Origin of the sequence: Halodurantibacterium daqingense (assembly GCF_042666235.1) — a bacterium.
GTDB classification, from domain to species: Bacteria; Pseudomonadota; Alphaproteobacteria; order Rhodobacterales; family Rhodobacteraceae; genus Halodurantibacterium; species Halodurantibacterium daqingensis.
Map to the genome: position 1 here is coordinate 1 of NZ_JBHTFQ010000006.1, position 55150 is coordinate 55150.

The following is a 55150-nucleotide window of genomic DNA, read 5'->3' on the forward strand; positions in this document are numbered from 1 at the left end:
CAAACTTTATTGCAGTCCAAGCCTTCCGGGCGAGACGACAGCGGCGACGTCAAGCCGACGTCAAGCCCCCTGAGCAATGGTCCAAAATCTCGCTTACCTTATACTTGTCCCAAAGTGACTGGGCCACGTTCGTCATGGCTGCAACCCTGAAGTCGCACTCTTCAATGTGATCGACCACCTGTTCGAAAGTCTCGAACCAACGGGGCCACCGGCCGCCCCTAACGTGGTGGAAATAGAAGTCGAGCTCAGCATCGGTCTGCCAGTCGTATGTTTCGATGAAGCGATAGAACGTCACTTCAAATTTCCTTTCTGATCAAGAAGGGTTGCGCGGTCGACCCCCATGCGGACAAAAACTCTCTGCCTTCCGTACTTCTTCGTCCGGGCCTGTTGGCTACCGAACTTCTCCCACCCGCGGACGCGGGAAAGGGCTTTGCCGATCTTGGTGGCGTCAGCGTGGGTCAAGGCCGACAGCTGGCGACCCATCATCTCTTCCCAGATCTGCACCGTGCAGGTGAAGTTCCGAACCTGTTGCGGTGCCTCGGTGTCGAGATCGTCGAAGCCGTCGGCCGGGCCGACAGGTTCGTCAAGCCAAGCCTCGATCTGCCCCACGAGGGCATCTTCGGCGGTTTCTATCCGGCGGCTCTCCTGAAGGAGTGTGGCCTCTTTCTTGGCCTCCGCGGAGCGCAGGAACAGGGGTAGGTTAGGGAGGTGGCATTTCTTCCGCATCTGGATATAGGCGGCATGGGCCTCACCCCAGATCATGTCGAGTTCGGCGAGCAGCCGGTCCGTGTCAATGTCGACATCATCCGGAAGTCCGCATTTGATCGGCCAGAAACGTCGCCCGCCTGTGTGATCGCGCAGGTATTCGCCATCGTTGGTGGAGCCGATGAACACGCACTGGCGATAATAGTCCTTCGGTCGCCTGTCATATGCCAACCTGGTGCGGTCAACCGTCCTGGACAGGAAGGCTTTCAGCTCGTTGGCGTCGGCGCGGCTGAACCCCTGGAGTTCCGGAATCTCGATGATCCAGGAGCCCTGAATCTGCTCGACCATCTTTCTCTGGTCACTGAAATCGCCACCCAGTTCAGAGAACCAGTTGCGACCGAGAACCGAGATGAACGTAGACTTCTTTTTCCCCTGCAAGCCTTCCAGGATGGGGACGAAATCGAACTTGTGACCCGGCTCCATGACCCGGGCGACCGCGCCAAGCAAAATCAGCAACGCCGCTTCGCGGTGATAGGGTGTGTCCTCGCAGCCCAGATAGTCGATGAAAAGGCGCTCGGCGCGGGGCTTCCCGTCCCAGGTCAGCGACTGGAGGTAGTTTTTGACAGGATGGAAGGAGTTGTCATGGGCAACCAGATCTACGCCGGCCCTGATGTCACGATCGCTGAATTCCAGGTCGTATCCACCTTGTGAAACGGGGGATTCAAGGACGGCACGGATCGAATGCTCGTGCGTGTCGGTGAAGATGTGTCCGTTCACCGGATTTGTAACGTCCCACAGCGGACCTTCGATCTGCGCAACCCTCGCGGAACCTTCTTTCTTCACCCGGCGCGGCGTGGCAACGTATACCACCTGCTGCATGAATTCGTTGAAGGCGAGAACACCACGCAGCCGGCGATCATTTGCGAGGATCAGACGGGCGTTGGGGAGGTTTTTCTTGATGAGCCCTTTTTCGGTCATCGAGAGGTGATTACGCCAGTTCTCGTCAATCTGTGGCTTTTCTGCAACAGTGTCCACGTTGCTGCTGCCCAGCAACTCGTCAAGTTCGGTGCATCCACCTTCCTCACTCAGCGCCGGCAGGTTGTCTTTCAGCCGTTTCTCCTGCGCCGCGGCGATGAGCGAACGCATGGTGACCGGTCGATGATCGCCCTTGAAGGACTTCCAGACGCTCTTTTGCGTCTTCATGTCGAATTTCTCGGACTTCTTTGACCAGTCACACCACTTGTCGAAGCCAATCTGCCCGCCGCCATACTGGTGGTGCAGCGCGGCGCCTACGGTGACCCAGCTGTCGCGGTCCTCGACCCAGGTTTCCGGGAGATCCGCGACGGTCTTGTCAACTTCCTCGTCGCTCAGGTCCACCGGGGAAGTGGCGACGATGTGGAACAGGTCGTCATCATCGTCCGACGAAGCCTCGGGAACGCGGCTTTCCCTCGTACCCCACGACTCGATCAGCGCCGCGTCGAGAAGCGGGCCGCAGCCGAGGGCGAGCATGTCGAAGTCGATCGTTCGTTCCCAGCGATAAGGCTGCCCCGTGTCCGGATGGAGACTTGGCGGGAGAACAGCCTGGGCTCCTGTGCCAAGAATGTCGATCTCCCAGTCATATTTCTTGACCTCGCGGCCGAGCCGCTGGTCGAACACCATGCTGAAACCTTCCGACTTGGCCAGCTTCTTTTTCCGGAACGCAACGGTGCTCAAAAAATAAAAATGACGGCTCTCGCCGCCCGAGCCGCTGATAACGGCAGGCGCACTGTTGTAATCTTGCCACAGTCGCTTCAGGGCGGCGTGCGCCTCCGCGGCCTTGGCCGGAACGCGAATGTCGAGGTCGATCAGGTGAATGTAACCTGCATCCGTCGCCGACGGTTCACCGAGGCGGATTCCGATGTTCGCGTTGCTGCGGTATGCGCGGCGCAGGTCGTCGCGTGTCTGCCGCAGTGCCGTCGACCAGTTTTCGTCGATCGGTCGCTTCTGACCTGGCACCAGCCAATGCAGGGCCGCGCCAGCGTCGATCAGCTCGCGACACTGATCCAGCACGCTTTGCAGCGTCGGTGTGGAATTTTCCATTGTAGCTGCCTCAGTTCAGGAGAAACGGCAGCAGATCCTGATTGGTGATGAGACCTCCGGGTTCGCGTTTGTGCTTGCGGGACAAGGTGAGCAGCGCGTTCGCGGTCCGCCTGGAGAGCTTGTTTTCATTGAAGGCGCGATACCATGTCTGAGCGGAGAGCTTGGTGGCCTCGGAAAGAGTCGGCATGTGAACACGTCCGCCGACGACAATTTCAGGCAACTTCGGGGCCACGACCTTGTGGAGATCGCCGTCCCAATACATTTCCCGCGGTTCCCCCGGCATGATGCCTTTCGGTTTCCGCCCGGGGAGTGACTTGGCCTCGCGTGGGGTCGCTTTCTTCTTCAAAAGGTAGGTGTCCATGGCGGCCTCATGCTTGGTGTGATCCGGAAACTACCGCCGATGACGCCCACAATCAAGTAAAACGTGTATTGATGCAAAAATGAGTTGAAAGTAGCTTCGAAACGTGGTTTAGAGTGCTGCACGAAACACGTTTCGAGTGAACATCCCAACCGCCACGAGGATTGACATGGCCATTGAAGACCTGATTTCCGAACTTATTGCCGCGACCAAGGCGCAGACCGCCGAAACGCAACGGCTCATCGGCGTTTCCGAAAAGCTCTACAAACTGCGCGCTGAGGCGATCGAGATCGTCAAGTCCGAGGCTGCTCCCGCCGAGAAGAAGGCCACCCCGGCGAAGACTTCCGAGAAGGTCGCCGACAAGCCTGCAGCAGATGAGCCCAAGGCCAACATTTCGGCGTCGCCGGAGGACCGGAAGGATCCGGCGGTCGAGACACCAGCTGCCACCGACGGGTTCAGCGACGAAGATCTGAAGGAGAAGATCAAGGAATATGTCGCCGTCGACGACGCTGACGAGCGGAAGGCTCGGGCGGCGAAGGTCAAGGAAATCCTGGGCAAAGTCGGCGCCAAGACCGCCCCGGAAGTGCCGGCTGAAAAGCGGAAGGCGTTCGTCAACACGATCAACAAGTTCCTCAAGGAAGTCGAGGAAAACGGTTGGCTGACGAAGACCGCCGAAGCCGCCGATGACGATCTCCTGGGTTGATCTGATATGGCCAGCCCGAAAACGATCGCCTTGAAAGAGCGTCTTGCCGGAAATCACGCAGCGACGCTGGGGCGTATCACGAAGGAACGGGGTCTTGGCCCTGTTCCGAGAACTTCAAGCCGCTGGATGGCCAGACGCACGAAGGGTCTGCCTTACAGTCGTATGCAGTTGATCGGGACCATCCCGGCTCAGAACGGCCGCCCGTCAATTCTGCTGCTCTCGCATCCGACGCGCAAGACATCGGCGGCGAAGCAGGCCACTCCGCAGCTTCTGGCCACGTTCTTCCCGAGCCTGCCGCCTGGTCTGGCGCAACACATGCTCGGCTACTGAACACGAGACGAAGGATTATCACGTGAGCATTCAACTGACTGAAAAGCAGAAGGCAGCAATGCTGGCGCTTGTCGATGGGCCGACTTTCATCCCGAGCGTTCACGCTGGAAATCTCCAGAAGGTCGGCTTGGTGAAGCCTGCGACACCCCCGGCACACCGTCGACGCGGCTACGGTTACGTCGAACTGACAGTCAGAGGTCGTGAGGTGATCAGCTGATTTCTCCCGGGTCGCAGTCCCTGTCCTCCCATGCCCATGCGACCCCAACTGCTCCGGGTTTCGGCCCGGGGCGTTTTTAGCGGCAGGCGGCGCTGACATACGCCCCGTCCCCCACGCATCCCGAAGTCGGTGACGCCTGCCACTCAAGACGCCCGAGGTATTTCATGGCCGCTCACGCAAAACTCAGCCCTTCATCCTGCGCACGCTGGTCGACATGCACGGCCTCCGTGGCGCTGATCGACCGGTTGAAGTCAGACGGCGTGGTGCCGGAGCGTTCCTCATCCATCTATGCCGCAGAGGGCACGGCCGCGCACGAGGTGCGGGAACTTTCTCTGCAGCTTGGCCTCGATCCGCACGATTTCATTGGCATGAAGATCGTGGCCGATGGTTACGAGTTCACCGTCAGCGAGGAAATGGCGGAATACCTGGTGCCTGGTATCGACTGGATCAGGGAACGCACCGACGATGTTGACGTGGAGATCCGTGTCGATCTCTCGCCGTGGCTGCCGGGTCAGTTCGGAACAATGGACGGCGGCTTCCTGATGGTAACGGTCGACGCCTCCGCCCTTGTCGCGTCCGACCTGAAATATGGCTCCGGGGAGCCGGTATCGCCGGAAAAGAACAAGCAGCAGATGCTGTATGCTCTCGGCTACTGGCATTTCAAGGACCGTCCGAAGGTTGACAAGGTGATTGTCGTGATCGACCAGCCGCGGGCAGGCGGGATGAAGTTCTGGGAATGCTCGCTCGACGAACTTCTGGCGTTTGGCGAGGAAATGAAGGTGGTCTACGCGAAGATCACCTCCGGCGACACTGAGTTCGTTCCATCGGATTACGCTTGCCGCTGGTGTGAAGCCCGCGACCCGAACCCGGCGAAAGGGTATCTCGGCTGTCCAGCCTACAACGAGTGGCAACTTTCCATTTTTCAGGGTGCTTTTGACGATCTCGACGCGGAGCCCCATTTCCCCGAGGCGCACACCCTGACGCCGGAGCGGCGCTACTACATCGTGCGGCACGCCAGCATGGCGCAGAAGTGGCTTGCAGGTCTCCATCAGGCGAGCCTTGAGGCCGCGCTGATGGGTAACCCGGACCCGGGCTCAAAGGCGGTGATCGGGCAGCGCGGGAACAGATATTTTGTCGATGAGGTTGCGGCGCAGGAAGTGCTGACGGGGGCTGTCGGCGAAGCCGCCTTCAAGCCGCGGCAACTCATTGGCATCACCGAGGCCGAGAAGCTGTTGAAGCCCGGCAAGAAGAAACAGGGTCATCCCGAGGCATGGGAAGCCCTGCAAAAGCTGGTGGATCAACCGGACGGGAAACCGATCCTGGTGCCAGCGGACGACGCGCGACCGGCTCTGACGCCGATTGCCGACATGTTCGATGATCTCGACTGAAACCTTTGGAAATTGGGAAGTTGTGAAATGGCTGGAAAAATCTCTCCGAAAGACCCCACGGGTAGGACAGTTCAACTGTCGAGGGTTCGACTTTCGTTTGCCGAAAGTCTGCAAGAGGCACGGGTCCCCAAGGACTCGGCACCCGGTACCGAGCCGAAGCACGGGGCGAACATTCTGATCGAAAAGGGCGGGAAGTACCCCGATGACTTTGCCTCCAACGTGCAGGCCGTCAAGCAGGCACTTGCGGCTGCATGTCGGGAGTTCAAGCGCCCCGAAGACTGGTGGAAAACTCTGTTCGAGGACAGCCCGAAGGAGTGCGCGTTCCGAAAGGGAACACGCTACAAGAAATCCGATGGGGCGATCTACGATGGCTACGAGGAAGCCCTGGTCATTGCGGCGAAAGGGCCGCGGGGCGGCAGGGAGGGTTTTCGTCCGAAAATCATGGATCGCTATAAGCGCGACGTGGAGGTGAAGGACATCAACGCCGTCGCTTACAACGGCACGTACGCCGACGTTATCGTGTCATTCTACGGCACGAAAAACGGCGGTACGCCTCGGATTTCTGCCTCCATCGAAGCCATTCGCTCCCATCAGGAAGGTGATCGCCTGGGCGGCGGCGGCGTCGAAGTGTCGAGCGACGACTTCGACGATCTCGAAGATGACGATTTCGCCGGTGCCGGCGGCTCCGTTTCTTCGTCCGACGACGACCTTCTGGGCTGACAACGCGACCGGCGGCGGGGTGACTCTGCCGCCGGTCACAACTTTCGCGTGAGGGGACACGAGATGAGTGTGACGCTTTATGCCGGAGACAACCGCATCAGTTTGCGCCGCCTGATTGACGAGGGTGTGCGTGTTCATGCGGTTGTGACCGATCCGCCCTATGGGCTTGTCAGCGTTCAGAAGCGTTTCGGAAAAGAAGGCAGTGCCGCCGCACGCACCGAGGGTAACGATGGTTCCTTCGCGCGTCTGTCGGGCGGCTTCATGGGCAAGGCGTGGGACGGCACCGGCATCGAGCGCGATCCCGAGTTCTGGAAGCTGATCTACGACATTCTCTTGCCTGGCGGTTACGTCTTCGCGTTCAGCGGCTCGCGCACCGGCCACTGGCAAGCCTGCGCCATGGAGATGGCCGGGTTCATTATGCACCCCATGCACGGTTGGGTGTTTGGTTGTCTTGACGCCGAGACATTTGCAGCCACGCCCGACGGTGACAAGCCTTACACGGAACTGTCGGCAGGCGATGAGGTCATTTGCTACGATCCTACCTCGGGCGAATACAGCGTGCAGCCAATCCTCGAAGTGGTGGAATATGACTACGAAGATACCGCCTACCGTCTTATCGGAGATCATGGCGAGCAAGTCGTCTCCCGAAACCATCGCTGCATTGTTGAACGAGGCGGAAGCGAAGTTTTCCACTTCGCTGAAACACTGGAACAGCAAGAGGTCATACCCGTTCTGGAAGACCTGCGAGGCTTGCGAGAAGCCCTTCGCCTGCAAGGATCTGAAAGCCACACGCAGCCGCGCGTGCTCCAAGGCTTGCAAGGGCGTTCTTCTTTGGCGGGACCGCGACCGGACACCCCATCCGCTGGAAGCACGCAAGGGGCGAATGATCATCTGCCCTTTCTGCTCGACGGAGGTTTGGAAACCCGACGCCTGGCTGCGGAAGATAGCCGGGACTCCGTATTGCAGCCGATCTTGTCGGGGGAAGGCGACCGCACCGAAGCTGCTTGTCTCACACTCGCACAAAGGGCGCTCCGCTTGGACGGATGCCAGCAAGCAGTCTTTTCGTGCAAAAATGACTGGCGCGAAGAACCCCTCCTGGAAGGGTGGCGCAACGCTCCGCAGCCGGAAGGGCAACCACGGCCTGCAGCTGATCAAGTATGTGCGCTGCCCGCAGCATCTGAGCAGTATGTCTCGCAAAGACGGCTATGCGATGGAGCATCGGATCGAGGTGGCGAAAGGGATGGGGAGGCCACTGCTGCGCTCGGAGGTGGTGCATCACATCAACCACGACGCGACGGACAACAGGATCACCAACCTGATGCTGTTCGCGACCAATGCAGAACACAAACGGTTCGAGCATGGGCAGGACATAAGACCGATCTGGTGCGGGTCGTGCCATTTCAATATGTTGGTAAGGTCTGGTGTCTGCGAGTGCCGACAGGCGCCTTTGTCGCTGTGCGCAATGGCGTAGCTTTTCCTACCGGCAACAGCGGCTTTCCGAAAGCGCACGCTGCTGACAAGGCGATCGACAAGCATCTCGGCCAGAGCGGCACGATCAATCCCACCGGTAACCCGGTGAAACGGATGATCCCAGGTGCAGATCAGCACGCCACCGGCTCCTGGATCAAGGACAACGGGCAGCAATACCAGCCGGGTGAGTATGTGCCCGCCACGCCCGAAGCCGCGCAATGGGAAGGCTGGGCCTACGGCACGCAGGCGCAAAAGCCCGCGCTCGAACCGATCTACCTGGGCCAGAAGCCGTTCAGCGAAAAGACCGGCGCGGCCAACATCCTGAAGCACGGCGTCGGGGCCGTCAATGTGGAGGCTACGCGAGTCCCCTTGCTTCCGCTGCGGACATACCCGCAGCCCGAAGCTCTGCGTAACGCTCTCGTTTCCGCTCTTGGTGTTTCGAGTAGTTCTTCTCTTTCTGAGCTTTGTCTGACGCCTTCGCGCGCTCTGGATGTCTTGCTCGGTATGCTTTCTGCGCTGCCGCAAGGTAGCAATTCTTACACTGACCCTTTGCGTGATGCGGGCGATCAGGATGGCAGGTGGCATTCGGTCGGTCGGGCTGCTGGAACGCTTCTTTCCCGCCTTCTTGCCAATGCAGAAGCGTATGAGCACCTGTGCCAAGCACTTCAAGGTTTTCTGGACGATTGTCCGTCTTGCACCCGTTCAGATGGTGAACGCATTCGCCTGGCGCTAGAGGGCGTCCGATCATCTTCTCCGCAACGACTCGGTGTTCTCGGCGGTATCGATTCACTCCAATGCGCACCTGAACATATCCAGCGGAGTCAATATATCGACCTCCTTTCCAGTTCGGGTGGTTATCGCCTTGTCGGGACATTGGTGTCATCCTTGCTTGCCATACTGGATAACCCTACACGGTATTTACTGCCCCATCAACCCTCGGGCCGTCATCCTGCTAATTTGATTTTGGACGGATCGCCCGAGGTGGTCGCGATGTTTCCGAATACCAAGAGTGGGAAGCCCGGTATCATGCGCAAGGGCACCAATGACGGCGCTTGCTATGGTGCAGAGTCCCGTGCGCCCGGCACGCCCATGACCGGCTTCGGTGACAGCGGATCAGCCGCCCGCTTCTTCCACCATTTCCCGCCCGACGCTGACCCGCTTTTCTACCACGCTAAGGCCGGAAAATTGGATCGCGCTAACAGCAAACATCCAACTGTAAAGCCGATCGCCCTGATGCAGTATCTGATCCGCCACATCACCCCGCCGGGCGGCGTCGTGCTGGACCCGTTCGCCGGCAGCGGCACGACCGCAGAGGCTGCGAAACGTGAGGGGTTCGACTGCATCCTGATGGAAGCAGAGCCCGAGTATCTGGATTTCCTGCGTCAGCGGTTCGATCTGCGGAACGACGAGCAGGATTTCGGTGACTGCGACGATCTTGCCGACCTTCTCGGCACCCCCGAAACCTGTGACGATCTCGCCGATCTGCTCGGAGGGACCGCATGAGGATCATTTTCGGCGGCATGACGGTGGATGCCACGGGCAGCGTGTTGCGGTTGTCGATGCTGTCGCCGTCGCAGCAGCAGGGCGATGTCCGCTTCACCTACAACGAGATCGACACGCTTTGCGACATTCTGCAGCAGGCGAAACGTGCCGGTTTGTCGCGGCCGACCGAGACCGGCGACGATATCGCGGAGCTGCTGGGATGAGCGGCAAGAAGCGTTACATCCTCGACATCGAGTCGTACCGGAATTTCTTCTACGTCGGCATCAAGGAAATCGGCGGCACGCGGCGGGTCGGCTTCGAACTGAGTGACCGGAAGCCGGAGGGTTTTGACCGGGAGTGGCTGCGTCGCTTCCTGATGTCCCATCAGATCGTGACCTTCAATGGCATGACCTACGACATGCCGGTGCTGTGGTACGCGCTGAACGAGCCCAATGTCACGACGCAGAAGATCAAGGCGATCAGTGACCGCATCATCCTGGGCAACGTGCGCTACTGGGAGACCGCGGATGTCACGGGCTACCGGCTGCCGTACGAGATGGATCACATCGACCTGATCGAGCCGCAACCGAACCCTTTCGCCAGCCTCAAGATTCTGAACGGCCGGCTGCACGGCACCCAGATGCAGGATCTTCCCTACGAGCCTGACGCCGATCTGACGCACGACCAGATGGAAGAGGTGGCCAATTATTGCCTCTGGTCCGACCTCGATGCGAGCGAGAACCTTTGGAACGCGATGGTGGAACCCATCGAACTGCGGGAAGCACTCGGCGCAGATCTTGGTGTTGACTTGCGCTCGAAGTCCGACACACAGGTCGGCCTCGCGATCATCAAGCATCGCGCTGAAAAGCTGCTCGGGCGCCGGCTTGACCGTCCTGACGTGAAGCCGGGCTTCACCTTCCGCTACAAGGCGCCACCATACCTCAAGTTCCGCACCCCATTTCTCCGGGATATGTTGGAGCGTATCGAGGCGCACCAGTTCATCGTCGGAGCCGACGGTAAGGTGGACCTGCCGAAGTGGTTGGCTTCGACGCCGGTCACCATCGGCGAGACGACCTACAGCATGGGTATCGGCGGGCTCCACTCAACGGAGTCCAATCGGGCCGTCGTCGCGGATGACGATTTCGTCCTCGTGGATGCCGATGTGGCGTCATACTATCCCGCGATCATCCTATCCCTCGGCCTCGCGCCGCAGGCGATCGGGCCGCGCTTTCTCGAAATCTACCGCGGTATCCGGGACGACCGGGTGAAGGCCAAGAAGCGTGCGAAAGAGATCAAGAATGAAATCGACGACCTCGAAAGGCAAATAGCCGAGCTTGAGGGTGGTCACGATGAGTGAAACGTATCACCCGAGAGGGAAGACCGTAAATGGTTTCAGAGTAAGGGCACACCCCATTTACCAAATATGGGCCTCGATGAAGAAACGTTGTAATAATCCAAATGAATTGGGTTACGAAAATTACGGCGGTCGCGGTATCAGTTATTGCTCCCGTTGGAAACACTTTGAGTGCTTCGCGGAGGACATGTACCCAAGTTACCAAGAAGGGTTGACGATCGAGCGAATTGATAACGACGGTGACTATTCGCCGGAAAATTGCCGCTGGGCGGACAGAACCGAACAATGCTTGAATCGCCGGAATTTCATCAACAATTCAACTGTCTACCCTGGGGTTAATCTCAAGGAGAATGGAACGTTCATTGCTAGGTATCAGGAGTACGGTGTTCGATACAATTTAGGACGGTTCCGTACCGCAGAAGAAGCGCGGCATTATCGAGAAAGGTTCATTGACTTGCTTCACCGGGATACGGCGTCCGCGCTCCGCTTGATCGAACGCCGGGCCCGACTGGATTCAAGCACCGCTTTGCGTGGTGTCACGAAAAATAAGGACGGGCTCTTTGTTGTAAGGAAGACGGTCAACGGCGAGCGCGTCTACCTTGGGACAACGAAAACCATCGAAGAAGCTAAATTGTTGTTGGGTGCTTGCGATGAGTAAATTGGACGAATTGAAAGCCCGCCTCGCTGTAAAGAAAGCAGAGCTTCGCAACGTGCAGGCGAAGGAAAAGGGTTACAAGGTGAGTCTTAACGGGACGTTTGGGAGCCTCGGCAGCAGGTATTCCTTCGTCTATGCGCCTGACCTGATGATTTCGGTCACGCTTACCGGGCAACTGGCCTTGTTGCTGCTGATCGAGAGGGCTGAACTGGCTGGCGTCCATGTCGTGAGCGGCAACACCGATGGCGTGGTCTTCAAGCTGCCGCGCGAGCATTACCAAGGCATCGAGAAAGACCGGCTGACGGGCGGCCTGCTTGCGGAAATCACGGGACAATGGGAGCGCGACACGCAGTTCGACCTCGAATTTGTCGAGTATGCCGCGATCTACAACCAGTCTGTGAACAGCTACTTCGCGATCAAAGCAGATGGTGGTCACAAGAGGAAGGGGCCGCTGGCGAACCCGTGGTCGCAAGACAAGGCCGACAACGATGCCCGCGGCCAGCTGATGAAGAACCCGCAGGCGACAATTTGCTCCGACGCGGCACTGGCGCGCATCAAGCACGGCACCCCTTTGCGGGAAACTATCGAAGCCTGTACCGACATCCGCCAGTTCGTCACGGTCATCAAGGTGACCAAGGGGGCGACCTGGCGGGGGAAGTATCTCGGCAAGACGATCCGTTACTATTGGTCCACGGACGGCGACGAAATCATTGAGGCAAAGCCGAACCCGGCGACCGGTAACTTCAAGAAGGTGCCGCGCACGGATGGGGCGAAGGAGTGCATGAGGCTTCCGGAGTCGCTTCCACACGACATCGATTACGACCGCTACGTTGCTGAAGCTGAACAGATTCTCAAGGACTTGGGCTTCTACGGCGCCCCGGAACCAAAGTCGCGGCGCATCAGGCTGACGAAGCTGAACCGCATTGATGTTCTCAAGAAATGGATGACGGCAGCATGACTGGGGACGGTGAGCCCAACCGCTACGCCGGCAAATGCTACCGCTGCGGCGGGCGCGTTGAGCCGGGTGCCGGTTTTCTCCGGTATGCCGCAGCCAGCCAGATGCCGTGGGAGGAAATGCGCTTCCAGCGAAATGTTGCACTTTTGCAACACGCAACCTGCGTCGAGAAGTATCGCGGGACGGACACCCATTACCGTCTGCGCCCTGACCCGGAGATTCAAGATGAGTGATTTCAAGTTCACCGCAGAGCGCGAAAGCAGCGTCGAGGACACGGTGATCGCCTGGGCGGAAAACAACGGCTGGGTGGCGCGGTTGATGTCCTATCGCGGGCGACGAGCCTGCGCGGACAACTTTTTCTTTGGCTACGGCGGCATTTACCCGATCGAGTTCAAGCGACCCGGCGGCGAGGTCTCGGGAAACCAGGAGCGCGAACATCGGCGACTGGCGAAAGTCGGGGTTCGGATTCCGATCTTTGAGCGGGCAGAGGACGCGATCGCTTACCTGCAGAGCAAGATGAAATGAGGCCGAGAAGTGCGCTGCGGGAGTCGCAGCTCCGCATCTACCGCGAAGCTATCGATCATCCGGCCCGGTTGATCGTGCTGAAGATGTCAGGCGGCAAGACGGCCGCCATGCTGACCGCGATCCGCGACATGCTGGACAGCTTCACGATCCGCAAGGTTCTCGTGATCGCGCCGAAACTGGTTGCGAAGAGCGGCTGGCCGGCCGAAATTCGCGAATGGAGGCACACCCACGTCCTGAGTTATGCCGTCTGCGTCGGCAGCGAGGCTGAGCGTCGGGCCGCGCTTGAACAGGATGTGGAAATCACCATCGTCAACAAGGACGTGCTGCCGTGGCTCGCGAAGCATCTCGGCACGGTGAAGAACTGGCCTTGGGACTGCGTGATCGTGGACGAGTCCAGCATGTTCAAGGCCGGCAAGAAGCGCACCACAAGGGCTCGGGTCAAGGGGAAGGATGGAACGGTGCGCGTCCGGAAGGGCGGGAACATGACGCGCTTCGGAGTTCTGACCACGGCGCGGAAGAAGATCAGCCGCATTTACCTGCTGACCGGCACCCCGGCGCCGAACGGCGTTGAGGACTTGTGGGGTCAGATTTACCTGCTGGATCAGGGGGAACGTCTCGGGCAGAGCTTGACCGCGTTCCATCAACGCTGGTTCGACAAGAACAGATACACGCACCAGATCACGGTGAAACCCGGTGCTGAGGAAGAAATCATGTCCCGCGTCCAGGATGTGATGATCAGCCTTCCGGCAGAGAAGGCCACCGAGGATCCGATCTATATCCCTGTCAAAGTCACACTCCCCGAGAAGGTGATGAAAGAGTATCGTGACTTTGAGCGTTCTCTTGTTTCGAAACCGTATGATGTCGAAGCCGTGAGCAAAGGGGTTCTTGCCAACAAACTGTTGCAATTTAGCAACGGTTCAATGTATCGCGAAGACGGGAGTGTCGCGGCTGTCCACAACGAAAAACTGGACGCACTTGACGAGATCATCGAGCAGGCTGCTGGCGACCCGATCCTCGTGTTCTACAGTTTCAAGTTCGATCTGGAGGCGATCAGGAAGAGACACCCACGCGCTGTAGTTCTCAATGAATGCGACGACGCCGTTGATCTGTGGAACGCTGGTAAGATACCGATTTTGCTGGCACATCCGGCCTCATGCGCCCACGGCTTGAACATGCAGTACGGTGGTCACATCGCCGTATGGTTCGGGCTCACCTGGTCCTTGGAGTTGTATCAGCAGGCAAACGCGAGGCTCCCTCGACCGGGCCAGAAACACCTTGTCGCGATTTACCAGATCATCGCAGAAGGGACTTACGATGAAGTCGCACTGGAGGTTCTTGGACGCAAAGGTGTCACTCAGGACGCGGTGATTCGCAGCACGTTATCTCATTTCAATCTAGCATAGTTTTGGTGTGACCCTCCCCTTGAAAATTCACAATTATTGATACATATTTCACTTTATAAGTGAAAAACGAGGGTTCGCCAATGACGATCAAACTCAAACACCCGGATTTCTTTCGGCGTCTGCAACAGGCGTGCGAGGCTAATCCTCTTGTTCCACCGAAGCATAGCGGTCAGCTCGTGTGGCTGGCCGACCAGATCCGCAAGCGCGGAAAGACATCCCCGTCCGTGGAGAGCGTGCGAAAATGGATGAGCGGCGAGACGATGCCGCGGCACGACGCCATGCTCGGTTTGGCAGAAATTCTCGGAGTTGATGCCAATTGGCTTGCCTTCGGAACCGGCGAGGTCTCGACCAAGCATCAGGCTGTGTCCCGCAGCCGGAATGCTTCCGGTGCAGTGAACGTGGTTGCAGGTATAGCCCAGATGAGCGGCGGTTCTGTGGCTTTCCCGAAGGAAGGTGAGAAGGCTGCCGAACAGGACAAGGTGAGCCTTTATGTGTACATGGATGGCGCGCACTACCGCATCACGGTGATTCCGAGTGAAGATGTCGAAGGCAAACTGACCTTCCATGTGCCGGTCGAATGCCTGATTTCAGACGAGCCTCCGCTGATCATCGGGATCAACCCGCTCGAAGACTTCCGGTTCGAACTCTACCGCATCACGCCGGATATGCTGGAAGCTGGAACACGCAAGGGGGCTTTCGTTGTGGTTGAACTGAACCCCAACTGGAAGAAGATGAAAGGTTTCCTCAAATGAGCATCCGTGTCGCATCGGTGGTGCTGTGCGCTTTTCCTCACAAGACATAGTGTTATCCATCGAAAGCAGTCTGTAAACCTCGGGGATTTCAGATGAAATTCCACCTCAAGAAGTTCAGGGAAGCCCGCGGGCTCACTCAGGGGCAGATGGCCGAGATGCTTGGCATTTCGACCGGTCTTTATAATGGACTTGAGAACGGCAAGCGGCGGATGAACTCCGACTACCTCCAAGGCGCAGCCGATATCTTTGGCGTTCGCCCGGCCGACTTGATCGTCGACGTACCTGTGGCAATCGTCGTTCCAGGCCGAGCTGGCGCCGGCGCCCAGGTGCATCTGATTGAGGATCACGCCAAGGGCGCTGGCCTCTACATGGTCGAATGCCCACCGCAGCTTCCGCCCAAGGGTATCGTGGCGGTCGAGATCGAGGGCGACAGCATGGTACCTGTCTATTCACAGGGCGATCTGCTGTTCTATTCGCGCAATACCCTCGGCGTGCCGACCGGGGCGATCAACCGCAAATGCGTCTGCGAAGACGAAGAGGGGCATATCTGGATCAAGCAGGTCAAGGTCGGCAGTGAGCCCGGGCTTTTCAATCTGCTGTCCATCAACCCAACAGGTGCGAACCTGCACAACATCCGCCTGAAATGGGCCGCCCCCGTGCGCCTTCATCTGCCACATGAATTTGTAAAAAGAGTCGGTTCTCAATGAACCCGAACAGCCACATCGGCCTTTAGTGATTTCACTTTTCGCGTGACTCGCACTTAAGACGTGTCTATCATGAGGTTCCCTTATCGGAGCCTCACATGCGTTTTGGAAGCATATGTTCCGGCATCGAGGCGGCATCCGTCGCATGGCACGATCACGACTGGGAAGCCGCCTGGCTTGCCGAGGTTGATGTAGCCGCCTCTGCCGTTCTCGCCCATCGGCTCGGCGCCACAGCCCCCGTATTTCCCTTGGACCCTGATCAACCCGGTCTTCCGACCAAGGAACAAAAGTCACGACTGGCGGCGATCAAGGCTGCGCGGAAGATAGAGTGGGGCGACCGGCTCACGAACTGGGGTGACTTCACCCGGATTCCGGAACTGATCCGGCAAGGTAAAGCCGAGGCTCCAGACGTGCTTTGCGGCGGCACACCTTGCCAAAGCTACTCGATCGCGGGTCGCAGGGAAGGTCTTGAAGACTCCCGCGGCCAACTCACCCTTAAATTCGTGGAGCTGGCCGATGCCATCGACGAACAACGCGCCCGACGCGGCGAACCACCTTGCGTTGTCTTCTGGGAAAACGTGCCCGGAGTTCTCTCATCCAAGGATAACGCCTTCGGTTGCTTCCTTGCTGACCTTGCCGGAGAAGATCTGCCGCTCGAACCACCAGGGAAGCGGTGGGAGAACTCTGGTGTTGTGCTTGGACCCAAAAGGGCAATCGCGTGGACCGTCAAGGATGCCCAATATTTCGGCTTGGCCCAACGACGCGCACGTGTGTTCGTTGTCGCAAGTGCTCGTGAGGGGTTCGATCCCGCGTCAGTATTATTTGAGTTCGACGGCGTGCGCAGGGATTCTGCGCCGAGCCGAGAAACGTGGCAAGACGTTGCCGGAACCCTTGCTTCGCGCGCTGACGGCTGCGGCGAGCGGCACTTCCAGCCGTGTGAAGTGCATCGGGAGGACGGCCGAGGGCGAGATGCTGCTTCAGGTCGAGGACGAACTGAGCGACCTGCTGGGGTGATCACCATGGCCCACGGTCAGGGCGGCGCCGAGATCAGCTTTGACCGATGCCCGACCTTGACCTGCAACCATGAAGCCCCCATCGCCGCCTACGATGAAAGTCTTCTGTGCTTCTCATGCAAGGACTACGGCGGCGATGCAACCTTTGAACTAGCTCCGACCATGCGGGCGATGAACCGTTCGGCTTCACACGCCAACGCAGGAGGGCAACTGGCTGTCGTGGTTCACGGGACGCAAGACCCTTGTACCAGCGAGAACCTGGCTTTTGCTCTCGGGCGCAACAACGGCGGGGAGAATGCCGTCTGCGTGTCCGGAGATGTGACCCACACTCTCACAGCTGAGGGTTTCGACGCCAGCGAGGACGGCACGGGTCGCGGTCAACCGATCGTGGCCTGTAATTTCCAGGCAAGCCAGTCCGGGGTACGGCTGAGCGAAACTGCCGGTACGATTGACGCCAATTATGGGCCGCGGCGCCACAACGGGGTTCTTGAGGGCGACATGGCCGTCCGTCGCCTGATGCCGGTCGAGTGCGAGCGCCTTCAGGGTTTCGATGACGACTGGACCCTCGTGCCGGTCGGCAAGAAACTTGCGGCCGACGGTCCCCGCTACAAGCAGCTCGGTAACTCGTGGGCGGTTCCCTGCGTCCGGTGGATCGGCGGCAGGATCGACCAGCACCTGGCGGAACTCGACGGGCGCATTGTTGAGGCGCATCCAGTCGAAGTTGACGCGATGATTCTCTGGCTTATCGCCCCCTGAAACCTTCCATTCGTCTCAAGTTTTGGAGCCCGACCACCATGAGAGAGACTATTGCGGCTAAAGTAGAGCCCACCTTTCGCGCTGATATTTTCATCGGCGGTTCTGTCGATGCCGCCCGCGAGGCTTGTCGAGAGTTCGTAATGCGGGGCCTTTGTGTTTCGATGTCCCCTTGCGATTTCATCTACACAGGGGGAGTGGAGAGCGGTGTCCGGATCGGCCTAATCAATTATCCAAGGTTCCCGAAGAGTCCGACCGAGATTACGGAAGACGCTTTGGAACTGGCCCGCTTCCTGATTGTCCGGTTGCATCAGAGTTCGGCGTCAGTGGTCACCGACTCGAATACGACCTGGTTGACCCGCCGCGAGGTTGACTGATGGATCTGTGTTTTGGAGATCGGATTGTCGTCTGGTTCTCGAACGGTGCCGCCAGCGCGGTCGCGTGGTACGAAGCGGTTCGGCGGTATGGTGATATCTGCGAGGTGGTTGCGGTTAACAACCCGGTCGCCGAAGAGGACGAGGACAACAAGAGGTTCGCGCAGGACGTGGCGAGGTGGGTGGGAGGCGAGATCGTCTTCTGGTGTAATCCCAAGTTTAGCCACGCCTCGGCGGTCCAAGTGTGGGACCACAAGAAGGCCATGTCATTCCCGCGCGGCGCGCCCTGCACGGACCTACTGAAGAAGGCCGCGCGGCAGGATTATGAGCGTCACCATCGGGTTGATTGGCATGTGTTCGGCTTCACTTCCGATGAGAAGGCTCGGCATGACCGCTTTGTGCTGACTGAGCGTGAGAACGTGCTTCCGGTTCTGATTGAGGCTGACATCAGCAAGGACGACTGCTACCAGATCGTCCATCGAGCCGGCTTGGTGCTTCCGCTGAGCTATCGCCTCGGATATCCTAACGCGAACTGCATTGGCTGCGTGAAGGCCACCAGTGCGACCTACTGGAACCATGTGCGTCAGGTCCATCCAGAGGTGTTCCGTCACCGCGCTGAGCAATCCCGACGCCTCGGAGTTCGCCTTGTCCGTTACAAGGGTGAGCGCATCTTTCTGGACGAATTGCCGGTGGATGCGGTTGGCCGACCCATGAAGACGATGAGGATTGAGTGTGGGGTATTCTGTGAAGAGTGGTCACCGAATACCGATTCTTTCGACTTTCCAATTAATGCCCTTAGGCTTTGGCTCACCGCAGCCTGAAACCTTCCATTCGTCCCAATACATCCCAGAGGCTGTTGGTATCATTGTTGGTATCAACAGCCTTAACGTATTGATTATAAACACTCTGTGGTAGCGGCCTCGGGTACCACGCTGAATGCATTCGATGTTTCTGGATGCACGGATAGGCGTGTCGATGAATGTTCCCACAGGATTCGTCCGCTGTTCCCACATCCCCGTTCCGTTCACGTTCTCTTCTTCTGGGCCTCGATTGCCCTTGCACGTTGTCTGGCGGCGCGGGGAGGCTCGGTTTCACGTGCGGCCCTTGCCTGATCGCCCGCTTATTCAGACATCCCGGCGAAGCGTTTCCTGAGCCCGCGTCAGTGCCCTGTGCACTGCCTTCGGGTCAGCGGCGACCGGTACAGACGGGTGCTGACGCCACGCTTTCCCTACGGCGGCGCCGGGGCTCTGTTCGGGCCGCCCGTCCCGCGCCGGATGACACCCCTTTCGCCGGGTGACCTGCCGATCTGCTTTCCCATCCGGAGGATCTCTGGCGCGAACCGGACGAAGGTGCCCGGAGATCCTCAGCGATCGGCAGCATGTCCGTCGAAGCAAGACATGGCCCGCAGCGATTTTCGACCGCGCCGTCGACGCGAAGCGGTATCTTGGTCTGGTGACGCCGGGCGCCTGATGGGGCGCCCGCGGCCCGGGATCGGGTCCTCGACGCGGCGCCTTCGTGTCGGCCCGTGACAGCAGCGCGCCGGACGTCTCGACCGTGCCGACGCCGTTTTTCGGCCTTCCGGCCACCAATGCTTCGCACGCAAGTGGCCGCCATCTGCACGACCCGACCCACGACAGCCCTGTGCTGCGAATGATCCCGAAGAACCGGCGGAGGGGCCGTCGGGGGATGAGGGCGGCTTTCTGGCGCGCCGGGTTCGAGTGGCGGTCCGGCAAGCCGCGCACGAGGCTGACCGGGCCGGGGGTGCGGCACAGCAGCGTCCGGTGGAGGCGGGAGAGGGGCGGGGCCATGCGCCCCGCCCGATCCTAGAACCGGTAGGTCACCGCGAGCTTGAGATAGGGCAGGACGTTCCAGTCCGAAACATCGTCCTCGATGCTCTGGCGCAGGCCGGCGAGATCCTCCTCGAAGGCCGGCTGGAAGGCCGGGCCGCCGTTCTGCCAGCCGCTGACACGGGTGCGGAACCCGCCGACGAAGATCGCGCCGGCATCTCCGGACAGGCTCCATCCCGGGCCACCGCGGCCCGTTTCGAACCCGAGGGCCAGCATGGGGCTGATGTCGCGCTCGGGACGCACATCGGCATGAACGGCGCCGCTATAGACATTGCCCTGAACGGTGATCGTGCCGCTTGCATCGCCCGTGGCGCGGTAGTTCGACAGGAACAGGCCGGCCGATACCCGCATCGGCCCGAAACCGGGATAGTAATCGCCCAGCAGCGCAACCCCGCCAAGCCGCAGATCGCCGTCCAGCGGCGTTCCGTCCACGGTTTCACCGCGTGAGAACGACCCGTATCCGACCGGCACGCGAAGCCCGAACTGTTCGGTCAACCGGCTGCTGAACTCGACCGTCGCGCCAAGCGTGCTGAAACCCGCACCCACTGCGAATTCCGGTGCCATCTGTGCCTGTGCGGTCGTGGCAAGGCCACAAGACAGGGCGAACGCATAGAGGTGGGTTTTCATGCGGATCTCCTTCCGGTTGTTCGACGTCTCCTTAGGGTATAGTAAGGTTTTCCGCAGTTGCCCTCGAAATCGGCCGGAGCGGGAAATATATCTTGTGGATGTGGCTTATCCGAGACGGCGGGGGACCGGCGCGCTATCCCTGTGCCACAAAGACATAGGCGGCATAGGCCAGAAGCAACGCCGCCCCGGTGCCCCGGCCGATCTGCGGCCGCGCCAGAAGCAGGGCCATCAGGAGCGCCGAAGCCGCGATCATTACCGGCAGGTCAAGCGTCAGGAACCGCGCCCCGACCGGGATCGGCGCGATGAGCGCCGTGGCCCCGAGGATCCCCAGCACGTTGAAGATGTTCGATCCGACGATGTTGCCGATGGCGATGGCCGACTGGCGTCGAAGCGCGGCGACCAACGAGGTGGCAAGCTCGGGCAGCGAGGTGCCGACGGCCACGATCGTCAGGCCAATGAAGGCTTCCGAAAGGCCCAGTGTCCTGGCAATGCTGACCGCACCATCAATCAGGAACCGCGCCCCCAGCATCAGCGCAAGAAGCCCTGCGCCCAGCCAGAGGGCCGACTGCCACAGCGGCTGCGCCGGTGCCAGATCCTCGTCATGCGCCGTGTTCCTCGCCTGGCGGTAGGCCAGGACCAGATAGATGACGAGGCCGAGCACCAGCGCCGCACCTGCCGGGCGCCCGACCTCTCCCATCCAGAACAGCGGAACCAGCGCCACCGCGGCGATCATCATCACCGTCGCATCCCGCGCCAGCGTGCCTCCGGCCGCCCGGATCGGCCAGACCAGGGCCGTCAGCCCGACGATCAGCAGGATGTTGCCGATGTTCGAGCCGATGACATTGCCAAGGGCGATATCGGGGGCGCCGCGCAGCGCCGCATCGACCGAAACGAGCAGCTCGGGTGTCGAGGTGCCAAATCCCACCACTGTGAGACCGATCAGCAGCGGCGGAATGGCCAGACGTCGCGCAAATGCGACCGCGCCGCGCACAAGCGCTTCACCGCCCAGGAACAAACCCGTCAATCCGACAAGAAGCAAAAGCCAGTCCAATCCCGTCTCCTGAGAATAAGTCAGTCGTTTTTGTGTTCCTTGCGCCGCCAGAGCGACCATTTCCGGCGCAGGCGGATGATCGCCGCCGACACCGAGGGGCGCAGCAGGGGCAGGTCGATCGCGAGCACCAGCAATCCCAGCGGGATCATCCACAGGCCGAAAACCGGCAGGATCGCGAGAAAGCCGCCAAGGATCAACAGCAGCGCCAAAGGCACGCGCAGCACCACGCCCGGCCGCCCCTGGATCGCGGCGATCAGGCCGCGCAGCGCCGGCGACCGGTTGCCGAGCGCGCTGAACTGGCGGTCCAGCCGCCGTTTCTGACGATCAGTCACGGCCGCGCCCCCCCTGCAGGGCGGGCGGAGGATCCGGGGGGAAAGAGGTCTGCGAAAGGGCGACAGCCAGGGGCATGATGATGTCCGACAAGGATCGCGCAAGGCTTGGTCAGGTCGTCCAGACCTGCTTCTGCCAGGCGCTGCGGTCCGACATCGCAACACCATGCTGCCAGAGGGGCCCGTCCCGCCCCAAGCAGTTAGGGAGGCTGAAGCTGCGTTCAATCCCGCGGGCCGGGGAAATTTCACGCGCGCCCTTGTCAGGGCGGCGATCTGTCGCGCTGCGGAAACCCTTGCCATCGGCCGCCACGGGCGCCCGGCACGGGATATTAATAATCGGGCAATAGGGAAAATCGTCTATCAAGGAATTGTCCAGGTTGATTTCTGCCGAACCTCGCGCCGCGACTATGCCTGATCAGCGGTGCCTCCGGCGTCAGGAGCTTTACCATGCCCTATACAGGACCGATCATCTTCACCGGAAATCATGTCGCGCAGTTCCGCGGCCAGCCCACGAACAACGGGAACCCGGGCGATGCGCATTTCGCAATGAACATCAGAGGGGCCGCCGCGATCGGCACTGCGGATGACGTGTTTCGCCTGGTCTGGGTCCAGAATCTCAACACCCGGGACGAGACGTTCCGGAATGGTCAGTTCTGGGCGATTCAGAAATACGAACCCGCGCTCGACCCCGATCGCAACCCCTCGGCCGGCGAAGAGGGCTGGGCCGAGGGCAGTTACCTCTACCGCCAGCTCAACCCCAAGCCGGACCTGGTGGCCGGCCTGGGCGGCGGGATGAACCACGTGGTCTTCGAGATCGGCGGCGGCGGCTTCCTGATCCTCGATATCAGCCGCAGCTTTGCCCTGACGGCCACGGATCTGACCTATCCGGGGCCGGGCGGCGGCGCGCTTACCTTCGCGGCGCTCGAGGCCGTCTGCTACCTGCGCGGCACCTTGATCATGACGGATCGTGGCGAGGTGCCGATCGAACAGCTTCACGAAGGCGACCGGGTCCTGTGCCGCTTTGGTGGCCTGCGCGAGGTGCGCTGGATCGGCCATCAGCTTTTCACCGGCCCGCGCGCCTTTGGCCGCGAGCCGATCCGCTTTGCCCCCGGCGCCATTGCCGAGGGCATGCCGCGCCGGACGCTGCGGGTCACACCGGGTCATGCGATGCTGGTGGGTGAAATGCTGGTGCTTGCCGCCGATCTGGTCAACGGCATCACCGTGACGCGCGAAGCGCCGCGCGAGCGGTGGGAGTATTTCCAGATCGATCTGGGCTTGCACGACCTCGTTCTGGCCGACGGAGCCTGGTCGGAAAGCTTTGCCGATTGCGCCAATCTGCGCAACGGCTTCGACAACGTGAATTCCTTCCGCCGGCGCTTTCCGCGCCATATCGCGCCGCTGCATCCACAGCTTTGCCTGCCCCGTCCGGATGACGGCGCTGCCTTTCGCGCGGCTGTTTCCGGCGTTGCGGCGCGGGCGCTTGCACTGCGCGGGCCGGCCGAGGCGGGGGCGCTTTCCGGCTGCGTCGAAGCGGTCGCCGCGCCCTGCCGGGCCGAGGGCTGGGCGGCCGAGGCCGGCTTTCCCGGCCAGCCCGTCGCGCTCGAGGTGGTTCTGGATGACAGGGTGATCGGAGAGACACTGGCCTGCCTGCCGCAGCCCGGGCGCCGGGACCGGATGCGGCAGCGATTCGTCTTCGAGGGCGCGCAGCCGCTGACCGTTGCAGAGCTGCGTCGTCTGATCCTGCGCAGACCCGGCGACGGCGCGGTACTGGCCCCCGTGCCGCCCGCGCAGCCGGGACCTTTGGACGGCCATCTTGATCTGATCGGCCCCTCGGGGCTGATCGAGGGCTGTGCGCGCGATACCGATCACCCCGGGCATCCGGTCGCGCTGGAGCTGTGGCTTGATGGCGAATGTCTCGGGATCCTGGTCGCCTGCAGGGCCCGGCGCGATCTTGCCGCGGCGGGACTTGGCGATTGTGCGTTTTCTTTCGACACACGTCGGCGCCTGTCGCGCCATGCGGCTGCCACGATGGAGCTTCGCCGTGTCGGCGATGGCGCACTCCTGAAACGCTCGGCGCAGACACGGCTGCCGGACGTCGGCCCTCGCGCCGTGGCCTGACCCCGGAGGCAGCAGGGCAGGCGCGGCCCCGGGCCGGGGCGGATCCTGGGGGCAGCGTGATCCGCCCATGCCAGGCGTCGAACATCGGCGGCGCCGCAGGGATGCAGGCGTGACGCAGCGCAGGGCTGAACGGCCCCGGAGATCGCGTGCTCCGCTGGCACAAGGCCGCTGCGGCCTTCCCGCATCGGCCCGGCGGTTCCGTCAGGCAGGATCGCCACCGGCGTGACGACCGCTTCCGCGCGAGGCGATCCGCGACGGCGACCCGACGACTCAGGCTGCGGCCTTTGCGCGTTGCCCTCCCTCTCGCCAGGACTGAGGGTGCAAATCCGGGCTGCCCGAGACAGATCCCCCCCGGAATGGCGCGCCAAGGGGGGTCCGCCATCGGACATTGCCCGGATTTCGGTCACCCGCAGCCACGCGGCCACCCGAGGGGGGCGGGTGACGGCGTGCAAGCGGGCGGCGCAGCCGCCGCTTTGGCACTGGACAGCGGCGCGGGCTGCGGGCAGGCTGCGGGCCAGCGAAAAGGGGACTTGATGACGGAACACGTGGAAACACCGTGGCATTTCTGGCCGATGCTGTTCCTGACCGTGCTCTGGCAGGGGTGTCTGGCGACAGGCTACGTGCTGTGGCGGATCGAGCATCCTGCCTGGATCGGGCGCTTCCCTCCCGATTTTTCCGGCTTTCTGGACGAATTGCCGCTGTGGGCCGAGTTGGTCTGGGCCCTTGCAGTCTGGGCCGGGCTTCTGGGGGCGCTGCTGATGGTCGGACGCGTGGCCGGGGCGGCGCTGGCGCTGGCCATCGGATTTCTGGGCCTTCTGGGGCTGATGCTCGGCCTGTTCGTTCTTCCGCCGGGCCTTCCGGCCGTGGCGGGGCGGGGGCACATGGCGCTGTTCATCGCGGCGGTGGCCGTCTCGGCCGGGCTGTGGGCCTATGCCCGCGAACAGAAACAGGCGGGCGTGCTGGACTAGCGCCCGGCGCGCCAGGCGGCCCAGTCCTCGGGCGTATCGAGGTCGGTGATCGCGCGCCGGCCCGGCAGGGGAAACAAGCGCACGCTGTCGGCATGGGCCTGCAGGATCGGCCGGGCGCCACGATCCCCGGACAGATCGGCGAACTGGCCGAACAGGGCGCGCGGAAAGATCACCGGATGCCCCGGCACCGTTCCCGCGCTGGCACGAAGGATCTGCCCGGGTGTTGCGCGCCAGGCCGCGATCAGCGCCAGCAGATCGTCGGTTCCGATCTCGGGCAGGTCGGCCAGCAGGATCATCACCGCCTCGGCCCAGGCCAGCGCGGCCACGCCGGCGCGCAGCGATGCGGCCAGCCCCGTGCCTGCGTCGGCCACCGTCAGAACCGGCTGATCGGCTGAAAGCGCCCGGCGCCGCGCAGGATCGCCGGGGGGCAATGTCACAAGAACCTCGGCGCCCGTCGCGCGGGCCACGGCTGCCTGCCGCGCCAGCAGGGGGACGCCCGCCACCGGCTCCAGCAGCTTGTCGCGGCCCCGCATCCGCCGCGAGGCGCCAGCCGCCGGAATGAGGATCGCGACTGTCATCGCCGCCCTCCGATCATAATGGCAAAGGGCGCCCGGGGGCGCCCTCTGATCTCATTTCTCGGGGATCAGCCCCCTGGGGCTGAAGCGCAGCACCAGAAGCAGCACCACCCCCATCGTCAGCAGCCGCATATGCGCCGCCGAATCCAGCAGATGCGTCCGCAGCGCCCCGTCGGCCATGCCCGCCGTCACCGCCCCGATCAGCCAGAGGCCGATCGGTTCGACCATGACCCAAAGCCACCAGATCAGGAAACCGCCCAGAACCGCGCCCCAGTTGTTGCCCGATCCGCCGACAATCACCATCACCCAGATGAGGAAGGTGAAGCGCAGCGGCTGATAGGTGCCGGGGGTCAACTGCCCGTCCAGCGTGGTCATCATCGCGCCGGCGATGCCGCAGACCGCGCAGCCCAGGATGAAGATCTGCAGATGCCGCCGCGTCACATCCTTGCCCATGGCGGCCGCCGCCACCTCGTTGTCGCGGATGGCACGCATCATCCGGCCCCAGGGGGACCGCAGCGCCATTTCAGCCAGCCAGACCAGCACCAGAAGCACCACGATGAACAGGCCCGCATAGGCCAGCTTGACCGCGATCCCCGAGGCCGCGACCGGATCAAGGCCCCAGCCCGTGACCCGCGTCACAAAGCCCTCGCTGCGCTGCAGATCCACCTCGAAGGGAACGGGGCGGGGCAGGCCCACGACGTTCTTCACGCCGCGGCTCAGCCAGTCCTCGTTCTTCAGCATGGCGATGATGATCTCGGCGATGCCAAGCGTCGCGATGGCAAGGTAGTCCGAGCGCAGGCCCAGCGCCGTCTTGCCGATCAGCCAGGCCACGCCCGCTGCCAGCAACCCGCCCGCCGGCCAGGACAGCAGGATCGGCAGGCCCAGCCCGCCCAGATAGCCGGTCGCGGCCGGGTTCACCGCCTCGATCGCGCTGACGCCGGGATCGAAGACCGCACGGAACAGGAAGAAGCCACCCACCAGGATCACCACGATCCCCAGTCCGCGCATCCGGCCCTGCGGCATCCGTTTCCAGAACAGCACCGCTGCCGCGATGGTCATGGCCCCCAGCACAAGCCCCAGGATCACCTGAAGGCCGCCGGCCGCCCAGGCCTCGTGCACCGGCGGCATCGAGATCAGCACCGCCGCCAGGCCGCCCAGCGCCACGAAGCCCATGATCCCGATGTTGAACAGCCCCGCAAAGCCCCATTGCATGTTGACCCCCAGCGCAAGGATCGCCGAGATGAGGCCCATGTTGAAGATCGTCAGGGTGACGTTCCAGCTCTGGGTGATGCCGGTCAGCAGGAACAGCAGCGCCACAAGGGCAAACAGCCCGAGGTTTCTCAGGTTCACGCTCATGACTGTTGCCCCTTGAACAGGCCCGTCGGCTTGAACAGAAGCACGATGATGAGGATCGTGAAGCTGACGGCGAATTTGTAGTCGGTGGAAAGAAGCTGCACCAGCCCCTCGGGTGCGAGGGTATCGGGCAGGATATAGGTCAGAAACCGCTTGAAGGCATAGGTCACCGTGATCTCGGAATAGGCGATGATGAACCCGCCCGCGATCGCCCCCAGCGGATTGCCCAGCCCGCCCACGATCGCCGAGGCGAAGATCGGCAACAGAAGCTGGAAATAGGTGAAGGCCTTGAAGCTTTTATCAAGCCCGTAAAGCACCCCCGCCGTTGTCGCCAGCGCCGCCGTGATGACCCAGGTCACCGCCACCACCCGTTCGGGGTTGATGCCCGAAAGCAGCGCCAGATCCTCGTTGTCGGAAAAGGCCCGCATCGACTTGCCGGTGCGGGTATTCTTCAGGAACCAGAACAGCGCCGCCACGATGATGACCGCCGCGATCACCGTGATGACCTGCGTGGTGCGGATCGCCAGCCCCTCGGCGAGGCCCGTCATTTCACGAAAGCCCCGGGCGTCGATCACGAAGCGTGCGCCATCGTCAAAGCGGTATTCGTTCACCCCGATGCCAAAGCGCACCAGCGCGTTCATCACGAACATCACCCCCAGCGATACCATGACCAGGATCACCGGCGCCGCCCGCACCTTGCGGTAGAAGCGATAGACGATACGGTCGGTGCTCAGAAGCAGCAGCGCCGTGACCGCAATCGCCACCGGCAGCGCCAGAAGCGCCGTCGGCAGCGGCCCGAGCGAGACGCCGAGCGCCTGCAACCCCCAGGTGACGAGGATGGCGATCATGGTGCCGAAGGCCATCGTGTCGCCATGGGCGAAGTTGGAAAAGCGCAGGATGCCGAAGATCAGCGTGACCCCCAGCGCCCCCAGCGCGAGCTGCGCCCCATAGGCCGTGGCCGGCACGATGACGAAGTTGGTCAACACGACCAGTGCATTGAGAAGATCCATCGCTTCAGCCCCCCAGGAAGGTTCTGCGGACCTCGGGGTCGGCCAGAAGCGCCGCGCCGGTGTCGGTATATCGGTTTGCGCCCTGCACAAGCACATAGCCCATGTCGGCGATCTCCAGCGCCTGCCGGGCGTTCTGTTCCACCATGAGGATCGAGATGCCGGTGCGCGCCACCTCGATGATCCGGTCGAACAGCTCATCCATCACGATCGGGCTGACACCGGCGGTGGGTTCGTCCAGCATCAGGACCTTGGGCTGGGTCATCAGGGCCCGGCCCACGGCGACCTGCTGCCGCTGGCCGCCCGAAAGCTCGCCCGCCGGCTGCCGGCGCTTTTCCCGCAGGATCGGGAAGAGGTCATAGACCTGCTCCATCGTCGGACGGATGTCGTCGCGGCGCAGGAAGGCGCCCATTTCAAGGTTCTCCTCGACCGTCATCGAGGTGAAGATGTTCTGCGTCTGCGGCACGAAGGCCATGCCCTTGGCAACGCGGTCCTGCGGCGACAGCGCGGTGATATCCTCGCCATCCAGCCGCACCGCGCCCCCGCGCAGCTTCAGCATTCCGAAGACGGCCTTCATCGCGGTGGACTTGCCGGCGCCGTTCGGCCCCACGATCACCGCAATCTGGCCCTTTTCGACGGCAAGCGTGCAGCCGTGCAGGATATCGACCGGGCCATAGCCGCCCGTCATGTTCTCGCCGATGAGAAAGCTCATGCCGTGCCCCCCACGACCTTGTTCTTGAGCCCGGTGCCCAGATAGGCCTCGATCACCCGTTCGTCGTTCTTGACCTCTTCGACCGTGCCCTCGGCCAGCACCTTGCCCTCGGCCATGCAGATGACCGGGTCGCAGAGGCGGCCGATGAAGTCCATGTCATGCTCGATCACGCAGAAGGTATAGCCGCGTTCGCGGTTCAGCCGCACGATGGCATCCCCGATCGTGTTCAGAAGCGTGCGGTTCACGCCCGCGCCGACTTCATCCAGAAAGACGATCTTGGCATCGACCATCATGGTCCGCCCCAGCTCCAGCAGTTTCTTCTGCCCGCCCGAGATGTTCGAGGCGCGTTCCTCCGCCAGATGGCTGATGGTGAGGAACTCCAGCACCTCGTCCGCCTTGCGGCGCAGCGCGCGTTCCTCTTCGGCGATGGCGCGGCGGCGGAACCAGGTGTTCCACAACGTTTCGCCCAGTTGCCCGGCCGGCACCATCATCAGGTTTTCCCGCACGGTCATCGAGCTGAATTCATGCGCGATCTGGAAGGTGCGCAGCAGCCCCTTGTGAAACAGCGCATGCGGCGGAAGGCCGGTGATATCCTCGCCATCCATCAGCACGCGCCCCGAAGTGGCCGGAAGCCGCCCCGCGATGACATTGAACAGCGTGGTCTTGCCCGCGCCGTTCGGTCCGATCAGCCCGGTGATCGAGCCTTTCCTGATCTCCAGCGAAGCGCCATCGACGGCATGGAAGCCCCCGAAGTGCTTGTGGAGGTTCTCCACGACGATCATTGCTGATCTCCCTGTTGCCATAGTCTTGCGCCGGGGCGCAGCCTGGCCTTGATTATTGAAACAGCCCGGCCTTTCGCCGGGCTGCCTGGCCTTGTCAAACGTGACGCAGGGTCAACGGAAGCCGACCGTCTCGATCACGCCGTCGCGGATCTCGATTTCGCGGTAATTGCCTGCGCTTTCACCGGGGCCGATCAGGTCAACGGCTGTCGCGCCGACATAATCGACCTCGCCGCCTTCCTTCAGGATCTCGATCGCGCGGGCAAGATCGCCCGGCATGATCTCTTCGCCGGGGCCGTTGGCGACCGACATGATGTGATCCTTGAAGACGGCCGGATCGGTCGAACCCGAGGCCTGCATCGCCAGCAGGATCAGCGCGGCGGCGTCATAGCTTTCGGCCGCGAAGGCCGAGGTGCCGTCAAAGCCCGCCTCTGCCGCCATTTCGGCAAAGATCGAGGCGCCTTCGCTGTCGGTGCCGGGATACTGACCGAAGGATCCGTTCAGCCCGTCGCCGATATTGGCCACAAGCGCCTCGCCCACCATGCCGTCGGGCAGCACGAAGGTGTCGAAGGCGCCGGTATCAAGCGCCGCCTGGATGATGCCGCGGCCGCCCTGATCGACATAGCCGGCCACCACCAGCACCTCGCCCCCGGCCGAGGCCAGCGCGCCCACTTCGGCCGAATAGTCGGCCTTGCCGTCCTCGTGGGCGGCGTTGATCGTCACGGTGCCGCCCGCTTCGGTGAAGGCCGCGGCAAAGCTGTCGGCAAGGCCCTTGCCGTAGTCGTTGTTGGTATAGGTCACGGCCACGGTGTTGATGCCGCGATCACGCAGGATCTCGGTCATCACGACGCCCTGGCGCGCGTCCGACGGGGCGGTGCGGAAGAACAGGCCGTCATCCTCGGCGGTGGACAGCGCCGGCGAGGTGGCCGAGGGCGACACCATCACGATGCCGTTCGGGCGCGCGACGTTCTGCAGGATGGCCGTGGTCACACCCGAGCAATCGGCCCCCATGAGCGCCTGAACGCCTTCCGAAGTCACCAGCCGTTCCGCTGCCGCGGTGGCCGCCGAGGCGTCGATGCAGGTCGAATCGGCGCGGACCGTGCTGACCGTCTGGCCGTCCAGCAGCGTGCCCGCCGCATTCACCTCGGCAACCGCCAGTTCCGCTCCGGCAGCCATCGCGGGGGTGATCGATTCCAGCGGGCCGGTGAAGCCGAGGATGATGCCGATCTTGATGTCTTGCGCGGCTGCGGCACCGGCCATCAGCGTCAGCGCGGCGGTGCTGGTCAGAAGCAGTTTTTTCATTCTTGTCTCCCATGTTGGTCGAAGCGCAAAGCGCCTGCAGGGCAGGTTAGAGCGGCTTCAAACGAAAGGGAAGCACTTCCAGAAGCTGTTTCATGCCAGAAAATTGCGCATCTCAACCGCCGGGCGATCCTGCACAAAGCCGCGTCGCTTCTGCTGCAAGGCTTGGCATCGCCTGTGGCGCGACTAGGTTGTCATGGACCCCGCCGCGGCCCCGCGTTGCGGCGCCCCAGCCCGGCGCAGCCCGGCCTGCGCGCCCATGCCCTTGCGAAGGCGGCGCCCTCCGGCCGCACCGCCCGCGCCGAGGGTCGAACAGAAGGAGATACCGATGCGTCCGATCATGCCCGTTGTCCTTGGAACCGGCCTTGCGCTGGCGCAGTTTTCAGCCCCCGCGCTGGCGCAGGACGGAACGCTTGATGCAAGCGCCGGTCCGCTTGCCCTGACCACCGTGGCCGACGCGCTGCAGGAACCCTGGGCGATCGGCTTCCTGACAGATGGCGCCTTTCTGGTGACCGAGCGTGACGGCCGGCTTCTGCATTTCGATGCCGAGGGCAACCGCACCGAGGTTTCGGGCGTGCCCGAGGTTCACGCCGAAGGGCAGGGCGGGCTGCTGGACATCCTCGTGCCCGAGGATTTCGCCACCACGCGCGAGATCTTCTTCAGCTTTGCCCGTGCGCAGGATCAGGGCGCAGGCACGGCCCTTGCGCGGGCCAGGCTGGACGACGGCGCGACGGCGCTTTCCGAGGTCGAGGTGATCTTCGAGGCCGCCGACGGGGGCTTCACCACGGGGCGGCACTTCGGTTCACGCATCGTCGAAGGCGCGGATGGCACCTTGTTCCTGGGGCTGGGGGACCGGGGCGTCGATGAGACGGCGCAGGATCTGGGCAATCACAACGGCGCCATCATCCGCGTCAACCGCGACGGCACCGTGCCCGAGGACAATCCCTTTCAGGGCCAGGACGACGCGCAGCCCGAGATCTGGTCCTACGGCCATCGCAACATCCAGGGCATGGCGCGCGACGCCGACGGCCAGCTCTGGGCCTCCGAGCATGGCGCGCGGGGCGGCGACGAGGTGAACCGGGTCGAACCGGGGCTCAACTATGGCTGGCCCGTGATCGCCTATGGCGTGAATTACGATGGCAGCCCGATCGGGATCGGAACCGAGGCCGAGGGCATGGAGCAGCCGGTTCATTACTGGGATCCGTCGCCCGCACCCTCGGGCCACATGATCTATTCGGGAACGCTGTGGCCGGAATGGGAGGGGCACCATTTCATCGGCACGCTGCAGGGCGATCATATCGCGCGGCTCGATCCGGCCGACTGGTCCGAGGAGCAGCTTGGCAACGATCAGACCATCCGCATCCGCGACGTGCGTGAGGCGCCGGATGGCTCGATCTGGTTCCTGTCGATCGGCGAAGGCGCGGTGATGCGGCTGGCCCCGGCCGAATGAGCGGCGGGTGGCGGCGCGGAACGCAGCGACAAGCCCGGGCCCACCCCCTTGCCCGCGCGGGTGCGGCGCCCTGACAGCCGCGACCGCACCGCGGCCCCGGCCATCGCGGCGCAGACTGGCCTGACCGCCCCGGCGGAGGTGGCGCTAAACCGGGGCCACTGCGGTCCGCGCCCGCGCAATCAGGTGGCCGTCACCCGCCGCTAGGCCGGCAGGCGCAACAGCTGTGCGCCACGTTCGCGATAGGGCGTGGTCTGAAACTGCGCGCGGTAGCATTTCGAGAAATGCGACGGGCTTGCAAAGCCGCAGGCCAGCGCCACGTTGATCACGCTCATGTCCGTCTGCATCAGAAGGTTGCGGGCCTTCTGCAGCCGCAGTTCCATGTAATAGCGCTTCGGGCTGCGGTTGAGATAGCGGCGGAACAGCCGCTCCAGCTGGCGGGTCGAGAGGCCGACATCCTGTGCCAGAACCGACGGGGAGATCGGCTCCTCGATCCGGCGTTCCATGATCTGGATGACCTGGCTGAGTCTCGGGTGCCGGACGCCGATCCGCGTGGGGATCGACAGGCGTTGACCGTCCTGATCGGTGCGGATCGCGCTGTAGATCAACTGGTCGGCGACGCCATTCGCCAGATCCTCGCCATGATCCTCGGCGATCAGCTTGAGCATGAGATCGATGGATGATGCCCCCCCGGCCGCGGACAGCCGGTTGCCGTCGATCACATAGACGGATTTCGTGAGCCGGACGTTCTCGAACTCTTCCATGAAGCTGTCACGGTTTTCCCAGTGGATCGTGGCCCGGCGCCCCTCAAGCAGCCCGGCCCGGGCCAACGCGTAGCTGCCGGTGCACAGCCCGCCGATGGTCACCCCGCGCCGCGCCGCGCGGCGCAGCCAGTTCAGCACCGCGCGCCCCGTCGCCGCCTGGACATCGATGCCACCGCAGACCAGCACCGTGTCGTCGCGCTCGATCTCGTCCAGCCCCATGTCCAGCTTCAGGGCAGCGCCGTTGGAACAGTGGGCAAAGGCGCCGCCCTCGCCGGCAAGCGTCCAGCGATACAGGCTGTGCCCCGACACCCGGTTGGCGATGCGCAGCGGCTCGATCGCGCCGGCGAAGGACATCATGGTGAACCGCTCCAGCAGCAGAAAGATGAACCGGCGGCCCTGCGGCAGGGAAGAGGCGCGGTCGGTCCTGCGCGGGAGGTCGTTCATCTCAGAGCCCGTTCTTGCGGTGTCGTGCCAGCGAAACAGCAAAACGCAGCGCCCTTCAAGTGGGCAGATCGGGGATTGAGGCTTTGCAGGACGGGTTTGTAGCGTTATACCGCAGGCTGCTATCGCTAACCGGAGTAGAACCATGACCAAGGGCTGGAACAAGGCTGACTGGCGCAGCAAACCGCGCATCCAGATGCCCGACTATACGGATAAGGCCGCGCTGACTGCCGTCGAGGCGCAGCTTGCCAAATATCCGCCCCTGGTCTTTGCCGGCGAGGCCCGCAAGCTGCGCCGCGCCCTGGGCGAGGTGGCGGAAGGCCGCGCCTTTCTGCTTCAGGGTGGCGATTGCGCGGAAAGCTTCTCGGAATTCACGGCCGACACGATCCGCGACACCTTCAAGGTGATGTTGCAGATGGCGGTGGTGCTGACCTTCGGCGCCAAGGTTCCGGTGGTCAAGGTGGGCCGCATGGCCGGGCAATTCGCCAAGCCGCGCTCGGCCCCGACCGAGATGGTGGGCGGCGTCGAACTGCCCAGCTACCGGGGCGACATCATCAACGGCTTCGACTTCACCCCCGAGGCCCGGATCCCCGATCCGCAGCGGATGCTGCAGGCCTATACGCAGGCGGCGGCCAGCCTCAACCTGCTGCGCGCCTTCTCCACCGGCGGTTTCGCCGATATCCACCGGGTGCACAGCTGGACGCTGGGCTTCACCGAGGGCGAAAAGGCGGAACGCTACCGCGACCTGTCGAACCGGATCGCCGATGCGCTGGACTTCATGAACGCCGCCGGCGTCACCGCCGATACGGCGCATGAACTTGCGACCGTCGATTTCTACACCAGCCACGAGGCCCTTCTGCTGGAATACGAAGAGGCGCTGTGCCGGATCGACAGCACCACCGGACTGCCGGTGGCCGGATCGGGGCACATGCTCTGGATCGGCGACCGGACGCGCCAGCCCGACGGCGCGCATGTAGAGTTCTGTCGGGGCGTGCAGAACCCGATCGGCCTCAAATGCGGGCCGAGCCTCTCGACCGACGACCTGCGGATCCTCGTCGAGAAGCTCAACCCCGAGAACGAGCCCGGACGCCTGACGCTGATCGCGCGCTTCGGGGCAGGGGCCGTCGGCGACCACCTGCCGCGCCTGATCCGCGCCGTGCAGGAAATGGGCGCCAAGGTGGTCTGGACCTGCGACCCGATGCATGGCAACACGATCAAGTCGGCCTCGGGCTTCAAGACCCGCCCGTTCGAAAGCGTGCTGCGCGAGGTGCGCGAGTTCTTCGCGGTGCACAAGGCCGAAGGCACCATCCCCGGCGGCGTTCATTTCGAGATGACCGGCAAGGACGTGACCGAATGCACCGGAGGCGTGCGTGCCGTGACGGACGAGGATCTGTCCAGCCGCTATCACACCGCCTGCGATCCGCGCCTGAACGCCAGCCAGGCGCTTGAACTTGCCTTCCTGGTCGCGGAAGAGCTTTCGGCGGGGCGCAACGGCGCGGCGCGGCGCGCGGTGATCTGATCTCGCCGGTGAAGCGGTAACCGGACGGCCCCGCCCCTGGTGGCGCGGGCCGTCGTCATGGCGCCCAGGGGCCGGGACCGCAGTGCGCCGCCGCCGGGCTTGGAGATACCGCGTCTGGCCGCCGCGTCGCCTCCTGAGCGCGCAACCGGCGATCTGCCCAGGCGCCGTCCGCGCAGGACGCAGCGGCGCCGCCTGCAATCTGCCTCGCCGGAGGGCAGACGAGGGCCGGGCGCGCCAGCGGGCTTGAGCCGGCAAATGTCAGGCCGGAAACTGTCAGGCGGGCGAAGGTCAGGCGGGCGTGTCGCTTTTGACCAGCCGCAGATAGGGGCGCGGCGCGTGGTGGAAGCCGGGGGCAGGTTCGGCAAAGCCGGCCGGAGCGGCAGCCGGAGCCACTCCGCTCGGCGCTGTATCCTCCGGCTTGGCCAAGGGGATGGTGCGGGCCTCGGTTACCGTGAGGCGCCGCGGCGGGCGGCCAAGCTCCCCCTCCAGAACCAGGCAGCCCAGGGCGCGGCTGATCTCGCCCCGCGCGTCGCGCAGCGGCAACAACAGCAGCGCGCCGCCCATCGCCGGCCGCCCGATCCCACCGGGGGCGCGCAGGCCAAGCTCGGCCACATGCGGCGTGATGAAGACGCCCTCGAGCAGGCGCCCCAGCATGTCGCGTGCCTCCGGCAGGAACAGCGAGGACAGCGGCATGCCGCGCACCTCCATGCCCATGATGTCGTTCAGATGCATCCCCGCAACCCGCAACCGCGCCAGCCCGGGCGCGATACGCTCCAGCACGAAGGCATGTTCCAGCGCGTTCTCGATTCCGCGGGGATCGACCTGCGTGCGCAGCGGGATCTGGCCATCCTGCCGCAGCGCCTCCCAGTAGGCGCGGACTTCCTCGATGATGCCGTGACGCATCGACGTTCTTTCCCGGATGAAGGGCAGCACCTCGGCGCCACGACCCTCTGTCATCATATCCATTGCACGACCATAGCCGCCGGCTGTCCTGCGCAGATGCCGCTGCGCGTTGCCGGCAAGGCTACCCTCTGTTAACCTTACACAAGAAATACTTACCAAAGTATTAATAGCACCGACCCTGCATGAAGTCCGAAGGAATTTAACTAAATGGTAAACTCGATGACGGGCTTCGCGACGCTGCGCGGTCAGGGGGCCGGGGCGGAATGGGTCTGGATCTGCGCGGCGTGAACGGCAAGGGGCTGGATCTGAGGCTGCGCCTGCCCGACGGGATCGAAGGGTTGGAACCGGCGCTGCGCCCGATGATCGCGCGTGCCGTGGCGCGGGGCAACGTCTCGCTGTCGCTGCGCCTGTCGCGGGTGGCTGGCTCCACGGCGCCACGGCTTGATCCGGTGGCGCTGGAGGCGACGCTTGCCGCGCTCTGGCAGATCGAACGCGCCGCGGCCGACCGGGGCCTGACGCTGGCGCCGGCGCGCAGCAGCGAGATCCTTGGACTGCGTGGCCTGCTCGACAGCGGGGCCGACAGCGATGCCGACAGCGCGCCGCTGCTGGCCGCGCTGCTGGCTGATGTTCCGGCGCTGCTGGCCGCGTTCAACGCGATGCGCGCGACCGAAGGGCAGGCGCTGGCGGAAACGCTGGGCCGTCAGATCGACGCCGTCGCCGCACTGGTGGATCAGGCTGCGGTCGAAGCGGAAGCGCGACGCCCCCAGGCGCAAGCAACCCTGCGCGACGCTCTTGCGCGGGTGATGGAGGCTGCGCCGGGCGCCGATCCTGACCGGGTGGCCCAGGAACTGGCGCTTCTGGCCGTGAAATCCGATGTGACCGAGGAGATCGACCGCCTGCGCGCCCATGTGACGGCCGCGCGCACATTGCTGGCGGCGGCAGGGCCGGTCGGGCGCAAGCTCGACTTCCTGATGCAGGAATTCAACCGCGAGGCCAATACCCTGTGCGCCAAGGCCCAGTCGGTCGGGCTGACGCGGCTGGGCCTTGACCTCAAGGCGGTCATCGATCAGATGCGCGAACAGGTCCAGAATGTGGAGTGAGCCATGACGCGGCGCGGGCTTCTGATCATCCTATCCTCTCCGTCGGGGGCGGGCAAATCGACGCTTGCACGGCGGCTGATGACCTGGGATCCCAGCCTGCGCTTTTCGGTGTCTGCCACGACCCGCGCCCCGCGCCCCGGCGAGGTGGACGGGCGCGAATACTATTTCCGCAGCCGCGAGACCTTCCTGCAGATGGTCGAGGACGGCGAGATGCTGGAACATGCCGAGGTGTTCGGCAATTTCTACGGTTCGCCCAAGGGACCGGTGGAGCAGGCCATGCAGGACGGCCGCGACACGCTTTTCGACATCGACTGGCAGGGCGGGCAGCAGGTGCGAAATTCCTCGCTTGGCAAGGATGTGGTGTCGATCTTCGTGCTGCCGCCCAGCATCGCCGAGCTTGACCGCCGCCTGCGCGAACGCGCCCAGGACAGCGATGAGGTGATCGCAACCCGCATGGCCAAGAGCCGGGACGAAATCAGCCACTGGGCCGAGTATGACTATGTCCTCGTGAACCGCGATCTTGACAGGGCCGAGGCGGATCTGCGCACGATCATCATGGCTGAGCGGATGCGCCGCGATCGCCAGCCGGGGCTGACCGATTTCGTTCGCGGCCTCAACCGGGAATTCGAGGACCGCCCATGATGTACGAATTCGAAGGCCATGTACCGCATCTTCCCGCGACCGGGGATTACTGGGTCGCCCCCGGCGCGCATGTCATCGGCAAGGTGGTGCTGGAAGAGGGTGTCTCGGTCTGGTTCGGCGCGGTGCTGCGCGGCGACAACGAGGTGATCCATGTCGGCGCCGGAACAAATATTCAGGAAAACGCGGTGCTGCACACCGACTGGGGATTTCCGCTGACACTGGGTGCAAACTGCACCATCGGCCACAAGGCGATGCTGCATGGCTGCACCATCGGCGACCAGAGCCTGATCGGCATGGGCGCCACGGTGCTGAACGGGGCGAAGATCGGGCGCAACTGCCTGATCGGCGCCGGCGCGCTGATCACCGAGGGCAAGGAAATCCCCGATGGCAGCCTGGTCATGGGAACCCCCGGAAAGGTGGTGCGCCCGCTTGACGACGCGGCCATTGACCGGCTGCGGCTCAGCGCCGAGAACTACTGCGCCAACATGCGCCGCTTCCGCGACGGGCTGCGCGCGCTTTGACCTCAACGACAGGACCCCGGATGACCCATACGCCCGTGCGCCGCACGCCCTGGCCCGAAAGCTCCAGCCGTGCCGTGGTGACACCGCTGCAACCCTCGGTGGTCTATGCCTCGGACACGCCCGATGCGCTGGACGCCCAGTATGAAGGCCGCACCCCGGGCTTCACCTATGCCCGCGAAGGCCATCCCAATGCCACCGTGCTGGCGCAGAAGATCGACGCGCTGGAAGGGGCCGAGGGCGGCATTATCGTCGGTTCGGGCATGGCGGCGGTGACGGCGGTGATGCTGGGGCTTCTGAAGGCCGGAGATCATGTGCTTGGCGGCGATCAGCTTTACGGACGGTCGTTGCGCATGCTGGCGCAGGACCTGCCGCGCATGGGCATCACCACCAGCCTTGCCGACCCGACGGATGTGGCGGCCATGGCGGCCGCGCTGCGCCCGGAAACCCGCATGATCCTGGTCGAGGTCGTCTCGAACCCGACACTGCGGGTGGCCGATATGGAAGGCATCGCCCGGCTGGCGCAGGACCGCGGCGTGCTTCTGGTCGTGGACAATACCTTCACCACGCCGCGCGGCTATCGCCCCTTTGACCACGGCGCCGATATCGTCATTCATTCGGTCACCAAGCTGCTGGCCGGCCATTCGGATGTGACGCTTGGCTATGTGGCGCTGCGCGATCCGGCGCTGCGCCGGCCGGTCTATGACGCGGCCACGACCTTCGGGCTCACGCCCAGCCCGTTCGACTGCTGGCTGGCCGAGCGGGGGCTTTATTCCTTCAACCTCCGCTATGACCGGGCCGAGGAAAACGCCGCCCGTCTGGCCGACCATCTGGCGACGCTTCCGGGCATCCGCCGGGTGATCTACCCCACCCGCGCCGATCACCCCGATCACAACCGCGCGCTGGCGCTGCTGGGGCGGCGGGGCGGCAACATGCTGTCGTTCGAGCTTGAGGGCGGCAGGGCGGCGGCCAATGCGCTGACGCGGGCCGCACCGAACATCGCCTTCGCGCCGACGCTGGGCGACATCGGCACCACCCTTTCGCATCCGCCATCCTCGTCGCACCGGGCGCTTACGCCCGAAGCGCGTGCGGCACTTGGCATCAGCGAGGGGTTTTTCCGGGTCTCGGTCGGAGTCGAGGAGATCGAGATCCTGATGGCCGAGTTTACCGAAGCCGTCGCAGCCGCCGCGCGGGCCTAGCCGCCAGCCGATCCTGCCGTGGCGGCACATCCCGCGGCGGCGCGGCCGCCAATCGGGCCGATCGCGGCGGCATGGTCGGCTATCGGGCAGTGCTGGTGACTGCCCGCCGGGAACCGCCTCCTGCCCGAATTGGCGCGACATTCCGGCCCGGCACCGTCAGCGCGGCCCGGACGGTCACGCCTTCGTCCCGAGCGCTGACGCAGGGACGAGCGCGGCAGAGGCCTGCATCAGCCGGTGTGGACGAACCGGTGCGCGGGGTCTTGCCGTCCCGGGCCGCGCAAGCGCTGCGGCGCCAGCAGGTGCCGCAGCCGTGATCCGGAGGGCGGCGGCGCCTTCGTGCGGAGCATAAGCGGCATCCGGGGCCGTGCCTTCAAAGGCTTGTCGCCCTGCCGGGGATGGAAGTCCGGCTCTCTCCGGCCCGGCCGGTTGCTGACAGCGAATGCGCCGGTGCCACCGGCACGCCGCGGGCGCCGCCGGACGATCCGGCGCCTGCCGGATTGCAGGTCAGACCCTGCGAAACGGGCCGTCGCCCCTCGCCAGGAGGGCGGCACTAGATCCTCGCGGGGGACATGAGTGTCATGGTGAAGCCGCGGCACAGCCGGCGCAACTCTGCCTCGACCAATTCGGGGCGGGGCAGGTGCGGGGCGGCGATGACCAACGCGCCCCGGAAGCGAAGCTGCGCCAGACGCCGCGCCAGATCGGAGGCGTCGAAGGTGCAGCTCATCAGCGGCGCAAGAACCAGGTCGGGCTGGACACGATCCAGAAGCCGTTCGTCCAGCATCCGGAAATGGCATGCCACGACGGCGGCATCCCGCGCCACCTGCATGATCGCCACGATCGCGTTGCTGCACTCGATTGCAAGGACGCGCCCGGCCAAGGCTGTTTCCGGCGCAGATGAAGGGGCAAAAGCTATGGTCACGGCATCAGTCTTGTGCAAATTCTTTGCAAGGCGGTCATCGCTACGGCTTCTTCAGTTCAATCGGAGAAACGAAAAAACGAACGAACTCACTGATACGAATCTGCGGTAGCACAGAAAGCGGCCGCATAAATCCCCCCGGAAAGAATATTCATGCAACGTGAAGATGTGGCAACACTGCCGCACCACGAATGGAGGCGGCGATGAATTCAGGCCTTGTGCGCGCGATTCTGGCGGGCATTCCCCTGCCGGTGCTGCTGATCGGAGAGGATGCGCGGATCGTGTCGGCCAATGCCGGTGCCGAAGCCTTGTTCGGCAGCGCCATCGTCGATCGCCATCATGTCATCGTGTTGCGCCAGCCCGCGCTTCTGGACTGTATCGAAGGCACCTTTCGCCACCGGCAGCCCTCGACGGCGCGGTATGTCGTGGTGGGCCCGTCCCGCGAAACCACCTACCGCGTTCAGGCCTCGCCCCTGGAAGGGGGCGGCGTGCTGGTGGTCTTCGAGGATATCACCGACATGGAAACCGCCGGCCAGATGCGGCGCGACTTCGTGGCCAATGTCAGCCATGAACTGCGCACGCCGTTGACGGCGTTGATCGGCTTCATCGAAACGCTCAAGGGCGCGGCACGCGACGATGCGGCCGCACGTGCCCGGTTTCTGGACATCATGGAGCGTGAGGCGATGCGGATGAACCGGCTGGTGGCCGACCTGCTGTCGCTGAGCCGCGTCGAGGCCGCCGAGCGCGTCCGCCCGACCGAGACGGTCGATGTCACGGCCCTCGTGAAGGCCGCCATCGCCGCGCTGCGCCCGATTGCCGCCGATCAGGGGGCGACGCTCGAGTTCCGGGGCGAGGACACGCCGATCGAGATCCTGGCCGATCCCGACCAGATCACGCAGGTCATGCACAATCTGATCGAGAATGCGCTGAAATACGGCGCCCCGGGCGAGAAGGTCACGATCGCCATCACCCGCGAGGCGCGCGACGTTTCGCTGCGCGGGCCGGCGGTGCGCATCGATGTGATCGACCGGGGCGACGGCATCGATCCGATTCACATTCCACGCCTGACCGAACGATTCTACCGAATCGATGACCACCGGTCGCGCGAGAAGGGTGGAACCGGGCTCGGGCTGGCGATCGTCAAGCATATCGTCAACCGCCACCGCGGCCGCTTCCGGATCGAAAGCGAACGTGGGGTGGGCAGCCGGTTCAGCATCAGCCTGCCGGAAAGGTGATCGTTTCCAACAGGATGTCGGCGTTCAAGTCACAGCACATCTCACTGGCAGATCGCTTTGTGGCAGTTTTTTGCAGCGAGGCCACCGCTTGTCATGAAAGCGTTACAAAGGCGTCACATAAGCGCCGCAGAAGAACGCTAGACCGGCGCCGAGGTCGCCTGCCGGGCGGCCGCGGAACCAACCAGGAGCTTTCCATGTCCATGCTTAAACTGACCGTATCGGCCCTGACGATCGCTGCGGCCTCGGCCACCGCCGCTGCCGCCCGCGACCAGATCCGCATCGTCGGTTCATCGACCGTTTTCCCCTATACCCAGGCTGTTGCCGAGGAATTCTCGAACCAGACCGGCGCGCCGTCGCCGATCGTGGAATCGACCGGCACGGGCGGCGGCATGCAGATCTTCTGTGCCGGGATCGGCGAACAGCATCCCGACATCACCGGCGCTTCGCGCGCGATGAAGGCCTCCGAGTTCGAACTGTGCCAGCAGAACGGCGTGACCGATATCTCGGAAGCGATGATCGGCTATGACGGCCTGTCGCTGGCCGTGTCCAATGCCAATGACTTTGCCTGGGATCTGACGCTGGAAGAAATCTTCCTTGCCCTGGCCGCCGAAGTACCTGTGGATGGCGAATGGGTCGCGAACCCCTATCGCCAGTGGTCGGAAATCAACGAGAACCTGCCGGCGACCGAGATCCTCGTGATGGGCCCGCCGCCCACCTCGGGCACCCGCGACGCCTTTGTGGAACTGGCGATGCACGCCGGCTGCAAGACGCTGGACTACGTGGAGCAGGGCGGTTTCGACAGCGCCTGGATCAACGAGAACTGCTCGCGCATGCGGACCGACGGCCCCTTCGTCGAGGCGGGCGAGAACGACAACCTGATCGTGCAGCGCCTGCAGGCCGATCCGAATGCCATGGGCATCTTCGGCTATTCGTTCCTGTATGAAAACCTCGACACGCTGAAGGGCGTCAACATCGGCGGTGTCGAACCCGACCTCGACACGATCGCGGACTTTTCCTACCCGATCGCACGCCCGCTCTATTTCTACGTCAAGAATGCGCACCGCGGCGTGATCCCGAACCTGCAGGAATTCGTCGAGGAATACATGTCGGACGAAGCCCTGGCCGCTGGCGGCTATCTGTCCGAGCGCGGCCTTGTCGCCCTGAGCGACGAGGATCGCGCAGCGCTTCAGGACGCGGTCCTGTCGGGCGCATCGTTCCAGCCGGAATAATCCACCCCATCGCGCCGTCCGGTTCCGTGCCGGGCGGCGCATTTTTTCCACGGACCCTCGATGACCTATTTCGCCTTTCTTCTTCTGTTCGCGGCGGCGCTGTTCGGCTATGCGCTGAACCTGCGGGCCGCGCGGCACATCCGTGACGGCGGCCAGCGCCTTCATTCGCTGGGCGGCTTCCACGGCGGCTATGCCTTTCTCCTGGTCCTGGTTCCGTGTTTCATCCTGCTGGTGCTGTGGATCGCGTTGCAGAACGGGGTGGTGGACCGCCTCGTGATGGCGGGCCTCCCCGAGGGTGCGCTTGCCGGCACCAACCCGGCGCTGATCCTGTCCGAGATCCGGTCGCTGGCCGGGGGCAGGGTGTTCGGCACGCCCGAGCCCTGGAAGATCGAGGCGGCCGAACGCATGACGACCCTGCGCGCCCAGGCCACGAACCTGATGTTCGTCGTGGTCACCGCACTGGCGCTTGCGCTCCTGGTCCTGTCGCGGCGCAGCGTTTCGGCCGATTTCCGCGCGCGGCAGGGGGTCGAGCGGATCGTGCTGGGCCTGATGATCTTCTGCTCGGTCGTCGCGGTCTTCACCACGATCGGCATCATCCTTGCGCTGGTGTTCGAGACCTGGCGCTTTTTCCAGATGGTTCCCGTGACCGAGTTCCTGTTCGGCACCCGGTGGGAGCCGCAGATCCCGATCCGTGCCGACCAGATCGCCGCCGAAGGGGCCTTTGGCTGGATCCCGGTGCTGCTGGGAACGCTGGTCATCACCTTTGTCGCATTGTTCATCGCCGTTCCCATCGGGCTGATGTCGGCCATCTATCTGAATGAATTCGCCTCGCGCCGGTTTCGCAAGATCGCCAAGCCGGTGCTCGAGATCCTGGCCGGGGTTCCCACGGTCGTTTACGGCTTCTTCGCCATTCTGGTGGTCGCGCCCGCGATCCGCAGCCTCGGCGCCCAGCTGGGCCTGCCCATCGCGCCCAACACGGCACTGGCGGCCGGGAGCGTCATGGGCATCATGCTGATCCCGTTCATTTCCTCCTTCGCGGATGACGCGCTTTCGGCCGTGCCGCGCAGCCTGCGCGACGGCGCGCTGGCACTGGGCGCGACGCGGGCGGAAACGGTGCTGAACGTGCTCTTTCCCGCAGCCATTCCCGGCATTGTCGGCGGCGTGCTTCTGGCCGTCAGCCGCGCCATCGGCGAAACGATGATCGTGGTGATGGCCGCGGGCCTCATGGCCCGCATGACGATCAACCCGCTGGACAGCGTGACCACGATCACCGTTCAGATCGTGACGCTTCTGATCGGCGACACCTCGTTCGACAGCCCCAAGACGCTTGCGGCCTTTGCCCTTGGCTTCATGCTGTTCATCGTGACGCTGTGCATCAACGTGGCGGCGCTGCGCATCGTGCGCAAATACCGCGAACTTTATGACTGAGGGCCGAGACATGGCTGACCACACCGCCCACCGCGTCGATTGGACCGACCCTGCGTTGCAGGCCCGCCTGCGCAAGCGCAACCGCAAGCAGCGATGGCTGCGCGGCCTTGGCCTGACGGCGATCGGGCTGGCCTTCCTTGTGCTGTTCATCCTGATCGCCACGCTGGTTTCCAGCGGGTTCCGGGCTTTCACCCAGACCCATGTAACCATTTCAGTGCATTACGACCCCGAACTGATGAACGAGGCCGATCCGGGGCGCGGCAACTTCCGGGCGCTGATGCCGCAGGTAATGGCGCAGTATTTCCCCGAGGCCAGTGATGCAGAACTGCGCAACCTCACCGCCATCCTGTCCAATGGTGCGCAATTCATGGTGCGCGACCGGGTGGTTGCCAATCCGGCGCTGATCGGCCAGACGGTCAGCCTGCGGGTGCCGGTGTCGGACCCCTATGACCAGTTGCACAAGGGTCTGATCGACCGCGAAACGCCCGAGCGGATCCGCAGGCTCAACGACGCGCAGATCGCGGCCTTCGACCGGCTGGACCAGGCGGGCATGATCTCGGCGCCGCTGAACTGGGCGCTTCTGCTCAACGCGGATTCGCGCTTTCCGGAACTTGCCGGGCTGCGGGGCGCGCTGATCGGATCGTTCTACGCGCTGATGGTGTGCTTCCTGCTGTCCTTCCCGATCGGGATCGGCGCCGCGATCTATCTTGAGGAATTCGCACCCAGAAACCGGATCAGCGACCTGATCGAGGTCAATATCAACAACCTTGCGGCGGTGCCCTCGGTGGTGTTCGGGCTTCTGGCGCTGGCGGTCTTTCTGGGCTGGTTCGGCATGCCGCGCTCGGCGCCCTTCGTCGGGGGCATGACGCTGGCCCTGATGACCCTGCCCACGATCATCATCGCCACGCGCGCCGCGCTCAAGGCCGTGCCCCCCTCGATCCGCGAGGCGGCGCTGGGGGTAGGGGCCTCGAAACAGCAGGTGGTATTCCAGCATGTGCTGCCGCTGGCAATGCCGGGGATCCTGACCGGCACGATCATCGGCCTTGCGCAGGCCTTGGGCGAAACCGCACCGTTGCTGCTGATCGGCATGAACGCCTTCATCACGGCCGCGCCCGGCAGCCCGTTCGAGCCGTCAACCGCGCTGCCCACCCAGATCTTCATCTGGGCCGACAGCCCCGAGCGCGGATTCGTTTCCCGCACCTCGGCGGCGATCCTCGTGCTGCTGACCTTCCTGGTGGCGATGAACGCCCTGGCGATTTTCCTGCGCAGCAAATTTGAACGCCGCTGGTAAGATGGAGCGCGCGATGAACGACATGAGAATTCTGGAGAGACAGGTGGAGAACAACGAGATCAAGATCTCGGCCCGCGACGTGCAGGTCTATTACGGTGCCACCCATGCGATCAAGGATGTCGCCATCGACATCCGCGACAAGATGGTGACGGCCTTCATCGGGCCTTCGGGTTGTGGCAAGTCCACCTTCCTGCGCACGCTGAACCGGATGAACGACACGATCGACATCGCCCGCGTCGAGGGCCGGATCGAACTGGACGGGCAGGACATCTACGACCCGAAGGTCGATCCGGTGCAGCTGCGCGCCCGGGTGGGCATGGTGTTCCAGAAGCCGAACCCGTTCCCGAAATCGATCTATGACAATGTGGCCTATGGGCCGCGGATCCACGGTCTTGCCCGCAACAAGGCCGAGCTGGACGAGATCGTCGAAAGCAGCCTGCGCCGCGCCGCGCTTTGGAACGAGGCGAAGGACCGGCTGTTGCAGCCCGGAACCGGTCTTTCGGGCGGGCAGCAGCAGCGGTTGTGCATCGCGCGCGCCATCGCCACGCGCCCCGAGGTGCTGCTGATGGACGAACCCTGTTCGGCGCTTGATCCGATCGCCACCGCCCAGGTCGAAGAACTGATCGACGATCTGCGCAGCCAGTTCTCGGTGGTGATCGTCACCCATTCGATGCAGCAGGCCGCCCGGGTGAGCCAGCGCACCGCCTTCTTCCATCTGGGCAATCTGGTCGAATATGGCGAGACCGGCCAGATCTTCACCAATCCCCGCGACCCGCGCACCGAAAGCTACATTTCGGGCCGGATCGGCTGAAAGGAGCCCCAATGGCCACCGACAAGCACATCCTGTCCGCCTTCGACCGCGATCTTGAGGCGGTTCAGGCCATGATCATGAAGATGGGCGGCCTGGTCGAGACCGCGATCCTCGACGCGAGCCAGGCCCTTGAAGCCCGCGACGATGAACTGGCCGCCCTGGTGCGGGCCAATGACCGCGCCGTCGATGCGCTGGAACAGCAGGTGAACGAGGAAGTCGCGCGCATCATCGCGCTGCGCGCGCCCAACACCACCGACCTGCGCACCGTCCTTACGGTGATGAAGATCGCCGGAAACCTCGAACGGATCGGCGACTATGCCAAGAACATGGGCAAGCGCACCACCGCCCTGGGGCAGATGCCGCAGGTGGCGGGGGCAGGGGGCAGCATCCGTCGCATGGCCAAGGCGGTTGAACTGATGCTCAAGGACGCGCTCGATGCCTATATCCAGCGCGATCCCGAACTGGCCATGGATGTCCGCAGCCGCGATCAGGAGGTGGACCAGATGTACAACGCGCTGTTCCGCGAATTCCTGACCCATATGATGGAAGATCCGCGCAACATCACCGCCTGCATGCATCTGCATTTCATCGCCAAGAACATCGAGCGCATGGGCGACCACATCACCTCGATCGCCGAGCAGGTCGTCTATCTCGTCACCGGTCAGATGCCCGATGATGCGCGCCCGAAGGGCGATCAGACATCCTTTGCCGCCCACCATGAGGTGCCGTGATGGCTGCAAGCGAACTCCCCACCGTGCTTGTCGTCGATGACGAACCGGCGCAACGCGCGATCCTGACCTATAACCTCGAGGCCGAAGGGTTCCGCGCCATCAGCGCCGGCGACGGCGAAGAGGCGCTGCTGGCCGTAAGCGAGCAGGGGCCCGACATCATCCTGTTGGACTGGATGCTGCCGCGCCTCTCGGGGATCGAGGTCTGCCGTCAGCTCAAATCGCGCATCGCCACCCGCAACATTCCCGTCATCATGGTCTCGGCCCGCACCGAGGAAGAAGACCGGATCCGCGGCCTTGAAACCGGTGCCGACGACTATGTCATCAAGCCCTATTCGATGTCGGAACTGATGGCGCGGCTGCGCGCCAATCTGCGCCGGGCGCGGCCGTCCTCGGCCGGGCAGACGCTTCAGTTCGAGGATATCACCCTGGACGGCGAAACCCACAAGGTGCACCGCAACGGCAAGCTGCTGAAACTGGGGCCGACCGAGTTCCGGTTGCTGTCGACCTTCATGGAGAAACCCGGCCGCGTCTGGAGCCGCGAGCAGCTTCTCGACCGCGTCTGGGGCCGCGACATCTATGTCGATACGCGCACGGTCGATGTCCATATCGGGCGGCTGCGCAAGGCCCTGATGGAACATGGCGGCAGCGACCCGGTGCGCACGGTGCGCGGCGCGGGCTACGCGCTGGGCTGACGCCAGGGCCGCACCCCGGAGCATCGCCACGATCCGCGGCGGTTCCGGGCGGCCAGACCCGCATCAGGGCGATCGGCTCAGAAGCAGACACTCCGGCTTCGCACGCGGAACGTCTTTCCGGACGCGGCGAGAGCGCCGGACGTCAGGGAACCTTCGCACGCGACTTCAGGCGGCCGTGACGGGGGCAGGATGCCTGACCTCCGATCCTGATTAGGGATGCTTGCGCAGCGGGTCGCGCCGGAACAGCTCGCTGCGGCGTCTGTCCTCGGAATAGATGCGTCGATAGATCGTCTCCCGACAAACCCGATGAGGAGCATTCTGGTAACGCATCTGGTCGGCGTTCTGCTCGGGGTCCGGCCGGACCTCGGACGGTGCTCTGCCTGGTCCGCAGAACACGGGATCACGCAGCAGCTTGCGCTGCCGTCTCCGTCGTCCATCCGCGTGGCTCGGCGCCACCACACAGCACCAGCTTCCTGGCTTCGGGATCGCGCCGTCATGGAAATGGTTTGGCCGCAGTTCGCAAGAAATCGACGTGCGATGCCGGCCAAGCCTGTGCGCCATCTCGTCAGCGCCGAGCTTCATCTGCCGCCCGGGCGCGATCCTGCGACGCCCGGAAAGGAAAGGTGAGAGAACCGAACCTTCAGTCCATGATCCTTTCTTGGCTCATGCCATTGTCGAGCACGGAAAGCCGCATTTCAGCAGAGCGCGCCCCGGAAGCAGCTCCAAGGCTAATAATTGGTATTATGTTTTATTTTAGTGCATCACCTCTCGGAAGTAAACGACAATCCCGTAAGGATATGTCAAGCTTACGTCGCCTCCGCAGCCCGAGCGTCCGATGCCGGAAATCCGACGCGCCGCGCGTTCCCGACAGCCGAGGGACAACAAAATGCCGGTGCCTGATCCACTTGGCACGGTTCCTGCCTTTCTGGTCATACGTCGGAAAGGAGTTCACGATGACCGGGATCCATGTCGATACCACCGCCTTCGCTGCAGCTGCCGCGCTGACGGCCTTGCTTTCCCGCCGACGCCTTGTGCAGGAAACGCATCCGGGCGTTCTGGTCTGTTCGGCGGCCTGCGAACGCGCGCTTGGTGGTACGACCCAAGTGATCGAGCGTGCGCGCGCCCAGCAGGCCCGACATATCATCATCGTGTCCGAGGGCGCGGAACTGCCCGGCGTACATTCCCGCGAGATGGGCGGCCGGCTGATCCGCTATGGCCTTGGCACGCCCGGCTGCACCCCGTTGCGCGACGGCGATCTGCTGATGCTTGCCGATCTGGTCGCGGCCCCCTGCGAGGCGATGGTCAGCTGCGACGAGCGGACCGGTCAGCTGCTGGATCTGGTCGCGCGCGTTGCGGCGGCCGATGTGACGGTGCTGATCAACGGCCCCACCGGCAGCGGCAAGGAGGTTCTTGCCCGCACGATCCACCTGCGCTCGGCCCGTGCGGCGCAGCCCTTCGTGGCCATCAACTGCGCGGCCATTCCCGAAAACATGCTCGAGGCCATGCTTTTCGGCCACGAGAAAGGTGCCTTTACCGGCGCAGCTACCGCCAACAAGGGGATTTTCCGTGCGGCCGAAGGCGGAACGCTGCTTCTGGACGAAATCTCGGAAATGCCGCTCGGGTTACAGGCAAAGATCCTTCGCGTCTTGCAGGAACGCCGGGTCACGCCACTGGGTGCGCAGAAAGAGGTTCCGGTCGATGTGCGGCTGGTCGCCACCACCAACCGCGACATGGGGCGCGAGGTGCGCGAAAACCGCTTCCGCGAAGACCTGTTCTACCGGCTCAATGTCTTTCCGCTGACCACGCTGCCGCTGGCCGCGCGCCCGGATGATATCCTGCCGCTGGCGGTGTCACTGCTGCGCCGGCACTGCCCCGAGGATCGCGATCTGCCGCGCCTTGATCCTGCGGCGGCCGATCTTCTGCTGTCCCATTCGTGGCCCGGCAATGTGCGCGAGCTCGAGAACGTGATGCAGCGCGCGCTGGTTCTGTGTTCGGGCGGCAGGATCGGGGCGGCGGACATCATCCTTGATCCGGGGATCAGCCTGTCACTGGCGCCCGCCCTGCCCCCGGCCATGCTGCCGCGCCAGCCGGAACGCGCCACCGCGTCTTGACCTCGCCCCTGATGCCTTTCTCTGACACGGAACGTCCGACATGACCTCGATTTCCTCGCCGTCGCTTTCGCTTGGCCAGCTTCACCAGACGCTGCAGCAGCGCCAGGCCACGCCCCAGACAACCCCCAGCCAGAGCTTTGGCGACCGGATGCAGGGCTCGTTGCGATCGGTGGCCGATGCACAGGCAAGTGCCGCGGCCAGTGCGCGCGATTACGAACTGGGGCTGGAGAACGACCTGAGCCGCGTGATGATCAGCCAGCAGGTCGCCAGCCTCGGCTTCCAGATGGCGCTGAACGTCCGGAACAAGGCGCTGACCGCCTACAAGGACATCATGAACATGCCGGTGTGACCGGCGTTCTAACCGTCAGACAGGACCGCATCCATGGCGCAAGGCACCAACCTGACCACCTCGGGCCCCACGCAGGGGCTGGGCGCTCTGGTTCCCCAGGGGCGCGCGCTGGTTTCGCGTCTTGGGGTGTTCACGGCCCAGCCCGGGGTGCGGCGCGCCCTGCCCGCGATCCTTGCCGTCACCGTGGCCGTCGTGGCGCTGGCACTTTACGCGCTGCTGCGCGAACCGCCGCGCCAACCCCTGTTCACCGGCCTGCCCGAGGCCGAGAAGGCCCGCGTGGTGCAATCCCTTGGCGCCGCCGGCATCCCGGTGACGCTGGACCGCGCCACCGGCGAAGTGCTGGTGGCGCGCGATGATTTCCACCGCGCCCGGATGACGCTGGCGGCGCAGGGCCTGCCGGTCAGCGCCCCCGATGCCTATTCGGGCCTGGCGGACATGCCGATGGGCACCAGCCGCTCGGTCGAGATGATCCGGATCCGCCAGGCACAGGAACTCGACCTGGCGCGCTCGATCGCCGAGATCGAGAATGTGCAGGCGGCGCGCGTCCATCTGGCCTTGCCGGAACGATCGGTCTTCGTGCGCGACATGCAGCCGCCGACCGCATCGGTCTTTGTCCAGATCGCCCCGGGCCGCCTGCTTGAGGAAAGCCAGGTGGCCGCGATCGTCAACCTCGTGTCGGCCTCGGTGCCGAACATGACGCGCGGCGACGTGGCGGTTGTCGATCAGACCGGGCGGCTTCTGTCGCGCGCCTCGGATGATGCCGGCAGCCTGCTGAACGACCAGCAGCTGCAATACCGGATGCGGCTGGAACAGCTCTATCGCAGCCGGATCGAGGCGCTGGTGACGCCCATTGTCGGCCCGGGCAATCTCAGCGTCCAGGTCAATGTCGATGTGGATTTCACCCGCAGCGAGGTGATGGAAGAACGCGTTGATCCCAATGGCAATGCACTTCGCAGCGAACAGAACACGCTTGACGAAACCACCGATCCCCGCGCCCGCGGCATTCCGGGCGCCGTCAGCAACACCCCCCCCGCCGAGGCGGAGCTGACCGAAACGCCGCCTTCGCCCCAGTCAGGCGAGGCCGAGGCCGAACCGGGCGCCGAAGGCACCGAGCCTGCGCCCGACCGCAGCATCCGGTCCCGGTCAACCAGCGAGGTGCGCAACTACGAGGTCAGCCGCACCGTGGAGACCACGCAGGCGCCCGCTGCCCGGATCGCGCGCATCGATGCGGCCCTGCTGCTGCGCGGCGCCATGGGAACCGATCCCGAAACGGGCGCGCCGGTTGCCCAGCCGCTTCCGCCCGAAGTCATCGCCGATATCGAACAACTGGTCCGCAGCGCCATCGGCCTCAACGATACGCGGGGCGACAGCCTGACCGTCAGCAGCCGCCCGTTCATCGACAGTTTCGACGGCATCGCCCCGCATTGGTCGGAAGCGCCCTGGCTGCGCGAAACTGCCCGCAACGCCCTGCTGGTCCTGCTGCTGGTCGCGGTGGTCATGGGGGTGATCCGCCCGCTTCTGAACCGGCTTCTGGACCCGGTCGCCCCGGCTCAGCCGCAGATCCTGGACGACGATGCCGAACCCGAACAGGTGGTGGTTGGCGAAGGCGAAACGCTTGAGGACATCAAGGCCCGCCTGCGGCCGCGCAAATCGCAGATATCGATGGAACTGCTCGATACCGCCAATTCCTACGACGACAAGGTCGCCCTGATCCGCATGATCGTCGCGGACGAAGCCGGCCGTGTCTCCAACGTGTTCAAGATGATGATGAAGGACGACATCGACATGGTGGGCTGACCGCCCGCCGTCCCCGTCCGAAGCAGAGGCCCCATGACCACCGACATGACCGTTCCCGCCCATCTGACCCTGACCGGCACCCAGAAGTCGGCGATCCTGATGATGCTTCTGGGTGAAGACGAGGCCGCCGAAGTCCTGCGCCACCTGTCCCCGCGCGAGGTGCAGCACCTTGGCACGGCGATGTATTCCGTCGAGGGCATCGACCGGGAATCCATCAATGCGGTGCTGGATGAATTTCTGGGCATCATGAAGCAACAGACCAGCCTGGGTCTGGGCGCGGGCAACTACATCCGCAACGTCCTGACCAAGGCGCTTGGGTCTGACAAGGCGCAGTCGGTTCTGACCCGGATCACCCCCGCCAGCAGCGAACGCCCGATCGAGATTCTCGACTGGATGGATGCCCGCGCGATTGCCGAACTGATCGGTGACGAACACCCGCAGATCATCGCGCTGATCGTCGCCTATCTGGATTACGGGCTGGCGGCGGATGTGCTGCAACTTCTGCCGGTCGAGGTGCAGCCCGACGTGATCCGCCGGATCGCCACGCTCTCGACCGTGCAGCCCGATGCGCTGCGCGAACTGGAACATGTGATGCAGACCAAGTTCAAGGCGAACACCACGCTGCGGGCCTCGCAGATCGGGGGGGTGAAGGCCGCGGCCAAGATCATGAACTTCACCAAACAGGCGATGGAACAGCGCATCCTCCGTGACATCCGCAAGGAGGACAAGGAGCTGATGCAGTCGATCCAGGACAACATGTTCGTCTTCGACAACCTCGTCATGTCGGATGACCGGTCGCTGCAGACGCTGCTGCGCGCCGTCGATAACGACGTGCTGGTGCTGGCGCTGAAGGGGGCGGATGAAACCCTGCGCGACCGGATCATGGGCTGCATGTCCAGCCGCGCGGCCGCGAACATCGTCGACGAGATGGAGGCCCTTGGCCCCGTCCGCCTGACCGAAGTGCAGGAGGCGCAGAAGCAGATCATCAACATCGCCCGCAAGATGTCGGATGACGGGACGATCGTGCTTGCCGGCCGCGGCGGCGACGAGATGGTGTAGGCGATGACACTTGCACCCCATGACGAAGCGCGCCCGCTGGCGGATGTCGAGATCAACCGGCTGCTGAAGCTTGCCACCGAACAGGCCTTCCGCGAAACGCCGCTGGGACGTGGCGGCCCGGACGCGGCGTTCCGGCCCCGCAGCCTTGCGGAACTGGCCTTTTCCAACAGCCGGCAGGAGGAAGCGCCGCCCGCGCAGCCACCCGCCACTGCCCCGTCCGAACCGGCGCCGGCAACGCCTCTGGCCGCCGCGGAAGCAGCGCCCGATGACGGCCCCGTCGCCCCGCCCCCGGTGCCCGCGGCTGCAAGCGACACCATCGCCCCGCCGCCCGACCCGCCGGCCCCCGCGCCCGATCTCGAAGCGCTGCGCAGTGCCGCCTGGCAGGAAGGGTATGAAGCCGGGGCCGAAGCCGCCAGCCGCCAGGCCCAAGCGCGCCTCGGTGCGGCCACCGCCGCCCTTGCCCGCGCGGCTGAACAGGCCGCCGCGCTGTCCGAAGCCAGCATCGAGGCGCTGCGCAAGGATGTCCTGCGGGCCGTGCGCCGGCTGGCCGCGATGCGGGCGGGCGCGACGATCGACGCACAGCCCGAAGCCTTCCTGGCGCGGGTCGAGGCCCTTGTGGACCGCATCGGCAGCGCCGCCCGGCAGGCCGAGCTTGTCCTGAACGCCGACGATCTTGCCGCCATCACGCCCCACCTCGCCGAAGCGCCCGCCCTGCGCGGCGTGGCGCTTGTGGCCGCGCCGGGGCTGTTGCCGGGCGATATCATGCTTCGCGCCGGCGGAATCGTGATCGAGGATCTTCTGGACCCCCCGCCCCGCAGCCCCGGTCAGGCCGCCTCTGCGCCCGGAGACGGCGCATGAACCCGGTCGTGGCATCGCTGTGCCGTGATCTCGCCGCCCTGCCCGCGCGCCCGACTCTTCGCGCCTCGGGGCGGGTGGTGCGCTATGACGGGCAGGTCGTGGAATGCGACGGCTTTCCGGTCAGCGTCGGCGCGATCTGCGCGATCGACGACGCCGAAACCGGCGCAAGCGCCCCGATCCTGGGCGAGGTCATCGGCTTTGCCGAGGGGCGCAACCTTCTGTATCTCGACAGCCCCGGCGCGCGGATCGAGGCGGGCGCCCGCGTACGACCCATTGATGACGGCCGCCACGCGGCTGTCGGCCCGACGCTTCTCGGGCGGGTGATCGACGCCGGCGGCGCGCCGCTGGACGGATTGCCGCCACCGCAGCTTGACACGCTCTGGCCGCTGGCCGGCCGGGTGATGAACCCGCTCGAGCGGCAACCGGTCGACCGGCCCCTGGATGTGGGGGTACGGGTGATCAACAGCATGCTGACGGTCGGGCGCGGCCAGCGGCTGGGGATCATCGCCGGATCGGGCGTCGGAAAATCGGTGCTGATCGAGATGATGACCCGCTTCACCGAAGCCGAGGTGATCGTGGTCGGCCTCATCGGCGAACGCGCCCGCGAGGTCGGCGCCTTTGTCCGTGCCGTGCTTTCGCCCGAAACGCGCGACCGTGTCTGTGTCGTGGCCGTGCCCGCCGACCGTTCGCCGCTGCTGCGCATCCGCGGCGCGAACCGGGCGACGGCCATTGCCGAATATTTCCGCGCCCAGGGCCGCGAGGTGCTGCTGATCATGGATTCCCTCACCCGGGTGGCGCATGCCCGGCGCGAGATCGGGCTGGCGCTTGGCGAACAGCCCACCTCCAAGGGCTATCCCCCCTCGGTGATCTCGCTGATCCCCACGCTGATCGAGCGGACAGGCCCCGGCCTTCCCGGCGAAGGCTCGATCACCGCCTTCTACACCGTGCTTGCCGATGGCGACGATACCAATGATCCGGTGGTCGATACCGCCCGCGCCATCCTTGACGGGCATCTGGTGCTGTCGCGGGCGCAGACGCAGCTGGGCATCTATCCGGCCATCGACATTCCGCAATCGGTCAGCCGGGTCATGTCGGATGTCGCGGGCGCCGACCATGCACAGGCGGCGCTGCGGTTGCGGCGCTATGTGTCGCTTTATCAGGAGAACCGTGACCTGATGCTGATGGGGGGCTATGCGCCCGGTCAGGACGGCGACCTGGACATGGCCGTGGCGCTCTGGCCCCGGATCCTGCAGTTCGTGCGGCAGCAACCCGATGAACGCGCCGACTTTGGTCAAAGCATCGCGGCCCTGCTGGCCCTGACGGGGCCGGGCGCATGACCCGGCGCGAACGGCTCATGCTGCTGATGATGCGGCGCGAGGCGTTGCGCAGCAGCCGTGCCGCCGCGACCCTGCGCGAGGCCGCGCAGGAACAGGCCCGGGCGGCGGCCCTTGCCGATCAGCTTGCCGCCCTTCAGGCCGAACGGCGGCACGAGGACAGCCGTCCGC

Annotated in this window: 56 protein-coding genes and 1 pseudogene (1 of these 57 cut by a window edge); 40 read left to right on the forward strand and 17 right to left on the reverse strand. The window is 64.1% G+C overall.

All coding sequences use genetic code 11. The annotated features are described in order from the left end of the window. Window positions 1-49: 49 nt before the first annotated feature. The 3 genes from ACFQXB_RS11625 to ACFQXB_RS11635 are packed head-to-tail and all read right to left on the reverse strand — an operon-like array spanning window position 50 to window position 3145. Window positions 50-295 carry a hypothetical protein gene (locus ACFQXB_RS11625; RefSeq protein WP_377403669.1) on the reverse strand — a complete coding sequence of 82 codons (246 nt, stop codon included), beginning with the start codon at window positions 293-295 and terminating at the stop codon, window positions 50-52. After that, window positions 292-2784, reverse strand: a complete 2493-nt coding sequence (locus ACFQXB_RS11630; RefSeq protein WP_377403671.1) for a VapE domain-containing protein — start codon at window positions 2782-2784, stop codon at window positions 292-294. Before ACFQXB_RS11630 ends, ACFQXB_RS11625 begins: the two co-directional genes overlap by 4 nt. A 10-nt stretch (window positions 2785-2794) precedes the next feature. Beyond that, a complete protein-coding gene (locus ACFQXB_RS11635) occupies window positions 2795-3145 on the reverse strand; it encodes a hypothetical protein (RefSeq protein WP_377403674.1) in 351 nt (116 codons plus the stop codon). A gap of 166 nt (window positions 3146-3311) precedes the next feature. On the opposite strand from ACFQXB_RS11635, the gene ACFQXB_RS11640 reads away from it, so the two are divergent. The 6 genes from ACFQXB_RS11640 (at window position 3312) to ACFQXB_RS11665 (ending at window position 7971) form a co-directional block, all read left to right on the forward strand. After that, on the forward strand, window positions 3312-3845 hold the full coding sequence (locus ACFQXB_RS11640; RefSeq protein WP_377403677.1) for a hypothetical protein: 534 nt from the start codon (window positions 3312-3314) through the stop codon (window positions 3843-3845). Between the two features lie 6 nt (window positions 3846-3851). Beyond that, window positions 3852-4175 carry a hypothetical protein gene (locus ACFQXB_RS11645; protein WP_377403680.1) on the forward strand — a complete coding sequence of 108 codons (324 nt, stop codon included), beginning with the start codon at window positions 3852-3854 and terminating at the stop codon, window positions 4173-4175. 22 nt (window positions 4176-4197) lie between these two features. Next, the gene (locus tag ACFQXB_RS11650; RefSeq protein ID WP_377403683.1) at window positions 4198-4392 is read left to right on the forward strand and encodes a hypothetical protein; all 195 of its coding nucleotides are present in this window, start codon (window positions 4198-4200) and stop codon (window positions 4390-4392) included. A gap of 164 nt (window positions 4393-4556) precedes the next feature. Then, complete coding sequence (locus ACFQXB_RS11655; protein ID WP_377403686.1) at window positions 4557-5780, forward strand: DUF2800 domain-containing protein; 1224 nt, start codon at window positions 4557-4559, stop codon at window positions 5778-5780. Window positions 5781-5807: 27 nt separating this feature from the next. Beyond that, on the forward strand, window positions 5808-6500 hold the full coding sequence (locus ACFQXB_RS11660; protein ID WP_377403688.1) for an ssDNA-binding protein: 693 nt from the start codon (window positions 5808-5810) through the stop codon (window positions 6498-6500). A gap of 1240 nt (window positions 6501-7740) precedes the next feature. After that, window positions 7741-7971: an HNH endonuclease gene (locus ACFQXB_RS11665; protein ID WP_377404569.1), complete on the forward strand. Its 231-nt coding sequence runs from the start codon at window positions 7741-7743 to the stop codon at window positions 7969-7971. Window positions 7972-8325: 354 nt separating this feature from the next. Here the strand turns inward: ACFQXB_RS11665 and ACFQXB_RS11670 are convergent, their stop codons facing one another. Further along, complete coding sequence (locus ACFQXB_RS11670) at window positions 8326-8853, reverse strand: HNH endonuclease (protein WP_377403690.1); 528 nt, start codon at window positions 8851-8853, stop codon at window positions 8326-8328. A 206-nt stretch (window positions 8854-9059) separates the two neighbouring features. Here ACFQXB_RS11670 and ACFQXB_RS11675 point away from each other — a divergent pair, with 206 nt between their 5' ends. From ACFQXB_RS11675 to ACFQXB_RS11730, 12 genes are all read left to right on the forward strand, one after another. After that, the gene (locus tag ACFQXB_RS11675) at window positions 9060-9473 is read left to right on the forward strand and encodes a DNA methyltransferase (RefSeq protein WP_377404572.1); all 414 of its coding nucleotides are present in this window, start codon (window positions 9060-9062) and stop codon (window positions 9471-9473) included. After that, a complete protein-coding gene (locus tag ACFQXB_RS11680; RefSeq protein WP_377403693.1) occupies window positions 9470-9676 on the forward strand; it encodes a hypothetical protein in 207 nt (68 codons plus the stop codon). The genes ACFQXB_RS11675 and ACFQXB_RS11680 overlap by 4 nt, the downstream gene beginning before the upstream one ends. Next, on the forward strand, window positions 9673-10809 hold the full coding sequence (locus ACFQXB_RS11685; RefSeq protein ID WP_377403696.1) for a hypothetical protein: 1137 nt from the start codon (window positions 9673-9675) through the stop codon (window positions 10807-10809). The genes ACFQXB_RS11680 and ACFQXB_RS11685 overlap by 4 nt, the downstream gene beginning before the upstream one ends. Then, window positions 10802-11464 (forward strand): hypothetical protein, encoded by a 663-nt coding sequence (locus tag ACFQXB_RS11690; RefSeq protein ID WP_377403699.1) that lies wholly within the window; start codon window positions 10802-10804, stop codon window positions 11462-11464. Before ACFQXB_RS11685 ends, ACFQXB_RS11690 begins: the two co-directional genes overlap by 8 nt. Beyond that, on the forward strand, window positions 11457-12419 hold the full coding sequence (locus tag ACFQXB_RS11695; RefSeq protein WP_377403702.1) for a hypothetical protein: 963 nt from the start codon (window positions 11457-11459) through the stop codon (window positions 12417-12419). Before ACFQXB_RS11690 ends, ACFQXB_RS11695 begins: the two co-directional genes overlap by 8 nt. 222 nt (window positions 12420-12641) lie before the next feature. Then, a complete protein-coding gene (locus ACFQXB_RS11700) occupies window positions 12642-12941 on the forward strand; it encodes a hypothetical protein (protein ID WP_377403705.1) in 300 nt (99 codons plus the stop codon). Further along, complete coding sequence (locus tag ACFQXB_RS11705) at window positions 12938-14344, forward strand: SNF2-related protein (RefSeq protein ID WP_377403708.1); 1407 nt, start codon at window positions 12938-12940, stop codon at window positions 14342-14344. The genes ACFQXB_RS11700 and ACFQXB_RS11705 overlap by 4 nt, the downstream gene beginning before the upstream one ends. A gap of 80 nt (window positions 14345-14424) precedes the next feature. Beyond that, on the forward strand, window positions 14425-15096 hold the full coding sequence (locus tag ACFQXB_RS11710) for a hypothetical protein (protein WP_377403711.1): 672 nt from the start codon (window positions 14425-14427) through the stop codon (window positions 15094-15096). 92 nt (window positions 15097-15188) lie between these two features. Continuing rightward, entirely contained in the window at window positions 15189-15803 is a 615-nt protein-coding gene (locus ACFQXB_RS11715; RefSeq protein WP_377403714.1) for a LexA family transcriptional regulator, read from the forward strand. Window positions 15804-15898: 95 nt separating this feature from the next. After that, entirely contained in the window at window positions 15899-17569 is a 1671-nt protein-coding gene (locus ACFQXB_RS11720) for a DNA cytosine methyltransferase (protein WP_377403717.1), read from the forward strand. 38 nt (window positions 17570-17607) lie between these two features. Then, window positions 17608-17943, forward strand: a complete 336-nt coding sequence (locus ACFQXB_RS11725; protein WP_377403719.1) for a hypothetical protein — start codon at window positions 17608-17610, stop codon at window positions 17941-17943. Then, a complete protein-coding gene (locus ACFQXB_RS11730; RefSeq protein ID WP_377403722.1) occupies window positions 17943-18761 on the forward strand; it encodes a hypothetical protein in 819 nt (272 codons plus the stop codon). The genes ACFQXB_RS11725 and ACFQXB_RS11730 overlap by 1 nt, the downstream gene beginning before the upstream one ends. 1002 nt (window positions 18762-19763) lie before the next feature. Here the strand turns inward: ACFQXB_RS11730 and ACFQXB_RS11735 are convergent. The 3 genes from ACFQXB_RS11735 to ACFQXB_RS11745 form a co-directional block, all read right to left on the reverse strand. Further along, entirely contained in the window at window positions 19764-20414 is a 651-nt protein-coding gene (locus ACFQXB_RS11735; protein ID WP_377403725.1) for a hypothetical protein, read from the reverse strand. Window positions 20415-20547: 133 nt separating this feature from the next. After that, window positions 20548-21465, reverse strand: coding sequence for a calcium/sodium antiporter (locus ACFQXB_RS11740; protein WP_377403728.1), 918 nt, complete (start codon window positions 21463-21465; stop codon window positions 20548-20550). Between the two features lie 20 nt (window positions 21466-21485). Continuing rightward, window positions 21486-21797 (reverse strand): tryptophan synthase subunit beta, encoded by a 312-nt coding sequence (locus ACFQXB_RS11745; protein ID WP_377403731.1) that lies wholly within the window; start codon window positions 21795-21797, stop codon window positions 21486-21488. Window positions 21798-22241: 444 nt separating this feature from the next. On the opposite strand from ACFQXB_RS11745, the gene ACFQXB_RS11750 reads away from it, so the two are divergent. Further along, window positions 22242-23912 (forward strand): Hint domain-containing protein, encoded by a 1671-nt coding sequence (locus tag ACFQXB_RS11750; RefSeq protein ID WP_377403734.1) that lies wholly within the window; start codon window positions 22242-22244, stop codon window positions 23910-23912. Window positions 23913-24445: 533 nt separating this feature from the next. Further along, window positions 24446-24880, forward strand: coding sequence for a hypothetical protein (locus ACFQXB_RS11755; RefSeq protein ID WP_377403737.1), 435 nt, complete (start codon window positions 24446-24448; stop codon window positions 24878-24880). Here ACFQXB_RS11755 and ACFQXB_RS11760 read toward each other — a convergent pair. The 6 genes from ACFQXB_RS11760 to ACFQXB_RS11785 all read right to left on the reverse strand — a co-directional run bounded on the left by ACFQXB_RS11760 (window position 24877) and on the right by ACFQXB_RS11785 (window position 30608). Continuing rightward, window positions 24877-25458, reverse strand: coding sequence for a nucleotidyltransferase family protein (locus tag ACFQXB_RS11760; RefSeq protein WP_377403740.1), 582 nt, complete (start codon window positions 25456-25458; stop codon window positions 24877-24879). The genes ACFQXB_RS11755 and ACFQXB_RS11760 overlap by 4 nt on opposite strands. 51 nt (window positions 25459-25509) lie before the next feature. Further along, window positions 25510-26811 (reverse strand): branched-chain amino acid ABC transporter permease, encoded by a 1302-nt coding sequence (locus ACFQXB_RS11765; RefSeq protein ID WP_377403743.1) that lies wholly within the window; start codon window positions 26809-26811, stop codon window positions 25510-25512. Next, entirely contained in the window at window positions 26808-27818 is a 1011-nt protein-coding gene (locus tag ACFQXB_RS11770; protein WP_377403745.1) for a branched-chain amino acid ABC transporter permease, read from the reverse strand. The genes ACFQXB_RS11765 and ACFQXB_RS11770 overlap by 4 nt, the downstream gene beginning before the upstream one ends. A 4-nt stretch (window positions 27819-27822) precedes the next feature. Continuing rightward, window positions 27823-28527, reverse strand: a complete 705-nt coding sequence (locus ACFQXB_RS11775; RefSeq protein WP_377403748.1) for an ABC transporter ATP-binding protein — start codon at window positions 28525-28527, stop codon at window positions 27823-27825. Then, window positions 28524-29309, reverse strand: a complete 786-nt coding sequence (locus ACFQXB_RS11780; protein ID WP_377403751.1) for an ABC transporter ATP-binding protein — start codon at window positions 29307-29309, stop codon at window positions 28524-28526. Before ACFQXB_RS11780 ends, ACFQXB_RS11775 begins: the two co-directional genes overlap by 4 nt. 111 nt (window positions 29310-29420) lie before the next feature. Further along, entirely contained in the window at window positions 29421-30608 is a 1188-nt protein-coding gene (locus tag ACFQXB_RS11785; RefSeq protein ID WP_377403754.1) for an ABC transporter substrate-binding protein, read from the reverse strand. 325 nt (window positions 30609-30933) lie between these two features. On the opposite strand from ACFQXB_RS11785, the gene ACFQXB_RS11790 reads away from it, so the two are divergent. Next, window positions 30934-32055, forward strand: a complete 1122-nt coding sequence (locus ACFQXB_RS11790; protein WP_377403757.1) for a PQQ-dependent sugar dehydrogenase — start codon at window positions 30934-30936, stop codon at window positions 32053-32055. A gap of 200 nt (window positions 32056-32255) precedes the next feature. Here the strand turns inward: ACFQXB_RS11790 and ACFQXB_RS11795 are convergent, their stop codons facing one another. Then, window positions 32256-33260, reverse strand: coding sequence for a GlxA family transcriptional regulator (locus ACFQXB_RS11795; RefSeq protein ID WP_377403760.1), 1005 nt, complete (start codon window positions 33258-33260; stop codon window positions 32256-32258). A gap of 142 nt (window positions 33261-33402) precedes the next feature. On the opposite strand from ACFQXB_RS11795, the gene ACFQXB_RS11800 reads away from it, so the two are divergent. Continuing rightward, window positions 33403-34776, forward strand: coding sequence for a class II 3-deoxy-7-phosphoheptulonate synthase (locus ACFQXB_RS11800; protein WP_377403763.1), 1374 nt, complete (start codon window positions 33403-33405; stop codon window positions 34774-34776). Between the two features lie 288 nt (window positions 34777-35064). Here the strand turns inward: ACFQXB_RS11800 and ACFQXB_RS11805 are convergent, their stop codons facing one another. After that, window positions 35065-35742 (reverse strand): PAS domain-containing protein, encoded by a 678-nt coding sequence (locus tag ACFQXB_RS11805; protein WP_377403765.1) that lies wholly within the window; start codon window positions 35740-35742, stop codon window positions 35065-35067. Window positions 35743-35886: 144 nt separating this feature from the next. Between ACFQXB_RS11805 and ACFQXB_RS11810 the strand changes: the two are divergent. From ACFQXB_RS11810 to ACFQXB_RS11825, 4 genes and pseudogenes are all read left to right on the forward strand, one after another. Continuing rightward, a pseudogene (locus ACFQXB_RS11810) lies at window positions 35887-36779 on the forward strand (YicC/YloC family endoribonuclease). A 3-nt stretch (window positions 36780-36782) separates the two neighbouring features. Continuing rightward, window positions 36783-37421, forward strand: coding sequence for a guanylate kinase (gene gmk, locus ACFQXB_RS11815; protein ID WP_377403768.1), 639 nt, complete (start codon window positions 36783-36785; stop codon window positions 37419-37421). Beyond that, complete coding sequence (locus ACFQXB_RS11820) at window positions 37421-37942, forward strand: gamma carbonic anhydrase family protein (RefSeq protein WP_377404575.1); 522 nt, start codon at window positions 37421-37423, stop codon at window positions 37940-37942. Before gmk ends, ACFQXB_RS11820 begins: the two co-directional genes overlap by 1 nt. A gap of 20 nt (window positions 37943-37962) precedes the next feature. Further along, window positions 37963-39138, forward strand: coding sequence for a trans-sulfuration enzyme family protein (locus ACFQXB_RS11825; protein ID WP_377403771.1), 1176 nt, complete (start codon window positions 37963-37965; stop codon window positions 39136-39138). Window positions 39139-39688: 550 nt separating this feature from the next. Here the strand turns inward: ACFQXB_RS11825 and ACFQXB_RS11830 are convergent. Next, window positions 39689-40015 (reverse strand): hypothetical protein, encoded by a 327-nt coding sequence (locus ACFQXB_RS11830; RefSeq protein ID WP_377403774.1) that lies wholly within the window; start codon window positions 40013-40015, stop codon window positions 39689-39691. Between the two features lie 242 nt (window positions 40016-40257). On the opposite strand from ACFQXB_RS11830, the gene ACFQXB_RS11835 reads away from it, so the two are divergent. The 7 genes from ACFQXB_RS11835 (at window position 40258) to phoB (ending at window position 47471) form a co-directional block, all read left to right on the forward strand. Continuing rightward, a complete protein-coding gene (locus ACFQXB_RS11835) occupies window positions 40258-41289 on the forward strand; it encodes an ATP-binding protein (RefSeq protein WP_377403777.1) in 1032 nt (343 codons plus the stop codon). A gap of 194 nt (window positions 41290-41483) precedes the next feature. Then, window positions 41484-42518, forward strand: a complete 1035-nt coding sequence (locus ACFQXB_RS11840) for a substrate-binding domain-containing protein (protein WP_377403780.1) — start codon at window positions 41484-41486, stop codon at window positions 42516-42518. A 60-nt stretch (window positions 42519-42578) separates the two neighbouring features. After that, window positions 42579-43946 (forward strand): phosphate ABC transporter permease subunit PstC, encoded by a 1368-nt coding sequence (pstC, locus tag ACFQXB_RS11845; protein WP_377403782.1) that lies wholly within the window; start codon window positions 42579-42581, stop codon window positions 43944-43946. Between the two features lie 10 nt (window positions 43947-43956). Continuing rightward, window positions 43957-45237 carry a phosphate ABC transporter permease PstA gene (pstA, locus tag ACFQXB_RS11850; RefSeq protein WP_377403785.1) on the forward strand — a complete coding sequence of 427 codons (1281 nt, stop codon included), beginning with the start codon at window positions 43957-43959 and terminating at the stop codon, window positions 45235-45237. Window positions 45238-45250: 13 nt separating this feature from the next. Then, window positions 45251-46048, forward strand: coding sequence for a phosphate ABC transporter ATP-binding protein PstB (pstB, locus tag ACFQXB_RS11855; protein ID WP_377403788.1), 798 nt, complete (start codon window positions 45251-45253; stop codon window positions 46046-46048). Between the two features lie 11 nt (window positions 46049-46059). Next, window positions 46060-46779: a phosphate signaling complex protein PhoU gene (gene phoU, locus ACFQXB_RS11860; protein WP_377403791.1), complete on the forward strand. Its 720-nt coding sequence runs from the start codon at window positions 46060-46062 to the stop codon at window positions 46777-46779. After that, a complete protein-coding gene (phoB, locus tag ACFQXB_RS11865) occupies window positions 46779-47471 on the forward strand; it encodes a phosphate regulon transcriptional regulator PhoB (protein WP_377403794.1) in 693 nt (230 codons plus the stop codon). Before phoU ends, phoB begins: the two co-directional genes overlap by 1 nt. Before the next feature lie 210 nt (window positions 47472-47681). On the opposite strand, the gene ACFQXB_RS11870 is transcribed toward phoB, so the two are convergent. Beyond that, window positions 47682-48053, reverse strand: coding sequence for a hypothetical protein (locus ACFQXB_RS11870; protein ID WP_377403797.1), 372 nt, complete (start codon window positions 48051-48053; stop codon window positions 47682-47684). A 371-nt stretch (window positions 48054-48424) separates the two neighbouring features. On the opposite strand from ACFQXB_RS11870, the gene ACFQXB_RS11875 reads away from it, so the two are divergent. The 7 genes in view from ACFQXB_RS11875 to ACFQXB_RS11905 are tightly spaced (at most 40 nt apart) and all read left to right on the forward strand, a layout consistent with a single transcriptional unit that may run on beyond the window. Continuing rightward, the gene (locus tag ACFQXB_RS11875; RefSeq protein WP_377403800.1) at window positions 48425-49582 is read left to right on the forward strand and encodes a sigma-54 interaction domain-containing protein; all 1158 of its coding nucleotides are present in this window, start codon (window positions 48425-48427) and stop codon (window positions 49580-49582) included. A gap of 40 nt (window positions 49583-49622) precedes the next feature. Beyond that, a complete protein-coding gene (gene fliE / locus ACFQXB_RS11880) occupies window positions 49623-49931 on the forward strand; it encodes a flagellar hook-basal body complex protein FliE (RefSeq protein ID WP_377403802.1) in 309 nt (102 codons plus the stop codon). Between the two features lie 33 nt (window positions 49932-49964). Then, a complete protein-coding gene (gene fliF / locus ACFQXB_RS11885; protein WP_377403805.1) occupies window positions 49965-51728 on the forward strand; it encodes a flagellar basal-body MS-ring/collar protein FliF in 1764 nt (587 codons plus the stop codon). 33 nt (window positions 51729-51761) lie between these two features. Then, window positions 51762-52787 (forward strand): flagellar motor switch protein FliG, encoded by a 1026-nt coding sequence (gene fliG / locus ACFQXB_RS11890; protein ID WP_377403807.1) that lies wholly within the window; start codon window positions 51762-51764, stop codon window positions 52785-52787. Between the two features lie 3 nt (window positions 52788-52790). Further along, on the forward strand, window positions 52791-53645 hold the full coding sequence (locus ACFQXB_RS11895) for a FliH/SctL family protein (protein WP_377403810.1): 855 nt from the start codon (window positions 52791-52793) through the stop codon (window positions 53643-53645). Next, the gene (locus ACFQXB_RS11900) at window positions 53642-54982 is read left to right on the forward strand and encodes a FliI/YscN family ATPase (RefSeq protein WP_377403813.1); all 1341 of its coding nucleotides are present in this window, start codon (window positions 53642-53644) and stop codon (window positions 54980-54982) included. Before ACFQXB_RS11895 ends, ACFQXB_RS11900 begins: the two co-directional genes overlap by 4 nt. Then, a protein-coding gene (locus ACFQXB_RS11905) for a hypothetical protein (RefSeq protein WP_377403816.1) crosses the window boundary here: on the forward strand, window positions 54979-55150 show its beginning. 248 nt of this gene lie beyond the right edge of the window; the window shows 172 of its 420 coding nt (coding positions 1-172); it begins with the start codon at window positions 54979-54981; its stop codon lies beyond the right edge, outside the window. Before ACFQXB_RS11900 ends, ACFQXB_RS11905 begins: the two co-directional genes overlap by 4 nt.

What these genes read in the sequence shown, in the direction of transcription:
- ACFQXB_RS11790 (WP_377403757.1), top strand. Translation starts at nt 30,934, where the DNA reads ATGCGTCCGATCATGCCCGTTGTCCTTGGAACCGGCCTTGCGCTGGCG.
- pstB (WP_377403788.1), top strand. Translation starts at nt 45,251, where the DNA reads ATGAACGACATGAGAATTCTGGAGAGACAGGTGGAGAACAACGAGATC.
- ACFQXB_RS11785 (WP_377403754.1), bottom strand. Translation starts at nt 30,608, where the DNA reads ATGAAAAAACTGCTTCTGACCAGCACCGCCGCGCTGACGCTGATGGCC.
- fliE (WP_377403802.1), top strand. Translation starts at nt 49,623, where the DNA reads ATGACCTCGATTTCCTCGCCGTCGCTTTCGCTTGGCCAGCTTCACCAG.
- ACFQXB_RS11840 (WP_377403780.1), top strand. Translation starts at nt 41,484, where the DNA reads ATGTCCATGCTTAAACTGACCGTATCGGCCCTGACGATCGCTGCGGCC.
- ACFQXB_RS11720 (WP_377403717.1), top strand. Translation starts at nt 15,899, where the DNA reads ATGCGTTTTGGAAGCATATGTTCCGGCATCGAGGCGGCATCCGTCGCA.
- phoB (WP_377403794.1), top strand. Translation starts at nt 46,779, where the DNA reads ATGGCTGCAAGCGAACTCCCCACCGTGCTTGTCGTCGATGACGAACCG.
- ACFQXB_RS11715 (WP_377403714.1), top strand. Translation starts at nt 15,189, where the DNA reads ATGAAATTCCACCTCAAGAAGTTCAGGGAAGCCCGCGGGCTCACTCAG.
- ACFQXB_RS11675 (WP_377404572.1), top strand. Translation starts at nt 9,060, where the DNA reads ATGACCGGCTTCGGTGACAGCGGATCAGCCGCCCGCTTCTTCCACCAT.
- ACFQXB_RS11770 (WP_377403745.1), bottom strand. Translation starts at nt 27,818, where the DNA reads ATGGATCTTCTCAATGCACTGGTCGTGTTGACCAACTTCGTCATCGTG.
- ACFQXB_RS11870 (WP_377403797.1), bottom strand. Translation starts at nt 48,053, where the DNA reads ATGAAGCTCGGCGCTGACGAGATGGCGCACAGGCTTGGCCGGCATCGC.
- ACFQXB_RS11780 (WP_377403751.1), bottom strand. Translation starts at nt 29,309, where the DNA reads ATGATCGTCGTGGAGAACCTCCACAAGCACTTCGGGGGCTTCCATGCC.
- ACFQXB_RS11705 (WP_377403708.1), top strand. Translation starts at nt 12,938, where the DNA reads ATGAGGCCGAGAAGTGCGCTGCGGGAGTCGCAGCTCCGCATCTACCGC.
- ACFQXB_RS11900 (WP_377403813.1), top strand. Translation starts at nt 53,642, where the DNA reads ATGAACCCGGTCGTGGCATCGCTGTGCCGTGATCTCGCCGCCCTGCCC.
- ACFQXB_RS11635 (WP_377403674.1), bottom strand. Translation starts at nt 3,145, where the DNA reads ATGGACACCTACCTTTTGAAGAAGAAAGCGACCCCACGCGAGGCCAAG.
- fliG (WP_377403807.1), top strand. Translation starts at nt 51,762, where the DNA reads ATGACCACCGACATGACCGTTCCCGCCCATCTGACCCTGACCGGCACC.
- fliF (WP_377403805.1), top strand. Translation starts at nt 49,965, where the DNA reads ATGGCGCAAGGCACCAACCTGACCACCTCGGGCCCCACGCAGGGGCTG.
- ACFQXB_RS11735 (WP_377403725.1), bottom strand. Translation starts at nt 20,414, where the DNA reads ATGAAAACCCACCTCTATGCGTTCGCCCTGTCTTGTGGCCTTGCCACG.
- ACFQXB_RS11645 (WP_377403680.1), top strand. Translation starts at nt 3,852, where the DNA reads ATGGCCAGCCCGAAAACGATCGCCTTGAAAGAGCGTCTTGCCGGAAAT.
- ACFQXB_RS11750 (WP_377403734.1), top strand. Translation starts at nt 22,242, where the DNA reads ATGCCCTATACAGGACCGATCATCTTCACCGGAAATCATGTCGCGCAG.
- ACFQXB_RS11730 (WP_377403722.1), top strand. Translation starts at nt 17,943, where the DNA reads ATGGATCTGTGTTTTGGAGATCGGATTGTCGTCTGGTTCTCGAACGGT.
- ACFQXB_RS11695 (WP_377403702.1), top strand. Translation starts at nt 11,457, where the DNA reads ATGAGTAAATTGGACGAATTGAAAGCCCGCCTCGCTGTAAAGAAAGCA.
- ACFQXB_RS11800 (WP_377403763.1), top strand. Translation starts at nt 33,403, where the DNA reads ATGACCAAGGGCTGGAACAAGGCTGACTGGCGCAGCAAACCGCGCATC.
- ACFQXB_RS11795 (WP_377403760.1), bottom strand. Translation starts at nt 33,260, where the DNA reads ATGAACGACCTCCCGCGCAGGACCGACCGCGCCTCTTCCCTGCCGCAG.
- ACFQXB_RS11700 (WP_377403705.1), top strand. Translation starts at nt 12,642, where the DNA reads ATGAGTGATTTCAAGTTCACCGCAGAGCGCGAAAGCAGCGTCGAGGAC.
- ACFQXB_RS11895 (WP_377403810.1), top strand. Translation starts at nt 52,791, where the DNA reads ATGACACTTGCACCCCATGACGAAGCGCGCCCGCTGGCGGATGTCGAG.
- ACFQXB_RS11655 (WP_377403686.1), top strand. Translation starts at nt 4,557, where the DNA reads ATGGCCGCTCACGCAAAACTCAGCCCTTCATCCTGCGCACGCTGGTCG.
- ACFQXB_RS11725 (WP_377403719.1), top strand. Translation starts at nt 17,608, where the DNA reads ATGAGAGAGACTATTGCGGCTAAAGTAGAGCCCACCTTTCGCGCTGAT.
- ACFQXB_RS11640 (WP_377403677.1), top strand. Translation starts at nt 3,312, where the DNA reads ATGGCCATTGAAGACCTGATTTCCGAACTTATTGCCGCGACCAAGGCG.
- pstA (WP_377403785.1), top strand. Translation starts at nt 43,957, where the DNA reads ATGGCTGACCACACCGCCCACCGCGTCGATTGGACCGACCCTGCGTTG.
- ACFQXB_RS11875 (WP_377403800.1), top strand. Translation starts at nt 48,425, where the DNA reads ATGACCGGGATCCATGTCGATACCACCGCCTTCGCTGCAGCTGCCGCG.
- ACFQXB_RS11630 (WP_377403671.1), bottom strand. Translation starts at nt 2,784, where the DNA reads ATGGAAAATTCCACACCGACGCTGCAAAGCGTGCTGGATCAGTGTCGC.
- ACFQXB_RS11805 (WP_377403765.1), bottom strand. Translation starts at nt 35,742, where the DNA reads ATGGATATGATGACAGAGGGTCGTGGCGCCGAGGTGCTGCCCTTCATC.
- ACFQXB_RS11710 (WP_377403711.1), top strand. Translation starts at nt 14,425, where the DNA reads ATGACGATCAAACTCAAACACCCGGATTTCTTTCGGCGTCTGCAACAG.
- ACFQXB_RS11685 (WP_377403696.1), top strand. Translation starts at nt 9,673, where the DNA reads ATGAGCGGCAAGAAGCGTTACATCCTCGACATCGAGTCGTACCGGAAT.
- ACFQXB_RS11660 (WP_377403688.1), top strand. Translation starts at nt 5,808, where the DNA reads ATGGCTGGAAAAATCTCTCCGAAAGACCCCACGGGTAGGACAGTTCAA.
- ACFQXB_RS11755 (WP_377403737.1), top strand. Translation starts at nt 24,446, where the DNA reads ATGACGGAACACGTGGAAACACCGTGGCATTTCTGGCCGATGCTGTTC.
- ACFQXB_RS11765 (WP_377403743.1), bottom strand. Translation starts at nt 26,811, where the DNA reads ATGAGCGTGAACCTGAGAAACCTCGGGCTGTTTGCCCTTGTGGCGCTG.
- ACFQXB_RS11690 (WP_377403699.1), top strand. Translation starts at nt 10,802, where the DNA reads ATGAGTGAAACGTATCACCCGAGAGGGAAGACCGTAAATGGTTTCAGA.
- phoU (WP_377403791.1), top strand. Translation starts at nt 46,060, where the DNA reads ATGGCCACCGACAAGCACATCCTGTCCGCCTTCGACCGCGATCTTGAG.
- gmk (WP_377403768.1), top strand. Translation starts at nt 36,783, where the DNA reads ATGACGCGGCGCGGGCTTCTGATCATCCTATCCTCTCCGTCGGGGGCG.
- ACFQXB_RS11665 (WP_377404569.1), top strand. Translation starts at nt 7,741, where the DNA reads ATGGGGAGGCCACTGCTGCGCTCGGAGGTGGTGCATCACATCAACCAC.
- ACFQXB_RS11670 (WP_377403690.1), bottom strand. Translation starts at nt 8,853, where the DNA reads ATGACACCAATGTCCCGACAAGGCGATAACCACCCGAACTGGAAAGGA.
- ACFQXB_RS11835 (WP_377403777.1), top strand. Translation starts at nt 40,258, where the DNA reads ATGAATTCAGGCCTTGTGCGCGCGATTCTGGCGGGCATTCCCCTGCCG.
- ACFQXB_RS11820 (WP_377404575.1), top strand. Translation starts at nt 37,421, where the DNA reads ATGTACGAATTCGAAGGCCATGTACCGCATCTTCCCGCGACCGGGGAT.
- ACFQXB_RS11760 (WP_377403740.1), bottom strand. Translation starts at nt 25,458, where the DNA reads ATGACAGTCGCGATCCTCATTCCGGCGGCTGGCGCCTCGCGGCGGATG.
- ACFQXB_RS11825 (WP_377403771.1), top strand. Translation starts at nt 37,963, where the DNA reads ATGACCCATACGCCCGTGCGCCGCACGCCCTGGCCCGAAAGCTCCAGC.
- pstC (WP_377403782.1), top strand. Translation starts at nt 42,579, where the DNA reads ATGACCTATTTCGCCTTTCTTCTTCTGTTCGCGGCGGCGCTGTTCGGC.
- ACFQXB_RS11680 (WP_377403693.1), top strand. Translation starts at nt 9,470, where the DNA reads ATGAGGATCATTTTCGGCGGCATGACGGTGGATGCCACGGGCAGCGTG.
- ACFQXB_RS11775 (WP_377403748.1), bottom strand. Translation starts at nt 28,527, where the DNA reads ATGAGCTTTCTCATCGGCGAGAACATGACGGGCGGCTATGGCCCGGTC.